This window comes from Paenarthrobacter sp. NPDC090522, assembly GCF_044769225.1.
Classification (GTDB): domain Bacteria; phylum Actinomycetota; class Actinomycetes; order Actinomycetales; family Micrococcaceae; genus Arthrobacter.
Genome location: NZ_JBIVXL010000028.1, coordinates 1 through 44021, shown reverse-complemented (window position 1 = coordinate 44021; position 44021 = coordinate 1). Strand labels below are relative to the sequence as shown.

Here is a 44021-nt window from a genome sequence, read left to right as displayed (position 1 = left end):
GCGATCGCAGGAGCGACCCTTGAGGCCGGAGCGGCGGCCACGGTAACCTGCGCGGCCGCGTGGCACAACAGCCGTTGACAACAATAGGAGCATCATTGTCCACACCTCTTTTTTACTCACACAGGTAGCTTCCCCAAGGCCGTTGGCAGGGGAACCCGAAGGTCCGCCGAGGCAGCCAAGCGGCACCGGTTGAAGGCCTCCGGAGCCGTTTGGTTCGGTACAAGATGAGGTCATCAGATTCCCTCCTTTCACACATTCATGGCGGTTCGATCACGAGGCGACATGACCTCACCGCTTGAAGAAAGTGACGATGTAGAAGGTTTGCAGCCATTCCGCTGTAAATGAAGGTGGCGGGAGCCGGGCTCGGGACAGGGCCGTTCACCAACGAAGTGGGAATTGGACCAGCCCGTGGGCCAAACTGGCTACATGCGAATCATTTCCTGGAACTGCTCAATGGCCTACGGCAGGAAGAGCCACTTACTGGAGGCCCTCAGCCCGGACGTCGTCGTCCTCCAGGAAGTATCCAAGGCGGACATCATCGGCGCAGAAACCCTTTTGCCGCCTGGACAGGTTCCAACAACCACAAAGGCCTGGGCGTGCTCGGTATGACACCGGCCAACTACACCATGACCGAGCAAGCCGCAAGCGCCACCCTTCCGTGGCACCTTCCGTTCAGGGTCAATGGACTGAACATCATCGCCTTGTGGGCCCACAAGCTGACCCAGAACCAGCGATACGTTCGGATCACGCATCAGATTACGGACGCCCACTCGGAGTATCTGCGATCTGGCCGGGGGCTCATACTCGGCGACTTCAACAGCAACACTGTCTGGGATAGAGAGCATCCTGGCCGGAACCACTCAATGCTTGTCCACAAACTGGAGAAGCTCGGCCTCGACAGCGTCTTTCATCGCCAGGAAGGTTGCCCACAAGGCGAAGAAAACATCAAAACCTATTTCCATCGGAGGAACGCCGGCTACGGCCACCACATTGATTATGCATTTCTGTCCATGACCGTGGACGCAAGCCTTAGAGTTGGCGAATCAACAGAGTGGTTGCAGCACAGTGACCATATGCCGTTGATCCTGGACATTCACCACTTGCCGGGATCTGCCTCGTCCGCCAGAGGGTCACGGCTCACTGAATAGGACAGGGGAACAGAAATAGAAACCACAGCCGCTTCCGGTTCAGTCATCACACGGTTATTGCAGGAGATCTCCTGGGAATCCGCCCCGGCCTATCGAGAAGGTGGTCGCGGCCGCGAGAACGTCCTGAGCGCGGAAGTCCTGATGGCCCTGGACTACCTCCCCCGCACGGCCTTCCTGGGTCAGATCTTCCGGACAGCCCGCGGCGCGGACAAGTCCAGGAACGCTTTCATTGATCACATCGAGAGCGCCGTCATGGATTTCCTGCCCGGTGATCTGCCCTTGGTGCCGGAATCAGGTCCGCTCAAGCAGCTGTACGTTCAACCGGATGCCGTGCTGACGACAGAGAATTCTTTCGTCCTGATCGAAGCCAAGCGGATCCGACGAAGCGCCTTCCAACCGCAGCAACTGGCAAGAGAATACGTGGCCGCCCTTGCACACTCCCAGGGCCGCTCACCCCTGATCCTGCTCCTTGGTGCTGAGCCACCGCTCCAGGTCAAGGGCCGCGGCCGACTCTCACTTGAAGAGGCCATTCGAGTGGAGTTGCGCAATGTTCTGTACCAGAGCGGCGGCGACGATGATGACTACGAGCTTCTGATCAACGCCATCCCCGATGTGTTCTGCTGGATAACCTGGGACGAAGTCGCCGCGGTGGTTTCCGAACAGGCTGCAGCCTTTGCATCATTGGAATCATCCGTCAACGCTACCGTGCAGCGGCTGGCCGGCTCCATCACCAAGGCCCTCACATGGCACTCGTAGCAAACTTGAACGTACAGTTCCCAACGTCGCCTGCTGACCACGAAGCAGCCCTCTTGGCCGGGCTTTGCAAAGCAGCAACGACAGACAGAGTACCCTGGGGCCTTCACGTCGAAGTACGTCGACAACAAGTGGTACGTCGCGGAGATGGTCAAGCCGTTTTAACTGTGGTTCTTGGCACTGGGCCGCTGGAACCGGTTCGTAGCGTCGACTCCGGTGTCCGGATAATGAAGCCATGTTGATCAGCGAAGCCCGTGGCCGGTTGAAGATGCAGTTGGCTGAAAAGGCTCCCAAGGCATAACAGCTTGGACGCCAAGTCCTGCCACGGTATTCGATATCTTCATGCAGTTCGCTGGAGTGCCGGCAACGGACACAGCTCCCGCCGAGGAAGACGGCGACGGCGTTCTCGCCCAGTTCGGCCCAGCAGATCACGCCGGAACGACAGCCTTCATGGTCGACCTCACCCGGCAATTCATCGAAGCCTCCGATGAAGACCCCGCAATGTGGCAACTGTCCTGCGCGTTCTTGTGGCCGGACAGTCCGGCGACAGCAGCCCTCGGCGGCGGTTCCCTCTGGTCCTTCGACATGTCTTTGGATGAGTTTTCCGCGGCTGCTGCTGCACTTCCCGGGTGGGCCTGGGCGCTGGAGACAGATCAAGCCCCGCACCACTTCGCCATCGCATTCGAGCAGGTGTAGCTGCAGGCCGGCACAACACTCCACTGGAATTCGTTTCAGGCGGGGCCTAAGTGGAACTTCGATTACCGAACGGCAGCCGCCCATACCGCTCCACAAAGGCCGAAATCATGGCTTCTTCGAGCTTCTTTTCGGTCCGATCAGCCACGACTTTCCAGGCCACACGCAGAACCCGCGCATCGGCCAATTGCCAGATGCGTTCACCGCCGCTGTGGTTGTGGGTCATTCCTGGGCGGCCAGCCTTCGCATACTCATCGATGCGGCCCCACAAGCCGTCGAGCTTCGATCTCTGGCTTGCCTTGCCAATGTAGGCAACAGACGCCCCCGGCACCCACTTGGCCGCCAGTTCAGCGACAGGCGCGTTCGCCTTCCTGGCCTTGTGCGTACCGCCGAAGCCTTTTGCAAGGAACTCAGGAGGATCGGTGCTGGGCCTGACTACGACATAGACACCAGGTGACCTCGGTATCCCACCATCACCTTGGGAGTACTGCTGACGGATCTCGGCGAACGGCACGAATCCGTCAAAGCCAGCCCCCATCAGCTCGATTACAGTGAAGGTTTTCAACTTAGCCAACACGACCACCGGTCATGAAGGAATCCATCACCACAGCTTTTCACGTCGCACGACTGAGCGGCGATAAAACACGAAGTTATAGATCCTAACTGCCGGTACCGCCTTGCCGAGGCAGCCCATGAGGTTACTCGTCCTCCCAGACAAAGTCCCGGTAGAACCACTCGCCACCGACTTCATACCGGTCAGCCAACGTCCCGGGAGGCATCGTCGCCAGGTCCGCCAGCGTCGGGTCCAGCCTCAGAAGATGTGCAACATGCGCGGCCACGCATCCGCCAGATGAGTTGGGGTCGTCCACACCGTCGGCGAAGTTCCAGCCGTTCTCCGGGTCGTGAAGGACTTGAAGCACAGGCCGCTCTCCAGAAAGGACGGTCTTCATGACGACCGCGCCCAGGGCATCAGGGAAACGATTCCCCGGAAATGGCCACGGCAGTTCCCTAAACATCTCAGCGTTGCTTGTCATGGCTCCATTCTCTCTGGCAATGGGGCTGCTCCAGACGAAACCACACAGATGGCTGCGGAAGTGCCCGTCCCGGAATGGCTGTTTCCGTCGGATAGTGTCGAAGCAATTGCCAACAACCAGGGAGCAACCATCAGAAGTCCCCGACTCATTTGGCGCGTTTTCCGTGCGGCGCCTTCACCCATCAAAGCCTTGATGGTTGCCTATCCGGCACTCTTTGTCCTGTCGTTCGTCCTCGCCGCTGTAAAGCTTCCTTTTTGGGCGGCCGTCATTCCTATCATCCCCGCTGGCGGTGCCCTCTTCTCGTTAGGTCTTTGCTATTTTCGCGATCTCCGTGAGACAGCGACAATCCACTCCAGGCTCTACAGAGAGAGCAAGGGCATCGCACCCGACGGCTTCACCATGGCAGACGTGCCGACCATCAAAGGAATGGGATTCTCCTACATGGTGCTCGGCACGATGCTGGTTTTTGGATCGCTGTGGACGATCGCCACTGCGTTCAGGTGATGGACTGACTGGCTGCATCCAGGAGATCGTGCGGCCACTGCTTACCCAGGACATCAGCCAACACCGGATCCGGGCTTCCTACACAGTACGGCGTTTGCTCGGTGTCTTTGACTGCGAGTTCCACCGGAGCGCCAAGCATGCCCCAAGGTTCGATGGAGTTGGCCAGGTAGCCCGTCAAGCGCAGATCCGCATACTCCGGCTCCCAGTAGATCGCGAAGGTACGCTGCAAGTCCTCTGGATGGATGGCTACCCACACGCCGTAAGTCAGCGACCCTCCGCCAGCCAGTTGCACGGGTAGAAGCGCTCTGATGAAGGGTCCAATGTTGGGGATCTGCATCATGACGGACTCGTTGGGGTTTCCATGGCTTAACCACGAACCGGCGGCCTCGTGCTGTTCCGGGCTATCAAGTACAGGATCGGGCAAAAGGAAACGCAGGTTCTTCTCGTGCTCGGCAGCGCTGCGGCCGCACATTGTGCAGGCAAAGTCTGTTGGGTTGTCCATGAATCTCCCGGCTTCTTTATGAACGTTGGCTTGAGCCTAACGTGAAAGAACGCTCTTCCTGGATGCTTCGGCCTTGGTTGCGGCAACGATGTCCCCGAACTCCTTGCGGCTCAGATACTCACCGCCGGCAAGACGAATGGTGCGCCCCATGTAGGGGTCCCGTTGCAGGAGTTGCTTGTCTCCCAATCTGATCGTGGTGTAGCCGGCGCGCTTCTCGGCACTCGACCGTGCGTCCGCCCACCAAACCAAGACAATCAGAGTGAAGCAATAGACGGCCATCACGGCCACAAGCGTGTCGGTGAACCATGACTGCGGAACGCCGGCCCTCATCAGACACAACGATACGACGCAGACACCCACCAGGGCCGTCGTGGTCCGATAGCGCCACTTGGTTACCGCATAGGCCGTGTGCCCAGGAATTAATCCTGTCTTGGTGTCTGTAGGCACTGGACATTCCCCCTTGTGATCAGCCTGCTGATACGCAATTCTCTCCTTCAGAAATAGCAGCATTGCATATAAATCCTGCTCGTATTCCTGGACCGGGCATTCATCCAGCCAGATACACACCTGTCCATTACGTCGTCAGTTTGGTACCGTTTACGGGTTCTGCCCTACCCCAAGGGGCAGGCACCATGTTGCAGGTTTCAGTGAGTCCTTGCTGGACCGAAAAGAACCGGCGCCCCACGGCGCCGGTTCTTTTCTTGGTTTCTTGGGTTGGGACTCGCGCTACAGTTCTGCTGCCGGCACGCGTGTCCAGAGCGACTCCACGATCGAAGACACTGTCCCAAACAATTCCGGTGTGGACAGTTGGAACAATGCATCGGCCAGGAAGTCGCAGGAAGCTGGTTCCAAGACGATGTCTTCACAACCGTGAACGGGTTCAGCCCACAAGGAGGCACCGAACTCATCCAAGGTGCCGACCAGATAGCGCTCCAACACGCTGGCAACGTCGCCCGTCACGAGCAGATCTCGGAGACCGTGGGCCCTGAAAGCAGTGTCAAGCACTTCGTTCACCAACGCACCCGTCATTTCCGTGCAGCTCGTACGCAGGAAGCGAGGTCATCGTCTGCAGAATGGCCAGCAACGACGTTGCGTCCTCGGTCGAGAACCTAGTCACGTTCGACCACTCGCTGGCGGCGCCATAGTAGTCATCGGATACAGCGATGCTTGCCAAACGCACCGCGAGTGCGAAGTCCTCTTCGCCAAGCCCCTCCCCCAAATCCAGGGCCTCCATGAGGCAGCGCCGCCTTGAATGGAACGCATTCAAACCATTGAAGCCAAGCGACACAGCAAAACGATCGGACGAGGCACCGGGACCATTCCAAATGCCCATAGCTGCCACGAGAAATTCGTGTAGCTCGCAATCAGACCCTGAGACAACTTTATTCACGTGCAAAGTCAATCACGCAGGTAGCCCGACAGATGCACGCCACGACGGTTTCATTTATTGTCGGTGGCACCCTTTACGATGATTCCAGCCAACTTCATTCAGGGGGATCACCTTGTACATACCGTCCAGGCGGGACGAATTGCTTCGTCACTTCAACATCATGGTTTTGAAAGAACTTCAGCGCTTTCGATGGAAGGTCTACAACGAGACCCTTCTGGCGGGAAGGTTCAATGAAGCCCTGGACATCGCAGCCAAGACACTGGAAGAACAGAGCGCCGAGTATGAGCTCTGGTTGTCAGGCCCACAAGGCCGCGGGCCCCACGTTTCCGCAGCAGACAGAGGGTGCATGTATCTCGCGGCCATCTTTGGGCGGCTGGACATCATCGACAGGTACATCAGCTTCGAACAACTCGGGCTGGACGAAGCAAAGCGTCCCTACCGGCCTCTGGGGTTCGCTGTGGATTCTCACAGAGGCATCGAAACCGACGATCAGCTGCGGGTCAGACATGAGCATAACGGTGCTGCCGCCGCCGAAATCCACACCGAACGCCTGCAGCAAGCACAGGAGCACCGGGCAGACCATGAGCGCTTCAAGGCCCTGATGAAGGCAGTGAAGCGTCAGCCAGGCGTACTGCAGGTTGACCTGAAGTCGGCAGTTCCTGGCAAGGACACCAAAGCAGTGACCAGGATGATCGACCAGCTTGAGGCAGCCGGGCTCGTAGCTACCAAGAAGGTCGGAAGCCGGGTTGCCGTCTGGGCAGCTGATGCGCCAGGCGTGCCACCCGTGTCCGAGCGGCGGGAACAGCGCGGGGCCTGGGCCTCGGACATTGACGCCTATCTGGAAGAGCCTTCACACGAAGACGAGGACCCGGCCCGAACCGTGGCAAACATCGAGCAACTTGCCGCGACGATCAATGAGGCTGCCGAGGAGCCCGCCACAGACGAAAGCCTGCGGCCAACCCCTCTGGACTTCCTGAATTTCCCAAGCATCCTTTCTCCGACCAAAAGCGAGGGCATTCCGGTCTACTACGACCCCGAGGAACTGGCCATGGCCTTCTGGGGTCATCATGATCTTGCCGAAAGTGCTGTCCTGGCCCAGCGGATCATCGAGGGAGGAGGCTACGACACGACTGCCAACCAAAAGAAAAAGTGGCTCCGAGCCAGTCCACGCCACACCCATGTTGAGCGGATAGCTTTCGTTGGAAAATACCTCAATCACGGTCGACCAGGGTGGCTGCTCAAGGAAGTTACTTAGCCAACCGGGAACAGCGTCCCGGTCACAGCATTCACAGCGTCGTCAGCGTGCACTGATCCTGATAAGGCACCAGACTTGGAAGTCGCCTGCTGGGTGAAGCAGAAGCCGGTACGGGCTGCCAAAGCCACAACGACCTAAGCGACTTTCTTCAGCACGTCGGCATCCTGAAAGTGAAACCACATGACTAAAAGCCACCGTTCCACCTTCAATATCAACGAAACCTGGTTCGAGGGCTGGAATCCTCTTCGGGACGAGTACGGCTATCCGATCAACACGACAATGCCCCCGGGCTTCTACATCGAGCACGGCAGCTCCGTCATCAAACGCTGGTACCCGGAAACAGGAATGTGGAATCACTTCATGGACCTCACCCGGATGTCGCCGGATACATTCCGGGACGTGATTTTCCGCGTGCCCCCGGAACTGCCCTTTGAAGCGCTTGACCACGATACGAAGAAGTCGGTCCGGAAAGCCCGGTCACAGGGCAGGGTCCGGCGACACATTGCTCCCCTACCGGCGACCCTGGACCCGACAGGCGATGCACGCCGACGACGGGAACGAAACGCAATCTATAGCCGTCGCTTCGGGGTAGCAGCGGTACAGATCGGCGGCGTGTTGGCCGCCGTCGCCTTGCTGGTACGCCTTCTTATGGGATAGAGATCGGCACTTTCTCAGGGCCAGTTGAGGGCCATCATGAGATGAACAGAGCCCTGCGACAAGGATCGGAGGCTGTCATGATCCAGGCCCTGCTGTGCAAGCTGAACATACGCCATGACTGGCACGTCGAGCATGCCGAAGACGGAACCATGTACAGACGCTGCCGCCGATGTGGAAAGGACGACGACGAAAGAAGCAAAGGCCACGGCGGAGACTTCAGTTCCTGGGCTGATCCCTCGGCTGGAGGCGGCTGACACCTCGGTCGATCTTGCTCTGGTCCTCTTGGTTCTTTTTGTGCTCAGCAACCAAGTGCATCATCGGCTGAGGCATGGAAGAAGGGACCAAGGCGCACGTACTGAATGTCTGAGGGTGAGAAGAATGACCGGCCCGCATCGATCGCGCTGAACTCTACTTGGACACCGCCGTCTGGAACCTGGTCTCCGACGATTCGTCGGAGCGTTTCGGATTGAAACTGGATCTGCTTACAACCGGGCAGCTCGCGTTGCCAGACGATCCTGGCATCCGTGGGCAACTCGACCCTGCTGAAAAGCAATGCCTCCTGCTCGCTCGTTCCAGGCTTCAGGTTGATTTCGTAGAGCAGCACCCTGTCAGCGAACCGATAGACGCTGACGTACTTGTCACGAACGTGGCCGCCGTTCAACGGCAGCGCAGGATCAGGATCATACGCAGACCCAGGCAAGTAGTAATTGTCAGCCCTGTGGTTAGCCTCCCAGTCTGCTGACAGCGCACCGTATTTCGTCAACTCTGGCAGGACTGGTTCCGCCGGCGTGGCGGGAGCCGGCACCGGAGCCACGACCGGCGCGGTCGGAGGAGCCGAAGGCGATGCGGAGGACGGACCAGGAGTCGCCGTCGCCTCAACGGTTGGAGTAACTGAGGCTGGACTGGCTGTCGGCTCCGGTGATGCAGCCTGGGAAGGCGTCGACGTCGCCGTTGCTTTTGGTGCTGCAACGGGACCCACCGTTCTGCCGATGGCTGCCACGCCGGCAGTTCCCAGGACCCCGCACAGGGCAACAACGCAACTGACGATCAATGCCACCAGCTTGTTTTGCTCGTAGCCGTAGAGTTCCCTGCGGTGTTTGTCTGTCTGCTGCCCGGCCACGATGATGATGACATCAACCAGCCACCAAATGCCGTAGCCTCCCAAGGTGAGCAGCTTCAGAATGCCCGTTCCTATCTTGCCCAAGTAGAAACGGTCGATGCCAAAGGTTCCAAGGAACAGGGCCAGCAGCCACGTTGTCACGAACGACTTCGGCTTCGGATACCGAAGATCTGCGGGAGCGTGCGGCTGATCAGAAGTCGGACCACCCGGGTACAGCACGCTCATGTTCATCCTTTCGAAGCGATGAATGGTGCGCCAGCGTACCGTCCCCGACTCAATGACTGAACGTCAAGAACAGGACAAGACCGGCGCCTCTGCTCTGGATGATAGATCCGGCAGTGGGGACTGTCCATGGCAATTGGGGCCCATCATTGGCCAACGACACAAGGGAGCTTTGTGCAGCAAGGCTCGCGCCAGCAGGGTCTTGCCAGGCAGCTACTGTCCATGGACGACAATGTCGACGCTGCCCGTCCCGGGCTGTGCCCACGGAAGCCTTCCGGCCGCCGCCATCTCTTCATTTGCTTCCAGTACTGCACTCCGGACATCGCTTCCCTGGCTGTCCAACAGCACAACAAAGGGAACCGCGCGTGTCCGCCACCTGTCCACGACATTTGGCAGGATCGAGGCGAACAGCGCGGCTACAACTGGCGCATTGTCGCAGCCACTAGCAATCACCACATGCCCCTGGTCGTTCCCCACCCACTCCAAGTCGGACATGAGTGACACGACCGCGTCGAGCCCGAAAACGCGATAGGGAAACACGAACTCTTTTCTCAAGTAGTCGATCAGCCCTTGGCGATCCACAATGCCGGTGAAGTCGAGCCGGAAGACGCTCATCCCCGAGTCTGCACCGCGCGACGCCCATCGAAGGCTTTCGGCTGGTGTCATGCCCAGGTGAACGGAATGCTGTTGAGGGAATGCGGCCTTGCTCACCTAGTGAACCTACCGCCAAGGCGGCTCACGGCTTATTCCCTTGGACAAGCAATTGTGACCCCTGAACCTCCAGCCGACACCCATTTCCGTTGACATCGGCCGTGTGTAAGTAGCGACCGTCAAAGACAGCCGACTCGACTACTTCTGACAGCTCAACCCGTGATGTTTGCTCGCCGGACCGAGCAACAAGCCGCACCGACGTCTCACATACGAGAAGCCACTGCTCGCCGGTACGGAACGCCAGGACGATGTCTTCGTCGTCGACCGAAAGCACCTCCGGGCCTTGGACTGGGTCGGCCGGCAACACAATGACGCTTCTTGCACTCCACGCATGAGCGACACTGCCGCTCATTCCCACTGCAACAGGCCGCCACCCAGGAACCTCAATTTGCCAGGAATGGGTGTCATCCAGGGTGACTGACAGGCTCGCTCGTCGGATGTCATCCGTAGGTGTCTGAATCAGTGTGAACTTGCGGCCGACGGCCAGGAAGTCCACACGGCTAGGCATCCGCGGGATCTGTCGGCTGAAGCCCTCTGTTCTCGCAAGCTTTCGCTGCACCGACCTCAGCAGCGGCAGTGTCTCTTCGTCGGAAAATCCAGTCGTGATGGACCACTCGACTCCTGATCCGAATACATCGCTGATGAATGCAATCTCAGTTGCCAAGATAGCCCGCTGCCAGTCAGCAGCCGTTAGGTTCTGCCGCTGCTGGATTCGCACCGCGGTGTGTTCACCCCGGCTCAGCACCTCCGGGACGCTGTTGAAGCCCATGGCCACCGCCATCGCTTCAGTGCACCGAGCCGGGCCGCCCCACTCCCGCAATCCGCATCGCAACAGTTCGCGCTCCTTGTCCGTCAGATCCAGATCGAACACTGCTACTTCAGGTATGTGCGAAGGGCCGCGAAGAGCACGACCCTCAGTTGTTGACGCCGTTGGGACTTCTCCAGACTCCCGAGGCTCCCATTTCATCTCGTACAGGGCCCTGGCATACGACTCCCCAATTGAATCCAGTCACTGGCAGAAACAATGTCAGAGAGGCTGTCCAACAGATAAGCGATGTCCTGATCCTCGTTGTCCGGAGTCAGGACCGGAACCGAGTGATCGAGCCAGCCCGCCATGACGCCTGGACGATGCACCGGGCTGTCCATTGCGACCCAAACCACTGACGCTGCCTCGGTGAAGTCGATGGCATCGAATGCTGAAGCTTTGGGCCAAGAGCACCAAGCCGCGCGGAAGGCAGACGTGAACTCGTCCCGAGTCGCGGGCAGCCTGACGATCCCACGAGCCAGAACCCCGAGCGCCAGTCCCTCGACGATCTGCTGCACCTGTTGATCCTTCCTCACAGTTCGAATGCTATTGGAGGTAACGTCCACGCGAGTGTTCTGCCTCCAGGAGCATCGATCTAATCGACCCAGTATGCTGCACCAGGATTCAGCTCTCGAGCCAGTTCCGCATGCGCTTCCCACCTATTATCCAACCAACCATCTGTCCCAACAAAAAATATTCTCTTCAAATACGCTTCAACAATTGTATCTAACATATTTTTGACAGATTCGTATTGCTTCTCATGTTCCAAATCCTCAAAAGTAAAGTGGTAGATCGGCTGATCTTCAATCCGGGAAAGATCAATAAAGGAATAAGCACTACCACCATCAGTTAGGATTGGGAACCAAGATGGATTCTCACCAAGTTCATTTACAAATTGATCATAGATAATCAAAGACTCATCAAGCGCAGGAAAGTAAAGACCTGGGACGAGGTGCAAGTCATTGAGAGCCGGATCCCCTTCCCAGCTTGTTCCGTCATGCCACGCATACAGAGCAAGTAGATCCGAACCGGGCTCCAGCCCCCTGGGACGTAGCGCGCTCTGCACTTCGTCGGCTGCTAACCCTGGGCGAAGACGACCAGCAACGGGGATATGCAAGTCCCGCAAGTAGCCTTCAATAAGTGCGGTTGATTCTTCAATTGAGCGCGTCATGGGATGAACCTTACATTAAATCGATCACCATCAACAATGTTGTAATCCTTATAGAACTTAGCGAGCACCTGACCCTGATACGCGTTTTCTTTCCGAGGAACAGCCATAACGGTCGCCCCGTAGCCACCTTCGTAAGTAGACGCGAACGGATACTCGTCCCACTGCATTTGATGGCCAGCGGATGCGCCGCCTAGACCTTTCTTGGCTTGATATCGATTCCGATCATTATTGGCCTTCCCTTCCAGTCGAGTCAACTGCGTTGGGGCCCCACCTGCAACGGCATTATTGAAGTTCTGTTCGATGGTTGGTGCGACACTTCGTTGGAAATATACGGTCGGTATATCTTCAGGTTGCAGCTGAACCGTGCCATTACCTGGATTGTTGTCCGTATCATCAATCGGGTTCCCATCCAAAATGCGGGCACCTTCGATTAATCCTTGACTTACACCTGAAGCGACCTGGCAAACATACATGTTGCCCGTTGCACAGCCACCCATAAAGATTGCCCTGAACGAGTAAGCCGCACCTTCAGCTGGTCCATCCGCACCCAAGTTGGCCGCGTCGCGCGCCTTTGGGAAATAGTCGCCGTCAATGTAGGGGGCAACTGAGTTCCAGTTACTCTCGAAGTTGGAACCCGGTGACGAAGGAATCTGCGCTTGTATAGGTTCGGGAGCCTCTACGATGCGACCCGGATTCTCGTACTTAGCTTGCAAATCAGCAGCAGATCCAGGGACAGCGCCGGAAGATCCGTCGGCCAGGCAGTCACACGCAGGGCGGAGGCCACTCGGATCCGAGGCATTGATGACGTTGCCGAATGCATAGGTATAGGGAGTAAAGCCGCGGTGGTCCTCCGTGCTGAGGATCGGGTCGGGAGAAGTGAAAACTCCCAGTACGGAATCGAGCTCCCTTGCTCCGAGGTGGGTCAACGAACTAACGGTGTCATCGAGTCCGCCGATATAGCCGTTGACAGCACCGAACCCCGCCGCGTTGGCAGCGTTTGTACCAGTTCCTGCAGTCGTACTCGCCGCCGCCGTGAAGGCGGCGTTGCCCGAGGCTGTGCCATTTGAACCACGGGCAAGGCCCATGGGATCAGTCCGCCGCACAAGCGTGGTGATGTTGGTCGTGCTCGCGGTGGTGTTGGGCAGCGTCATCGTTTGCGCGGTGTTCACGCTGTCACCAATGATGAAGGCCAACTTCGTGGTGCCGGCGCCGGATGCAGTACGTTGCCCCACGACCTTACCGGCAAAGGTATACGTCTTCGTGGCGGTCTTAGTTCCGGTGGCTTTGTTGTGATGGGCAGTGATGCTGCCCAAGGTGACGGTCGTACCCGTGCCGTCCGTGATACCTACGAGATTGCCGGTCGCATCGTAGTATCGGGCGCCCTGGTCATCAGCGATGGTGGCTCCGGCCGCAGGCGGTGTACCCGCCGTAGCGTTAGGGTTCGGGTTGCTGGGGATCGTGCTGATCCCGACTGTTGTGTCCAGCCGACCGTCCAAAGTGTAGGTCAGCGTCTGGCCGGCACGTCCCGTCAAGCGGCCAGCCGCATCCCACGTGAGCGGACGCGTGGTCGCTGTGCCCCCGGCAGGTGTCGACACCACGGACTGAGGCCGGTGTGCTCCAGCCGATCCAGGCGTCGGGTAGGTGTAGTCCTCGGTTACAGCAAGCGCGCCGTTGGATCCAAAGCGCTTGACCTGCGACCGATCACCGGCAGCTGTATATGTATACGTCTGCGCATACGGCGCTGGTCCGCCCAGCCCCGATACAAAGGTAGCTGTTGATGCTGGTGCCGTGCCGCAGCTTAGGTTCGCCGGTGTCCACACCGCCTTGACGCGATCGGCATGGTCGTAGCTGTAACACTGTGAATCGGCTGGCGAAGAAGGTCTGGACGTATATGCATGTTGGCGTTCGGTGATCCTTCCCACGGGGTCGTATGTGTAGCTGGTGGTGCCCAGGTCAGTATCAACGAGCGAGCCAATGAGCTTATTACTTGCGACAGTATTTGAGAGTCTGCCTGTGGAGTCATCCCAGTTGAAGGTGACCTTGTTCGTGCCAGTGGTGTTGGCACCGCTGGTCGCATTGCTGTCGTACTGCGAGTACGAAGCGATCTGGTTCAAGCGGTTGTAGGTTCCGCCACCGACGATGTAGTTCGATCCCGAACGGACTTCGTAGGGGTTGTCGTACGTGTTGTACACGTTGGTGACAGATTCCGCAGGAAGGCCAGCAATAGCCGGAGTTCCGGCCACGTTCGACTTGCCCGTCAACGTCGTCGTATTCGTGAACGTGTACGACGTTGATCCGAACCCTGTCAGTCCGGCCGGCAGTGTCGTTACGGTCGTCCCGGGCGTGTAGGCCAGATCGAAGCCACTGTATGTTGTCGTCACAGGCTGGTCGAACGCAGCGCCATTGTTCCTCGTGGAGCTGGCCAGAACGCCAAGCGGGTTGCCTGCCCCGTCGTACGTGTTTGTGATGAGGGTCTTCTCGGCACCCCCGGCAGGAGTGACAGTCTGTTTTGTGGTGCGATCCAGTACGTCGTAGCTGTACTTGGTGACCGTATTCAGCTCGTCGGTGCGGTTGGCTACCCGTCCTGCAGCGTCATAAACAGTGGAACTGGTGCCTGTGTCAGGATCTTCGCTGCCAACCAAGCGCCCTGCTGCATCGTAGCTCCATGTCCAAAGATTGTAGCCATCCCCCATCCGGGTAAGTTGGCCCAATTGGTCGTACACGTAAGAACTGACGTCAGCCGTCCCCGTAGCCGCAGACCCGTAATAAGTCTTTCGGCTCTGCAGTTTGCCTCGGGTATCGACCAACGTAGTAATCGGCGACTTGGCGAATCCGGTGTCGTTCGTAACGGCAACGGTTGTCGTGTCAAGCCCGTTGTACGTGTACTGGGTCTTCCATAGCTCATCGTTGTCCCATGCCATCGCACGTTCCGCGGTAACACGACCGTAGGCGTCGTAGTCGAAGAGCGTGGACGAAGGCACGGCGATCGAGGGGGTGACCAGTACGCCGTCTGGTGCCGAGGAGACGAAGTAGGGGTTACGGACCAAATCCTTATTGCCCGCGGAGTTGTAGGTGATGTCCGTGACGATCGAACCGCTTCCAGGCGACTGCGACTGCGTTTGCCGAGGACGTCCCATACCGTCGTAGATGGTGAAGCTTTTCGTCGTCTGGCCGTAGCTGTTGACAACTGTCTTTTGAACCCACGAAGGACTTGCCTGCGAGACGCTGTAATTGGTGGCAACAGACGGCACGGTGGGATTGCTCCCCTGTGGGCGGCGAACATCCCACGACTTGATCTCCCGGCCTGACGGATCGTAAGCGGCGCTCGTCTCATGTCCGTTCTGATCGACAGTCTTAAGCGTATTGCCGCGGATGACGTCGAGTGTCGTAATGGTCTGCCATTGGGCCGAATTTGTCGTCGTTACCTGTGTAACCGGCCCCGTGGCTGGCGAATAGGCTGTTTTTGTCGTCCGTGTAGTACCTGTACTTGTATCGGTCGCCTGGGTAGGCCGGCCGAGTGCGTCGTAAGCCGTCGTAGGCCCGCTCTGCCAAGCAGTTGCCGTTCCACCAGCCACTGCAGTGGCGATATCGCTGCGTGTCTTGTCTGCCTTCGTGGGAGCAACGTACCCGGAAGTCCCCGGCACAGCAGACGTCGATCCGTCGTAAAGAGTCCGTAGGGACTTTAACAGGGTAACGCCAGGGGTATTACAGACGGACGAATAGGTGGAGGTCACGGCAGGCAGCGACAGGATATTCAGCTCCGCGTTGTCTGCATAACTGATTGTGGTGCAACTGTCATCAGAGAGTGTTCCCAGCTCACCGTCATCGCTGATGGTGACCACACGCCCCAGCGTGTCGTACGTGTTGGAGGACTTCGTTTTCCGCCAGCCATTGCCCTGCCCGGAAGCCAACTGCGTTTGCGTAAACTTCGTTCCGGTGAAGTAGGACTTGACCGAGCCAAGGGCTGCTGATGAGGTGGCAGTCGGGTACTGCGAGTTCCACGGAACAGTCACCGTTCCACTCATGTACGTCCCGCCGGTGCCCCGGTAGCTGCGGTTTTCGAACACCCGACCTGCAAACCACGGCGAGTCCGGAATGTTTGTAGCGGTCGCGCCGTCCGAGGATGCGAGTTTGATTGACCGCATCGCTCCGGAGGAATTGGCCGGCGTGCCGTCATTGCCACGGAAATACGTGGTCAGCGTGTACGGATTGTTGCTTTGCACCGGGTCATTGCCGGTGATGGTTTTGACCTGCGACCATCCGCCGAATACAGACCACGTCTTCTTTGAACCACCCGTGGTGGTGTCGATCTTAGGTCCGGCATACTTCCACACAGGGTCACCGATGTAGTCATATCGCATCATCACAGGCGTGCTGCCGTCGACACCCATGCTTGGCGTCGTCGTGACCTGTTTGACCGGATAGATGTTGAAGTAGGACATAGTTTCCGGCTCAACGATGGGTTCAGTGGGCACCCACCATTGCGGAAAGCACATCTTGGTGTTGTTCTCGGGGACGATGTCCTGATTGCCGTCCCGGTCAACGTCTTCGTCCGTACAGTTCGGCTGCATGTATTCCACCGTGGTGGTGGCGCCGGTGCTGTTCCTGATCCAGTCAAGGCGGATACGGTTCATCGTCGCCTGGCCGGAGCGCACATCCCAGACCCGGTTCTTCTTTCCGTGGCCGTCGAATTCAGTGGGTGGGTCCGTAACCCATGACGTAATGCCGGTCGAAGTCGTGTCCGCGCCTGAGTGGGTGATGGACTTGAACCACAGCGCCGGGCGGGCACCAACTGCATCGTAAGGATCAGGCATGCTGTGCTGCAGGTACCAGTAGTCAGTGTTGCCGTAGCTGGTTCCGTTCACGAGCGTCTGAGACAAAACCGTCCACAACCGGTAATGCGTGTAGAACGTCGGAGCCTGCACTGTGCAGCCAGATGCAGTCGAGCAATTGAACTCCTCGTACGGGACATCATTGCCACTAGAGCAATCGCTGCCCTGTTCGCAACGCCCGGTGTAGCCGAAGTTCACAATCAGTGGAGCCTTGGCCGTGAGCTCAGAGCCGGCGCGCATGCCGTAATCCACGCGCGCGAGCCTGCTGGCCCGCACATAACTGAAGGCTGTACCCGTTCCGGCTTCGGAGACGTAGAAGTTGGTATCCTGGGTGTAGTAGAACGCCTGCGAGTTACCGTGAACGTCTACGACGTAGTCAAGGTTCCAGGCGTAGGCCTGCTGGCAAAAGGACGCCTTCAAGCTGGCCGCAGCGCAGGGTTGGTCGCCATTGGCAGCCCCGACAGGAACGTAGTCGGCGGAATTGGTAGTAGCTTTGCCGGTGGTCCACCCGGGAAGACGGTTCAAGCCAAAGTAGTATTGCGTGCCCTCGGGATCAGTCAGCCGCCAGTATTCACCGTCACGGGTACCATTCGTCGTGCCATGGGCGATGTACTCCAAACGACTGCCGTCGTCGTTTAGCAGCCGGTACTTGAGTTTTGAGTCGCCCTGACTTTCGTCCTCGACGATCACACCTGATCGATTACCAAAGGAGATCGTGAATTCCTGGCCGCCCGGGTTGCCACAGAGGTCGTAGGTCTTCGTGTTTACCGGAAGCTGGTCCCGGCAAGACCCGAACTTCTGCCTGATTGAGCCGGTCCCTGAGAGCTGCCAGCCATCTCCGACGACTGAAGCCTGGGTGTTCGTCGAACTGGTCAACCCATCCAAGGTAGTCGAGTCATAAGAGAGGCCCAGTGACGGTGTCTTGCCAGCGGGCGCGTTGCGGATCGGGAAGGGATAATTCCACGTAAAGCCGCCGGTTTGACCCGTAGTCCCCCACGAGCCGGACCCCACACCCGGTACAGCCGTGAAGTTCGACGTGCCGTTGCCACTGGATGGAACCGTCGCCATCATCGGCACGCGTGCAGGGAGTTTGCTCTGCAGAGCAACCCTGTTGGCGGTCGGGCTATCACCGACCACTGTGTCGGCACCAGGTGCAACAGCCGTTGCCTCCACTCCGGACGGGGCTGGCGCCGGTGGGGCTTGTTCAGTCCAACGCTCGACAGGAATTGGCTCCACGTCATGCGCCACGTTCTCCAAAGCTGAAGCAGCAGTGGCGGGCAGCTCCGGCAGGACGTTGAACGCACTACCGCTGACGATAAGAGCACCTGAAAGGGCTCCGGTAAGGAGAGCCTTGAGCGGCAGGGCCAAATACTTTGGGGTTCTCATTGGAGCAGGCCGTCCTTTTCGGTGGTGCCGCCGGTATTCACGAAGGCCTTCTGGATGGTGGAGAACTGGGTGTCGGTGAGGATTTCCTGGGTAAGAATCGGGCGGTAGATCTTGCCGTTGAACTGCTGGGCTCCACCGATGCTCTGGCCGACGATGACCTTCTGTGTGGACGCAGCGGGCAGGATGTTTTGCTGGGAAGCAGCAATCACCCAATCGGAAATCGATCCGCCGACCTGGGAACTGAGCCTGAGCTGGCGGTTGATCTTGTCATACACTGCCGTCACGTAAGACCAGTAGCCCGCCGGAAGAATGCCGCTGTCTTCGTTCACAATGTGACTGGAATTGACTCCCGTCCACGCTTGGAGCCTCACCGAGCCCCATTCACCAATCTCAAGCGCCGCTCCAGGCGTTGAACCGGCAAGCTGAGTAATCAGCGAACGGATGTCTTGAACCTGCCCCCCGCCAACGCTTGTGGGGCATACCCATGCTGCGACACTGAAGTCTCCTGATGTATCCACAGCCCGGGCAGCCGTTTCGGCTTTTCCGGCCCCGGGATTGAATTGCAGCGCCCTGGCATTCCTGGATGCCAGCGGTATGGTTTCTTCAGTGCAGAGGCCCTCGGGCACGCGCTGCCCGGATATGGTTCCTTCAGCGTGGATGTCGACCCACTTCGCATTGCCAGTCGGCGCCAAGCCAACGACCGTCTTGTTCAGGATGGGCTCGGCAACGGTAAGTGTGGCGGTCTTGGCGGCCCCACTCTGATAGTCCTGGTCATCCGGATCGGTCCCGGCGACGTTGCCAGCTGCGTCGAAAGCCCACACCGACAGGACCGTCTGTTGGTTGACCGCACCGATGTTGATCACCATGCTGTCCCCGTCAGGGCAGACGATAACGAATTCCTCGACCGGCGGCGTTTGGCAATTCACGTTGGTTGGCGGAGTCACCGCGGCTTCCTTACTTACCGCATAGATAAACCCATCAGCACGAAGTATTCGGCCGTCGACGTAACTGTTGCTGATCTTGAACGGGTAGACCTGGTCACCGGGCGCATGGCCATTGTCGCTGTAGCTCGTGACGCCGGTGGATTGATTGGTGGTCACGGTGTACGCGGCATTTGCCACTGGTTCGATTTTGGGTGGAGTCGGCGCCGTTAGATCCACAGTGAACTTGAAGGTCATCAGCGGCGAAACACCCGCATAGTCGTCATAGGTCCTCGCCTCGAAGATATAGTCACCCTCGGTCAATGCCGGGGCGGATCCCCACTCCATGGTTTCCGCGTGCCATGCGGGCGAGGCATTCTCGACAACGCCGCTGAAGATGCTCCCACCGCCTGATGCCCGGCGGACACTGTAGACCACCTTGATTTCGCCGCCGTCCACGTCGTCGCCGACCATGGCTGTCAGCTTCGGCTTCGAGACACGGGTGACATATTTGGATGTTGTCCCCCATGGAGTACCGGTCCAACGACCGGACTGAATGGAATGGATAGCCGGACCGATGGGATTCCGGTTGTAGTCGACCCTGATGGCGCCGGAATTGGCGAACCGCTTCCATGCCAATCCGCTGGTATCCAGTTCATTGTCGGCGGCAAGCATGATCGTCCACTTCGAGGAATTCAGCAGGATGTTCTCAGCAGCAAGGAGATCGAAGCCAACCATTCCTGCAGGACAGGCCGAGCTGTAACCCTTGGCGACGTTCCCGCGGTCAGTGCGCACTTTCAACTGCGGCTGGTTGTTCCACGTTGTGCCGGTACCGACTTCGCCGGTGATCCAGGAAGCGATACCCGTCAGGGTGCACGAGGAGGACCAGGTCTCCAGAATTTCGAAGCGGGCGTTGATGAGGTCCGCCGTGGCATCGAAGGTCTTGCCTTCGAACTGGAAGTACGAACGAGCAAGATGCGTTACGCCATCCGGTGCCCAATAGTTGGGAAGGTAGCCGACGTTCATGGTCTGATCCGTGAACTGGCCGTTCCAGTACGAGGTGTTCGGGTAGGCAGTGTCGACGAAGACATAGGAGGTCCGGGGTGTGTTCCACGGTGGGTCCACAAAGATCGGGTACTGCAGGTCTGGCGTGTTCAGGATTTCGTCCATGCCAAAGATCTGGGTCTGCTTGCCGGATTCCTGTCCCAGGCTGAACGTGAATGGCCGGGTGAGGCCCGGAGTGCCGGGATCCAGGGCCGAAGCGCCGGGCTGGGATGAGTCCCACCACTGTCCGCCGCCCATGTGCAGTTCCACCTGTCCGGAGTCGCTGCCTGTAGCGGTCAAAGTTCCTTCGGGCGTCTCCGTGAGGTTCGTATTACCGGCATCGAGGAAGAGCCGCATCTGAACAACACGGGGATCCTTTGCGGCCTCGGCCGATTCGATCTTCAACACCTGCGAGACACCGGTCTGGTGGGCAACCTGGACCAGGTCTACCCCGGGCAGCACTTGGCGGTACGTTGCGACGTTGGCTTCGATCACCGGCTCGGGAAGCGTTCCGAAGGGCCAGGACTGTGCGATCGAGTGGCCTTCCTTGTCATCGATCGTCGCCATGTCGCTCGACCCGCCGGCACCAAGAGTCAAGTCCACGGGGATCTGCTCAGGCTTAATGACGGTCTTGCCGTCCTCGACGGTCTTCACGAGGTCCGTAGAGATATCCACCCAGCCTTGGCTGGTCTCCATCCGCACCGGCGCGGTGTTGATGGTCCGGGTAAAGGTGCCGTCAGGATTGGCAACGGTGAGATCCGTCGGAGTCGTGGCGTCATCGACCACCACCTTCTCCCCCGTGTCCTTCGCTTCGGCCTGTGCCGCCTGCTCGGAGCCTTGCACCGGCTGGGACGGGTCCGTTGCCGGATCGACAGCCGGACTGGTTTCGGCCGGCTGGTTCGCAGGAACGGCAAATGCAGCCGGCACGGAAAGACCGGCCAACAGCAAAGAAACCGTTAGCGCCGGTGCGCAGGCACGACGAAGAAAGGCAGCAGGAGAAGCCACGGCATCACTTTCTGGAGCAGAGTCACTCGACAGAGGGATGCGTCAGTTGCCGTCCGAAAACCCCCAAATTCGACTAGCGAGAGGAGCCTAACCCGGCCATAAGGTTTTTGCCAAACAAAGTCCAGTCAACACTCAGGAAAATATGATTTGTGACAGAAGACACGCGCAAGGACACGACCGTGTATCCACAACACGTCATCTCGCATGTACGCACGGGGAACCCCCGCTGCCCCGCACAGCAGAATAGACCCATGAACATCGATGACACCGATGAGGATCCTTGCGTCGGGCAGGAATGGGCCTACAGGTTGACCGCTGGCTCCCCGTCCAAGCGAGTCAGCGTTCTGGCTGTCGAGCGTACCGGGCGGAAATTCCGGGTCCAGATCCGGTTCCTTGATGGGCCAGCCAGTGGAAAAGAAGAGAACGTTCCCCGGTCACGGCTGCGTGTGCCGTGGGAAGAAGTTGCCGCGTTCGACGCGCCAATGGCCGCCTGGAAACGATTGGAAGCCGAACCCATCGACAGGACAGAGTCCTCGGCCTTGTGGACCGTCCTGGAGCTCCTGGTCCCGGATCAAGTTGCCGAGCTCTTTCTGACTTCCGTGGACGATGCCTTGGTCGTGCATGACCAGGCCCAGCTTGAAGTGTTGACCGGCGAGCCTATGTCGTCCCTGAAAGAATCTTTGTCCTGGGAGGAATTCGAAGGCAAGCCCTGTTTCACTCCCCTGGCGTCAATCACCATCGCGCAGATGGTGTGCCGGCAGAACCCGGAACCGGTCGTGGATTGGATTCTGACCGAAGAAGCTACGGCCTTGAGAAGTCAAAACGCGGCGGTGAACGATTGAGCCATGAAACCGGCAAGCCCGCAGAGTCCTCACCCGAGTACGAGTACAGGTACTACCTGAGATATCAGAAGCCGCGGCACGAACTCCTGCGCCAGTGGTGCGGATACCGGGCGGTGACCGCACACGAACGGCTCCTGGCAGCAGAGGCCGAGGTGAACCGTCTCAACGTGTTGCTGGCGGGCACCATTGACCAACTGGCAACCTACGACAAGCGTGGCGCCGAAATCGTCGAGGAAGAGCACCGGAGAGATCGCATCAGCGCTTTCACCCTTCGGCCTGTTCCGGAACGTCTACTTGGCCGTACGAGATGCCCGTCATCAGAGTGCCTGCTACGCGTCATTGGCCACGATGACAGAGCTCGTCCACTGCGTCACCACGCTTTGGGAACCCACTCCTTTGCGTGTTGCCTCACGTGCACCCTCAGCGGCCGTAATCTGTACAGCATGGAGAAAACCGAGGTGGCACGACTTGTAGCGTTGACGGGTCTCAGCAAGCAAGTCGTAGCGACAGCGATTGGCACCAGCGTGGCTAGCCTTCGCAGATGGGAACGAGGAGACTCCATCCCTGACGACAAGCGCGCAGAACTGATCAGCTTGGCAGGAGGTGACAGACCAGCTCCCACCTCACCTCGGAAGATACCCGCAGCACATCTGGCGCAGTTCCCGAGTCATATGCTCATCGAAGAACCGGCCCGGCGTTCACAGGGAGGGACGCTCCGGGACGCCTAGGGTCTCTCTTGCTTTCCTGACCTAGAGTTTCTTCAGTTGAACGCGAAAAGGGCGGTTTCCATGAGTGGTCCAGCGGCGGGCTGGTACAGCGATCCTCACGATCCATCACAGCAGCGTTGGTGGGATGGGCAGGTATGGACGTCGCACGTTCGCCCTTCGACATCCCCGGTTGTGGTCGACCCGAACCTGGCATACAGCGGACAGCGCCCAACTGCTATGGTTTTCGACCCAGGCCAGTTGAACGCCGAAGCAACTGTTGCGGTTCATCCGGCCACCGCACCGGCCATCATTGGAGCGTTCTTCCTGCTCTTGGCCTATCTGGGCGGACAGTATGAGTTGTACGTCGTCATGCGATGGGCCGTGACAGCGGCAGCGATATTGGTAGCCGCCATCGCCGGCGGGCAGGGACGAACGCTCTGGGCTGCTGTCTTTGCAGCCATTGCCGTGCTGTTCAACCCGCTTGTTCCGGTCTATGCCACGCGGGAGTTCTGGATCCCGTTCGATGTCGCAGGTCTCGTCCTTTTCTGCGTAGCAGGAGTAAAGCTCCGTGCGTCGGGGTCTGTCAGGCCGGAGTTTCTCCAAGGTGTCCGAACAACGTCATCCACATACGCCGCTCCCGGATCTGAAGCAAGAAGTCCGGTTTCAATTCACCAGACCACCCCTGCAGCAGGGTGGTACATGGATCCCAACAACCCGACACACCAACGCTGGTGGGACGGTCGAACCTGGACCCGGCATACGCAGGTGAAAGCAGGCACGAAGCGGCCCACGAATCCGGTCGCGGTGACCGGATTTGGCCTGGGATTGGCGTCCTTCTTCCTGTTCTCGATCCCTGTATTCGGGCTGGTCCTCTCCTTGGCAGCCATTGTCGTGTCAGCCATGGGACTGCCCCAGACTCACGGAACCGCGAAGAAGTATCGGGTCTTCGCGATCCTTGGCCTGATCCTTGGGATCGTCTACGCGTTCATGGCACTGCTTTACCTCGTCACAGGAAGATGAGGCCGGGACAGGTTCGTGTAATTGGCACCTGGAGCCTTCCTACGGGCGTGGCAACTTGACCCATTCAGTCGCCGGACGTCGCGGCTTCCAGAACAGCATGGAACTCCGGGCTGACGTGGATGGAAAGGCTGCCGTCCTCTTCGGACAGCTGGGTCAGTTGCTCATATCCTGTCCCGTTCCACCAGTAGACATGCGGGCTCACCGGGCCCGGGGCATCGCTGTATCCCATGGCCGTGAACCGCGCCATTCCATCGAGCGCCCCCAAGACACCGGCATCTTCGATGACGTGCCACACGAGTTGATGCCTGTTCGGAACACTCATCAGCCAGCCGAGCTCGGGGCGCGGTTGCTTGCCGGTGAGCTCCGTAGCGATGCCTGGCAGCAACAGCGCTTTGCTGGCTGTGTACACAGAGTCGCCCAGCAGCGCATTGAATGAACCTCCACCTTGGGCAGGAACGGTCTCGACCTGCTCGTGCTCCAGGGCGCGGAGATTCGCCAGCCCCTGTGTCCGGAGCGCTTCCCAACCGCCAAAGGTGTCAGCATGCTTGCGCGCATACACAGCCACCGTGTCAGGAAGATCAAGCGCCAACATCTCCACGACACCCGGAGCGAACTGGCTGTGCGGATACGCATCAAGGTTCGGCAGGCCTGATTCTTCATAGAGTCGCGCGAACGTCTGGCTGGACACCTGGGTGGCCGTGAGTTCTTCGAAGGGATCAGCTCCATCGAAGCTCGCCAGCACACGCTCAAGATGCTGGCGGATGATCTCCCGCCACCCGGATTCCTGCGCGCTATGGCAGTTTGCGGCGACATTCCAGAAACCGTATCCGCGGCCTTCGGCGTCAAGTGCATGATCAGCATTGATCTGCACTTCAAAGCCCAGCTCGGCGAAGACTTCGCGCACCGTAGTCCGGAACCTCTGCGCCTCAGACACAGTGAAGAACGTAAGCTCCTCGTCGACCGGTTCCTGCTCACGCTGTTTTTTCTTGAAGAAGCCCACAAACTGTCACTTTCGTAGTCATTGGCAAAAAAGGAATACTTTGGCGATTCTTCCTGAGTCCCGTCGAATCCGCTCACGACGCGCCCAATTCAGTCCCATCAGGTGCTTAGGGATATGGAATCTGGCCTTGAAGTCGGCGGACAACTGTATCCAACAGATACGCTAACGGTACGCCGGAGGACAGCCCCTCCCTTGAAGACCCAGGAGCCGCATTGGAAGACAACGTCGAACTGGTTGTCCCCCAAACCGCAAGCCCGCAATCATGGTCGCTGTTGATAAACCCAGCGCACAGGATACAAGCCCCTTGAGAATCGATGAGCTCCGTAGCTTCGGGTACGAAGCGATACGTGAAAGGCTTGAACGGCTCCAGCTCAACCAACGGGCCGTCTTTGCTGCAGCCTGCGCACAGCGTCTGTGGCCCCTTTACGAGCGCTTCTCGGAAAGATCCGGAACAGACCCAGAGCCGATGGCCGCGATCCTGGACGAGATCTGGCGCGCACTGGAAGGACCAGGTGCGCTGAACAGCACGGCCCAGGAAAGAGCTGAATCGCTTATACCTTCCGAAGACGATGAATTCTGGATACGCGGGTCCAGTTATGCCCAGAACGCAGCCGCAGCTGTTTACTATGCAGCCGTAACTGCCAGCAGCAGGTCGCCTGAGACAGCTGCTTGGGCGGCTACACAGGTATATGAAGCAGCCGACTACGGTGCACAACAGCTTCTTGAACCACTCGACCTTAACACCCCCGGCGTTGAGAGAGATATCGCCTCTACCCAACAGGTCCAGTCGGCGCTGGAGGGCATCGCCCAGGATCTGAAGGCCGTGGAACAACAGCTGTCCCCTGCGATATTGAAGAACGACAGCCTCTTGAAAGGACGGGCGTGGGCGGCCACCTTGCCGTAGATGGCCGCAACAGCCAAACGAGAGCACATGAAATCGCCCCGCCGGAGTCGGCCGCAATGCCACGCAAATTCTCTAACGATTCCGCTAAATGGCCGATTGTCGTACCAGCCGGCTGCTCAACGCGTCATGGAGCTTCTCAGGCGGCCCGGACCAGAAAAAGTCCGCATCAAGCTCAATCGTCGACCGTACTTTTCCTCAGTATGATTCATGACGAGCGAATCACGTCTACCCACTCGGGGGACCGGCCGTACAACCACAGCGGGAAACGGTCTGTCTCCTCGTCCTGTGAATGTAATCTGATATCGATCCTCGACCCAGGACGTAAGGGAATAATGAACTTTGACTTCTTGCTGTCGCAGGCATGGCTGGAAGGAATGCTCGGTGGCGCCGCATTGGGCCTGGCCCGACTTGTGCTGACGTTTATAGGTCTCGCGCATGGAAGCACCGAAACGCACTATGGCCGACTCTTCCTGTCGCACGTAGTCGCTGCTATCTTCTTCTCAATCCTCGGTGGTGCCGTGGCATGGGGCATGGAAGGCCGGGCCGGCAATTTTACCGCTGGTATCGGCGCAATGCTCCTGCTCTCACTCTTCGCAGGGAAGTACATGTCTGAGCAGAACGATAAGGAGGGATGACATGACGAATAAACCGCGGGTGAAAAAAGATTCCTTCTGGGGGGACCTCGCCAACGCGCTCCTCCTGAGCCCGGTTCATCGAAAGCCTCTGAAGTCATCCGGGGAAACGCAACAAGGCACCGAGCCAACAGCGTCAACGACGAACGTCGCGGCGTCCGCCGTCGTCGATGACGGTTCCCGGCATGAAAATGCCGGCAAACCAATGCCTGAGCAAGTGCAAGAATCACTGGAGACCCAAGAGACGGCTCCGCCAAACGCACAACCGGGCGTCCAAGTGTCGAATGAACTCTCGCCCAGACAGGGAGCCGGGCATCTGGTCCACACCATGGGTGCCTACCGAGACCAGAGACCGTTCGTCTTCCCAGGAACCGTGGATCCGAACCTCGGGCTGTGGGACAAATACCAGATCCTCATGAATATCCGAATCCCGCGGGAGTTAATGAGCGGGGATGTGTGGCAGTCCCACAACTTCGGCCCATGGAAAGGTACCTACTTCTATCCGTCGTCCACCGTCTCAGATCTGCGCCCATTTACGCCGTTCCTCGCCGGGAGTCTTCGATCCGAAACAACCCCGTATCAACTGGGCATTCGAGAATTGCAGTCACTGGGCCTCGAAGCCTTTGAAGTCGCCGTACTGTCTGACTTGTTCCAAGACCGCTCTGTCCGCGACATTGAACGCGACTACCATGTACGTCCTCAGTCAGTACACAGATTGCTGAGTGATCTGTTTGAAAAGCACAGTGTTGGTGACGTGGGCGAACTTGCTGGCCTGCTGTGGTCTGAATTAGGCGAAAGGGCCCGCAACAATGCGGACTCTCGCTCGGAGCCCAAGCACCATACGATCTACACTTTGAAGAACCCAAGTGACCGTTTGACAGAGCGATTGAGGGAATCTATCGCTCGCCACACCGCCGACGCACAAGACGACGTTCTGCATCAGAGTTTCATGAGTTCTCGACAGAATATATGGCTCGACGGGGCAGGGTCGGACCTCGATTTGAATATTCTTCGGCGCAGCGGACTCACCGAGGTCGACTCCAGGCTGATCCTCGTAATTTACGACAAACCTAGAGGTGGCCGCGGCTACACAACGCTCGAATTGAACAACAGCGAGGTTGCACAGCACCTCGATGAACTGCGAAAGGCGTTCAGGGCCAGCAATGACGCCGAGCTGCTGGTGAATATTTCTTACGCGATCAGCAAACTGAGACAGACGGACTGGACCCACAAGACCAGGGCATCAACCCCGGACGTTCAAGAGCACCCATCGAGCACTTTTTTCGGGCCCCGCTTCGACGACTAGCCACGAGTGTTCGCCGTCACCCCCACGCCGAGCATTGAGGCGGACTCGAAGACGATCAGGGCCGACGTACCGCGACTCCCCATAGTGCGAGAATCACCATTGACAGTGCGCCGTATCAGGCTCGATTCCGCCCACTACTCATGAGGGCCAACCGCTGCTACCGAACTCCGAGTTGTCGCCGCAGAAAGTCCGTTGAACTGCGCTGCCCGCGGGTTCTCGGCCACCCGCATGTAGCGATGGCGCGAGTTTCCAAAGTGCGGGCAGGTCCTCCGCTACTGGATGCAGGTCCATAATTTGATGCACCTTTGCATCGACTATGGCAGAGGAAGCGATGATCAGACATTGAACAGGCTCTGCCCCCTGCACGGATGAGTCGCGAGCAACTCAATGGCCGTGCTCCCATCGTTAGCATCCCAAGGAGTCAGTCCCAGACCTCAACCTCTTGTTTCATCGACTCCCAGGCCCCCTGTCGAACGACTTTCGGTCGTTTTTCTCGCACTGAAGCTGACAAGTCGTGGAACACGAACTGCGTCATAGCGCGCATCGTCAAACTGACACTCGATGCTGGCTGCAACTCCCCTATAACGTCGACAAAACTCAATCTGCTGCGATCGTCAGTGATATGTGACAGGGCGTTGCGTCGATCATTGAAGTCATCGAGGTGCCTGCCGACTTCGTGACGTTGTGCCTCAGCCATGGTCGAGAGAGCCCCAATTCTTAGGCGCTCGAGTGCAAGACCGCCCCTGCCGGCCTCTGGCCGGAGTGCCTCAGCCAAGCCGGACCCTCGCCAATACATCGCAGTCTGCATCATTTCCGGCCATGGCTCTTGCATCTCCTGAAGCGCCAAAACGTGCTCTATCAGGCCCTCGAATGCCAGCCGAACATTCGCATCCTGTGGCCAGATCGCAGGAACCACGGGCAGATCATTCCCTCCTCGGCCGATCACGCTACCAAGAGTCCACCCGATGATCGTAGGACTGAGGGCTGGCGGAAGAGGCAAAAGCATGCCCTCAATCTCATTGAGAGCACGCTCCAAAATCGCAGTTTCAAGTTTTTCAGAGAGTTCACCACAACTCTTGATCAGGCGCAGCCCAGACAGCAGCCACGTAGCAAACTCCGTGTGCTGGTCTGACAAAGCGACATCTTGGATTGAATCCGGGGTCACGAACCCAAGATCAGATTTCCATTTTGTTTCATATGCTTCTGAGGCCTCATCCAGCCATTCGAGTGGAAGATGCACGAAATCCAGGTGGTCCTCTAAGGCGGTCGCGTAAGACTTCTCGCTCGCAAGCAGCTTATAGAGCTCCGCAAAAACCAGTGGGACAAACCTGCTTTTCAGTTGGCCCATAACAGGTGCTCCAGGCGTTCAGCAAGCGGTTGAAGCGGCCCGGGAGGTGAGTCAGAGGTCAGGACTGACTCCGGAATTCGTATCTGTTTCAGGTCCCTGAGATTGATCCGTGGAATAACGCTTCCTGAAACTAAGCTGTTTCGGACTCCGTATCCTTCTTGTCCATTCAGGAAGCCTGCTACAGCCTCCGTCAATCGGGGTTCCGCTATGCGCACTCGATACACTCCGGAATCTAGGATAGAACGCTGCCGGGCAATCCTCGCATTTGCCCGTTTCCCGACTGCAGCGAGCAGAAGATCACCAACTTCTGCTGTAGTTGATCCGGGCGCCTCAGGCATCCATCGGGTGATGGGGCGACCAGAAAGCGATCCACCGGTCACAACAGGAAGTGCGTTGTCAGTGGGTGTCGTCAGGGCCAGGCCCCGGTCAAAGGACCTTCCTGACCTTATTTCCGTAGCCAGTTCAGCCAGGGTTATCCCAGTTTGAAATTCAGAAGGGTTAGGCATCGACAATGCAACCTTCCAATCGACAATGCGGAGGTCGGCGCTGGACCACCATGTGCCGATGGCTTCCTCCTCATTCGCACGCGTCCCTGATTCCAGCTCGAACAAAGTGTTCACCAAGCGATCAAGTGTTTGGAGATCCGGCCAGGGGATCGCGACATCATCCAAGCGGGCCACATTAGCCGACAGAGAGTCAAGCAAGAACGCACGACGGAACCTGAGACCCGCGTCCGAATTCACCACGCCCCAGGCCCAGTAGGCCTCGGCCATGTTTCGAAATCGATATGCGGAAAATCCTCCCGACACAATCGCACCGGAAAGACCCGAGTGAACCATGAGTGCCGGCAGGTCGCTACGCGCAGGGACGAGGACATCACACTCTCGCAGATTCCCCACGTCACCGCCCACTAGGTAGCCCGCGCCCTGAAACTGCGTCGAACGACGACGGATACCTCCGTATGCCCGGTCGAGGCCGTCCGGAACTATTACTTGTGGCCCGTGCTCCACGAATAGATGTGGCTCGACCCTGGACGCGGCTTCTGCCAGCCGAATACAGGGCCACGGGGAAGGCCAGCGGAATGACCTGACCAATAGCCGCCTGGGATTCCAGTCAGGCTCGTTGCGTACGTCGACAAGTATTGACTGATGCGTGTCTTGCCTCATCAGACCTGCTTGCCATCAATATATGCGAGAGCCTCCAGCATGACCGGTCCGTCCGGGGCGAGCTGCGTTTCCCAATCTTCGGCCAGTTGGGCGACAAAAGTCTCGCCAGCCGGCATCTTGTCGACAACCAGCAAAACAGATTGGATCGATGAAGCAAATACCGATCCCGACGGGCAGCCGATGAGTGCGGCTACCCGGTACTCATTTGCCAGGTATTTCCTGTACGAGGCCGTTGCCTTTTGGAATGTTATGCCCGGAGCAAGCTGGAATACTGCTCGTCCACCTGGCTTCAAGGCACGCAGGCTGGCATCGATGGCGGCAACATCGACTTGCTTGGTCCTGTCACCGTTTGCTAGCTCGTAAGGATGGGACAGGCTAAGACCCATTGGGGGTGCCGTCACGATGACGTCCGCTTCCGGCAGATCTTCGGAGAAGGCGTCGCCCTGTTGAAAGGTGACGCGTCTCGGCGCGCTTTGGCCGATAAGGGAAGCAGCACGTAGGACGTGCGGATCTATGTCTCGTCCAACCGTCTCGGTGGAACAGCCTTCCCTGGCCGCACGCTCCTGCAATGACCAGAGGAATGAACCTGAACCACAGAACGGATCCACTATCTTGCCGTTGAGCCGATCACCGACGAGCGATCCAATGGCCGTGGAGACCGCCTTCGGGCTCACCAATGGTCCCACCGCCGAGTCTCGCTCTGCCAATTCCGTGAGGACGGCTCGTCTGGCATGCCACAGGACATCAGGATCCACAGTGACGAGTTCACCATTGGTGAGCTGGATCTGAGTCCCGTCCGCGCTTCCTGAGGTTCCTTCGACGAAGGCATCCAGAGTAGAGGAACGCGAGTGTCTGTTCCTGCTTCGATCGGATAGGGCCCAAACGCGCCGCGACATCATCTTGGTCGCCAACTTAATTGACTTTAGCGTTCCGCGCGGGAGTCCGCGTGCGCTCGGAGGGCCCACCACCGGCTGCAGTGTCCGAAGCCCTTGTCCGGCCTGAAACCATCCATCGTCCGTAACGACGTAGTGTTCGGTTGTGCCAAGCGAGGACCGAACCCGCGCGAGCTGAGGCAACGCAGTTTCAGGTCGCTGTCCGCGCTTTATTTCGATGGCCAGGCATGGAACCAACTCGCCCATGTCGTCGGACGCCCAAGCAACAACATCAGCTTGGGCACGCATGTTATCCGGTAAACGAAATTCCGTCTCCACGATGGGATAGCCAAGTTCATGCAACTGGTCCGCGATCTCACGAATTCGTTGCTGTTCGTTCGGCACAAAATCTCCTTTTGTCGATTAGGCAACCAAGAAATATAGCATGACAATCTCACGTGAAGCAAGAATCATGTCATGTCTGGATCTTGGTGCCTTGGCCTTGTGCGGAACAAGAATGTCCAGCGAACTCATTCCCTGCTATTTAATTCCAAGGTGAGCCCCAAGACCTGTGCAATTTTCGTGATAGTGGCTGTTGTGACGTCATGGTTCGCCTCGACCCGGGCGATCGTCGGACGGGAGACCCCGGCTTTCTCGCCGAGCTCCGCTTGCGACCAACCGTGCTTTTTTCGAGCTTCCCGAATGGTGTCCCCAAAGGGCACCGAGGCTGTGTGGCTCATGGCTTCGAAGCCTCCGGCTTGCCTTCCGGATCAGCCGCGCGGTGCTGCTGATAGAGAGCCTCGGCAGCGATCTCAGCAATCTGGCCCAGGAAGGCAGGGTCAGCCATATAGGACTGGATCTCTTGGGACTCGTTGACCGTCTTCAGCATTGCAAGTCCAACCGCCTCACTGAAGCCGTCCGAAGCCTTGAGCTGTGCGACGGTGTTGTTTCTTGCCATGGCAATCGCTTCCTCATTTGCATCAAGGAAACCCCAAAATGTAGTGATGAAGCCCGAAACGCTCTCCGGGCTAACATCGATGCCCTTAACCTTGAACATCTCGTTGACCTTGTCGATGGCCTCATCGAGTGGACCACGCTGCGGTGCCGTTCCTGCCTTTTGCTGTCCGTCAAACTCCGGCAGCTTGATACCTTCGATACTCCCTTCGCTCAAAGAGTGGTCCTCGTTGATTGCCGATGGCACGAGCTTTACACCCGAGAGTTGCACCCCATCGAGATAGCTGTCGTCGTAGTCGTTGCCATCCATGTGGAGGTTGCGCCCCAAAAGCGTCGCCAAGATTGCGCGGCGATGCAGTTCGGGATCTTGGTAGTCAACTATCTGGCTAAGGAATTGCCAGGCGTTACGATAACTCAGCACATCCTTTCGGAACCCGGTTAGGACCTCTTTCTGAACCTTGTCCTTAGAGAGCTTCGCCTGCCGCCACTGACCGCTCCAGCGATTCTTGATAGGCGAAAGCGCCTTGGCGATGGCTTCGCCGCCGGCGTCGGTCAAAAAGGCGTCGGCGACCGCATTCATTTCGTCGTGGGAGTAAAGCCCTGCCGTGTCGAGACGTTCGCCGATTGTGATTAGAGCGTTGGGGTCGACATCGCCCTCAACGTAGGCGTCGGAGTAGTACAGCTTGAAGTCCGCCTGAACACTCGCCGGGGTGTTGCGAAAGTCGACGACCATCGGAGCAGTCTTACCGGGATAGATTCGGTTCAGCCGAGACAGCGTTTGCACTGTTGCAACACCGGAGAGCTTCTTGTCCACGTACATGGCGGTGAGTCGCGGCTCGTCGAAGCCTGTCTGGAACTTGTTCGCGACGATGAGTACTTTGTAGACGCTTTCCTCGCGGAAAGCCGTGCTGACATCGCTACGTCCATTTACAGAAACTTCTGTAACGGTTTCGCCGTCCTCGTCCAGAAGAGAACCGGAGTACGCCACCAGTGTGCTCATGTCGGTATATCCCTCCGACGCTATGTAGGCGTCCATCTTTCTCGACCAGCTGAGAGCCTCGATGCGGGAGCTGGTAACGACCATCGCTTTAGCCTCACCACCTAGCATCTGCATCACGTTTCGGCGGAAGTGCTCGACCACGACGCGAACTTTTTGCGCGATCGAGGTGTGATGTAGGAGTGCATAACGAACGATGCTGGTTACTGCCTCGCCTGTATTGACCTGGATCTCGTTCTCGGAGGATTCACCACCCTCAAGCGTTTTTTTGACACGAAGGAACATGTCGTAAGTGGAGTAATTGGACAGCACGTCGAGGATGAACCCTTCCTCGATCGCCTGAGCCATGGTGTAAGTGTCGAAAGCCTCCCAGCGACCGTCCCGCTCGGTGCCGAACAGCCGCAACGTCTTTGCTTTCGGCGTCGCTGTGAACGCAATGAAAGTGATGTTGCTCGAGGCCGCGATCGCCGAATCCTTGGCGAGCAGCAGATCGTCTGCGCTTATGTTATCCTCGTCCTCGCTGATTTCGAGTTCGACGTCTGCGAGTAATTCCTTGAGCTGACGTGCAGCAGCTCCAGATTGCGACGAGTGGGCCTCGTCAGCGACTACTGCCCAATGCCTGCCACGCAATTCCTGAGTGTCTTCGATCAGCTTCATGACTTCTGGAAAAGTCTGAAGGGTGCAGGTGATGATGTGATCGCCGTCGAGAAGCGCCTTTTTCAGGTGCGGTGACTTCGTACCGGACTTTTCGCCCACAGTGACCACGAGGCCCTGGCTCGACTGCACGAGATTCATATCGTCGCGGATGTTTTCGTCAAGGACGGTGCGGTCCGTTACGACGATGACGGAATCGAAGGTCGACTTCGAGTCTGCGCTCATGTGTCGGATCAAGCGATGGCTGAGCCAGGCGATGGTCTTCGTCTTGCCCGAGCCGGCCGAGTGCCAGATGAGGTATCGCTGGCCGGTACCCTTGGCCTCGATGTCGGCGACGACGCGCTCGACGGCCCGCAGTTGGTGGAACCGGGGGAAGACCAGTCGTCCCTCATCCTTCTTGCCGGACTTACCTGGCTCAAAGAGGGCGAAATCCTTAAGGATGCGCATGAACATCGGGCGGGCCAGGATTTCGCGCCAAAGATAATTAGTCGACGAGCCTGTAACCGATGGTGGATTTCCTTCGTGCCCGTCGTTGCCCTGGTTGAACGGCAGGAATACAGTGTCCCCGCCTTGGAGCTTGGTGCTCATATAGACCAAGTCGTTCGACACGGCAAAATGCACCAGTGCACGGCCGGGCGCAAGCAGCGGTCGGTTCTTCCCGGGTTTGCGGTCTTCCTTGTACTGGCGGATTGCGTGGTTGACCGTCTGGGTATTGTCGGTCTTCAGTTCCAGCGTCGCGACAGGGAGCCCGTTGGCCGTGAGCACGACGTCGATCCTCTCGTTGCTCGTGGTGTCGAAGCGAACCTGTCGGAGAATTCGCAGGCGCGCCGACGCGGCTGCTTCGACCACCTCGGTCAGATTAGGGTTCGCAGGCGGGAACGCCATCATTGGCCCAAACTTCGCCGCTGGTCTGCCGACCTGAGCGTAGGAGAAGCCCTTCCGCAACACACCGAGCAGACCACCAACCGGATGGCCCGTGGTCGGATCCATTTTTGTTGTCTTGGCCAGTTCCTTGGTGACGTGCTGCAGCAGCTTCTGCTCAGCATCCGTCTTTTGGACACCTACAAGATCCCCAGGGACAGCCTTCTCGTACTCGTCCGGGTAATGGGTGCTGAGCCAGTGCAGGACGTCCCGCGGAACCATCGCCAATGCGACATCCCAGTCACCAGGCTTGCCGTCGCTCTCGTAGAGCCAACCCCGCTCAGCGAGTTCTATGCAGAGGTTGGTTTCAAACTCCAGCTCCAGTAATTGGGCGTGGCTCATGCAACTTCCTTCTTACCTGTCACGACGTCAGTTATGAGTGCCGCGCGCCGTTCGAAGAGAAGTGACTTCAGATCGGCGACCTTCCCAAGCATGGCGTCAAGCTTGGCGGTCATTTCATCCAAACTGCCAACAATGTTGCGTTGCTCCTCAGTCGACGGGAGTGGAATTGAGAGTCCCAATAGATCTCGAACGTTAATACGCGGGGTCCGAACCTTGCTCTGGTCTGCTGCACCGATACCTCGCAGCCACTGGGACATGGATCGGACAAACTCGGAAGATCGCATGACGTGTTCAGCCCAGTCCGGGACGAGTTGGGAATGGGGTCGGAGAACGGCATAGTCAGGGCTCACCAAACCATCGACACTGGCTTTCCCCAAGCCACCCTGAAAGGCGCGCATCCTATTAAGGACGATTTCTCCGGCGCGGACGACCTTATATCTTGAAAGGTCAACACTTGCCTGTTGTCGAGATGTTGACTCTTCGCGTAGTTGAACACCGTGATGAATGGAAACTGAGAGCAATGGAAGATCGCGAAGACTATCCCCAGCGCGTTCGTCGACCTCAGACATGAGCCACTGCAGCCTGACGGGACCAAATCCCATCGTATGCAGCGACGAAGCCGTTGTTGAGCGTCGTATCTTGAGCTTTTCAGACAGCTCTTCCAACTTCGCGATCATGACATCAATCACAACTGTCTCACGGTCGAGATAGTCGGCAATGGTGCGCTGCGCCACCTCACCGTGGAAGGGAATACGGAATCGAGCGACCTTCTCAGCAGTGAAATGAGCGATTGAAACTGGAGTGCACACTGCCTCGACGGCACCGCTGTTAACCGCTGATTGCAGGCAGTAATCGATGTACCTCCCGTCCACACCGGCTCTCGGCCTCAAGCGAAGAACTGCATTCTGAAAACCCCAGCCGGGAATGTCCTCCCTCAGGAACGCGCTCCTTCCAACTGCTCCTCCCTCGACGACGACCACATCGCCGGCGCAAAGGTCCAGCAGCGATTGCTCACGTTCGGTAAACCACATCTCGTTGCCTTCTACAGCGAGATCGAGCCGTCCATTCGGCTGAATATGAGCAGCCCGGAGATAGGGCAAAGCCTTATCTCCAACTGACTTTTGGACGGGTTGAAGCATCTTTCCCAGGGTTACCTCGGCCAGAACCCCGATGGGAGCGACCCTCATTCCTCGCTCACCGCCAAGAACATCTCGGCCAATTCACCCATGAGCTTCTTTACATCAGAGTCAATTTCGGCCAGTGGACGTGGCTCGTTGGCAACGTGGAAAATGCGCGTAAACGGAATCTCGTTACCCTGCTTAGCCTTGCTTAAGTCCCAGCACGCGTCCGGGACGAAGGAACAAACTTCGCGCCGCAAGTGATCATCGACATCCTCACTAAGAGCAACCCTTTCGACGCCTTTCCACTCATCGTCCATCACGGCGTTGCCCTTCCGGTCGAAGGCCAAGGGTGCAGTGTCCTCCGGGGCAGCCATCGCTCGCATGACCGCGTCAATCAGACCTGTCGGAGCATTCAGACCGGCTTCCCTCGCGGCCTCTGGGAACAACTTCGGCAGGTCATTCCACGGCGTACCATCCAGCAATTTCAACACACCAACGTGCTCATCAGTGAAGTCCCGCCTGCGGCGGAGCAATTCAACGGATTCCTCGCTGAAACGAGTCGCAAGACGAGCCTGTTTGTAAACAGGCACGTCCCGGAACATGAAGTCTTCAGGAACCATCACGCGGGACATCGACGGGTCAGCGTTTTCGAACGCCTTGTATGCCTCGAGCACTACGTTGCGCTTAGGCTTGGTCATCTTGCGACGCTTCTCACCCATGGGCTTACGTAGAGATTCCCAATGGCGAGAGCCGTCAATTAATTGGATCTTATTCTTTCGCTCAGGTGCCTTGTTGGTATCCAGAATCCAAACGTAGGTCGCGATGCCTGTTCCGTAGAACATGCTGTTCGGCAGGGCGACGATTGCGTCGATGAGATCCTCCTCAAGTAACCACTGACGAATTCCGTTCGGGCCCTTGTCGCTGCTGAATAGAGGCGAGGCGTTTGAGACCACAGCTGCCCGACCTCCCTGGCCGTTCTTTGCTCCAGGACTGAGTTTTGAGGCACAGTGTGCAAGGAATAGCATCTGCCCATCTGCGGTACTCGGCAGCCCGTGACTGAAGCGTGATCCGGGCACCTTCGCCTGTTCACTAACTTTCGCTTGGTCCACGGCCCAATCTGTTCCGAACGGAGGATTGGATAGCACGTAATCGAAGGTTTGTTCCTTATGAAGATCCACAAGGAGAGTGTTGCCCTGCTTTATAGCATCCGGACGCCCGCCCTGAATTAGCAAGTCGGCCTTGCCGAGGGCAAATGCCGACGGCATAAGTTCCTGACCGTAGAGAGTTACGTCGATCCGATCGTTCAGGCGCCTAAGCGCGTCCTGAGCAATGAGCAGCATGCCGCCGGATCCCGCGGTGGGATCATAGATCGAACGCGCTGTGCTATCTCCGGCAAGCGTCTCGTCGTCGTTTGCAATCAGGATGTCGACCATTAGCTTGATGGCGTCGCGTGGAGTGTAAAAGTTACCGGCAGCTTTTCCCTTCTTATTGAAGGCGCGGTACATGACATCTTCGAAAACATCACCCATCGCGGTGTTCTTGAGTTTGCCGGGAGTGAGGTCCAAGGTCGAAAAGTGCTTGATGACGGCGTGCAAACGGTTTGCCTCGGCGAGGACTTTGGAGCGCCGGGCAAAATCAAAGGAGACCCAGATGTCGGCGATGTTGCCTGAGAAACCGGCAACGTAGGCTTCCAGAGACTTCTCGACGTTGTCGTCCACCGACGCGATAGTAGAAAGGTCAAGTGGCGAAGTGTTGTAGAAGCTCAGCTTAAACTTGTCCTTCACCGCGATCTCAATGAAATGGGGTGGAAGTGCGCCAAGCGACGCGACGAACTTCCTGACCTCTCCCTTGGAGTCCGCCAGCATGCACTCGAGGCGGCGGAGAACTGTAAAGGGAAGTATGTAGTCGCCGTAGTCTTCCTCGTCGACTATGTTGCGCAGATACTTGTCCGCTGTTTCCCATACGATGCGGGCGGTCGTACTCGTGGACGTTGCCGTCGCGTCTGGCATGCTTCTTTTTTCCTGACTCACTTGCGGTTCCGATGTATCAAGAACTTTACATGGAGCCCGGCATGACGGACTTAACCCTGGCACGTGTCGGAGACACAGCCGGGGCGACGGCATGCCAGGACATCTACATCGCGCGGGCTGCTCGTCCAGCCGGCCTCATCTTTTTTTAAAACACTCAACACGCAGAACGGTTCACCCGGCACTCTTGCTACACACCTTCATCAAGGATCTTCGCGATCGCCCTGAAGGCCTCCGGATCCACAGGTCCCAGAGTCCGGGCTGCGAAGTTCAGCACGCCGACCCACCGCATGCTGCGGACCAGTTCGAGCTCCGCTTCGACGCGCTCGGGTATCTTGCCGTCTTCCTGCAGCAGGTACTCGGCGTCGATATCGAACACCGCAGCAATGGCACGAAGAGCATCATCGGGAACGACCTGCATCTTGCCGTTCTTCAGCAGCGACCAACGCGTACGGGAGATGTTGTAGCCAGTGAGATGCTCGGCCTTGGCGCTCAGCGTCGGATAATCGTATGGCTGGCCGGACTCATCCATGATGATGTCCAGGAGAAGATTAATCTTCCGGGCGAGCACCCGCGCCTGACGCACCCGGCTGTCCTGGACAGGATCCGGTGGCAGGTCGTTCTCAGTCACAGGGGGCTTCACTCCAATTGGTCTCTTGGCCGGGCGATGAATGGATTCACCGCACCAACGGCGATAGTACCAAGTTCACGTGCACCTTCTTGCATGCTTTTGCAGCGGGCCATAGTCGATTGCCCACTGACACAGAAATAGAATCGCAGCCCTCGGCCATCTCTGTCGGGGCTTCGTGCGAGGCTATACAGGAGCCAGGGCTGGCGTTTAATTTCAAGCTCGACCTCGATGCCCGATGAACCAGAAGAACCACAGGAGTCCAGAGAATGCCTCCACGCCAGAGTCCCGCCCAGAAGTTGGCAGCCAAACTGCTTTTGGGTGGACAGTGGGCGCCCGTGACGACCACCATCGGCTACCTCAAACAGCCCTTGAATAAGGCTGCTGTGGCATGGCGCGAGTGGCTACAAAGCAGCCCGTACCAGTCGGAGGTGGGCATCGGCGTCACGGCACACACTGGCACACTCCCTGAACTGTTGGAGAAGCTGCTGCCCCTGGGGTACGGCATGCGGTGGCTGCTCGTTGAGACCCGGAATCCCGAGTGGACGGCCGTCTTTCATAACACGCGTGATGATCCAAACCTGCGGTTTCCACTCAAGGAGCTGCCTCTTTCCCACGGTGTCACCACCATCGGCGTCACCGACGAGCCCAAGAACATCAAACGCATGCCTGAAGGACCAGCGCGCGGACGATGGGGCGGCCGTGACCTGACGGTTTATGACCAGAACGGTCTGCGGCGGTTCCTGAGCCTGTACAACTCCGAGCCGTGGAAGTTCGCCGAAAACGGTGAACCATACGATTTTGAGAACACAGAACAGTACCTGTCCCCGAGGGCGGTGGACTGTTTTCCGCATGAGACTCTGGTCGAGATCTGCCGCAATCTGGAACTTGATCCGTTTGAAGAAGATTTCTACGTTCCCAAGGGCCGGGGAATCATGCTGGAGATCCTCATGGACCCGGACAATCCTCCGCCCGGTGACAAGTACACCCTGGCCGAGGCCCGGGCCGGCTACGATGACGTAGATCGAGGCCCTGTCGAGGAACCGGCGGAAGGCAACGCGCTGTATCCGCTGGGTTCACGGAACCCACCTCCGGATGCAGTCTTTCCGATGACGGGCTTCGTGCCCTTCAAAGCCGAAACTCCTTTCGACGCTGCCGTGAAAGCGTTCGAAGCCAGCGTGCAACGCTACAGCAGCTACCCGGCCACGGCGTCACTCAGCGAAGGCCTGGCAGAGGACGGCGTCCTGGCACTACCGTCGATCCAGTCGCCCTTCGAAGGTGGTCCGGAAGACAGAACCCTCGGCGTACTGGTCTCACCTGAGTTGCTGCAGGGACCGGCAGAGCTCCGTGAATACACTGCCGCCTTCATGGCCCTGCAATGGAAACAGAAGGACGGCACATCACCGGAGACCTTCCATCCGAACCGGAAGCAAATGAACCTCATCCGGACGCTGTGCCAGGAACAGGGCACCTACCCTTTTGATGTCGCTCCCACGCAGGTGTACTTCACAGTTGCGGTCGACAAGTTGATCCGGTCGGTAACTGATCTCCGGATAACAGATGAGTTCCTGAACCCTGCAGAGTTGATTGCGGTGACGAAAGAAGGGGAACCAGCAGAAGCACAGCCAAACCGCTCTGTGTCATGGGGCCTTCGGTTGCACATCCAGGAACACGAGGACGCGATCTGGAATGCTGCGCTGGACGACAGGTCTCCATAGGGCGGCCCAACAACGACCCTTTTCCGAGGTTAGCTACTACGGTACCTACGTCGTTCCCCCGCAACGCCAAATCAGCTCCAACGACAGGCTGAGTAGGGTTGGCCTCACGGGCTCGGAACCAGCTGCCGCAACGCTGCGGCCCTCGACACGGGAATTTTCGACAGTCACCCGTTCCGGGATGACTGTCGTGCCCGTCCGTGAGGGAAGTCCGACATTCCCGGGTAGGGTGCGCATGTGGACACTTCACCGCGGAAGAACTACCCCGGCCTTGGAACACAGCCGGCTAATCCGACGATCCCCCGGCGGGTGGCCCTGAAGACGTTTGGCGCACTGGCAGCGGTTATTCCGGTGGGCGGCTGTGCTCTTTACCTCCCGACGATCCAGCCGCCGGAAGAGCTGGAGGCCTCCATGGTCATCGGCACCTGGCGCAGCCGACATAAGGACGACACCACTGACCTCGTCTTCCGGGACAATGGGACCTTTGACTGGACGGACGCTCCGGGCGGAGTGTTCGCAGACTGGCCCTCGTCGAAGAATCTCGACTGGACTGCGAGGCTCTCCTATTCCGGTGAATGGAAAGTCGCAAAGAGCGTGGGAACACCATGGGAGTTGACAGTTCACATGAGCCCAAAGTCTCCCGCCGGTGCATTCGGGTTTGAATTGTTCACCGAAGGCCGCGGAAAGGACCGAAGGCTGGTCATCTGGCTCGGCGACCCGATCAGGTTGACAAGCTGGTCTTCACGCGCCGGCCGGGAAACCGGGAAACCGCGACGTCGTCAAATGTCTCTCCCCTCGAAGGCACAGGGATCGGGCAAAACACACCAGGATGAAGCAGCCCTTCAGGAAGTAGCCCTCGTAGGAAACCAGTCCAACGTCTCAAGTCCCGGATGACGCCTCAGGGCCTCGATCAGTTCCTTGCTGCCGAAGACCTTGGACCCCAGCAGATCCCAGTCCGTCCACACAAGCCATGATCGGTCCTCAGGCCACCAGAACTCAGGTGTTTCGAAGGGAGGGTCGCGTCGCATCAGTGCAGGCAGCAAGTCATCGGTCCTGAATGAGATGACCCGTCGATGCAGGTAGCCGTCGGCGCCGGTCACCTGACCAGCGATGTCGTCCTCTTCGGCCCGGCCGACAGCACTGAACACTGCCTCCAGGCGGTTCGATGTGGCGGCAGCCTGCAAGACGGGCAGAAGCTCTTCGAACTCCAACTGGCCGATGGTCGCACCTTTGGGTTGATACACGAACGAGGCACCAGGCAGGACGAGCGCTGCCTCGTCCCACCCAAGGAACGCCTCCCAGCGGAAACAGGGCGGAACCTCCAGTCCGTCCCAGAACGCTCCGCGCAACGGAACGCCCTTGATCCGAGCTACCTCGCTCCAGCGAAACCTGATGAATTCGACCGGCGGAGCAACAGTGTAGATGTAAGGGTTTTCCTCCCACGCCAGAGAGCCAGGATCAACACCGGCTGGACACACATACTGGTTGTGGAGAATCCAAACGCTGTCTTCGCACCCGGGCGGCAGAACAGCTGTCTCTGCCGAAGCAAGGACATCATCACCCGGCCAGAAAAGATCGTCCGTAAATCCCTTGGTTGACCAACCCGGCGGCATCTTGCTTCGTGCCGATGTGGCCAACCGCCATCCAGGTGGCAGTGCAGCGCCTTCTGCAGTCATGAGCCGAACCTACCAGCAGGTGAAACGAGATCTGTCGTCCATCCGGCGCAACGCCGTACCGCCAAAATACCGGCTCGCGGTGCCCCCGGAAAGGCACGGGTTATCCATAAGCTGTCGCCATGGGGAAAACACACTCACCATCATTGAGTTACGTGGCCGTGCTCATGGTCCTGACGGCCTGCGCCGCGCCTGCAACTCCACCTCCTACGAATAACGATTCGTCCGCTCCGTCTTCACAGTCTGCTTCGCCGACCGTGACACTGACCGATGCCGAACGGGTGACCAAAGCCGAAGCGGCTGCAGCGAGCGAACTCCCGGACGCGCCGATCTGGAAGGGAATGACCTTCAAAGGCACAGTCGTCAACGACTCGGAAGTCTGCGTCGACCGGACCTGGCGGCCAGGAGGTGGCATCGACAACAAAGGCGGTAACGCCGGCTATGTCGTGGTCACTTTCCCCGCAGAAACCGTCGGCAAACCACAGTCCGGACTATGCGCGAACTACGTTGCGGCCGGACCACAACAACCGGCCAAGGTCGATGTCCCGGCTGACCTCGCCAAGGATCCTGGCCTACTCATCAGCACATCCTTTGGTGATGAGTGGCCGTTGACGGTTCCCTACGTCATCGCGCACTGCGAAAAAATCAAAGTCGCCGGCCGTAACCTGCAAGTAGCAACCGTCACAGCACCGGACGGGAGGACCTATGCAGCCAACGGAACAGCCAAAGATCATGGCAGCTACCCGGGTATCGATCCAATCTGGGCCGCCAATCCTGACGTTTCCGGGCTCAAAATCGACCTCTCTCAAGTAATAGACGCGGCTCTCAAGCTTTGCGGATGACGAGTGGAAGGGGCCCTTCAGGCGCCCCGCACCGCTTGTTCCGAAATATCACGGGAAGACGCGAAATGGACAGCGCTCCCAAGGCGCGAACACGGAAAAGTACAGCCGATGGGGGCCATCGATCAGATGCTCATCAGCGAACGGACGGCTATCTGGTTGGACGTCATCTCTACAACTTCCAGTAACCGGCTTCCGGGTTGAGCTCTCTGGCCAATTCCCAAAACACATCGAAATCCATGTCCAGGAAACCCTCGGCATCGTCGAAGAACACCCCCCGTTCGTACGTTTCGGAGAAGGTGGCAAGCATGTCAGCAATTGATCTGTGCTGCTGCCGTCAGAGCCTGCGAGGTCAGGTGTCAGGCTATAGCCCGTAGAGCCTTTATCTGACGACAGACATCCGAGATCATAGACCTCATCCTGACAGTCCGCGGACTCGAGAGAGCGCAGCCCTGCCGCCCCTCGTCCCTAGAATGCACCTGCTCACCGAGAGATACGTCGGGCCGGCGCAGCAACAGGGTTTTCGGTTGGTCATGTCGTCGAATCCGGCGGGCGGAATGAACACGTGACGGCAAGAAAGAGAGCAGACCATGGTCAGGAACAAAACAGACTTAAGTGTGCACACTGTACACACCCACGTTGGCCTGACAAAGCGACTCTTCGATGCCGCGAGGGGAGGAAGATCCGATGGCTCAAGCCGACGAAACAGAAATCTCCCGAAGTCATGTCGTACCTAATCCCCCCGCCCATGAACATGTGTAGGCCACTCCAGACCTACCGGACAGAACCGAAGAAGGACCCCAATGACCCCAGCCCAGAGCCAGCGGAGCGCCCACACGCCAGGACGCTGACCCCACTCCCCCACCCAAACTGAACAGGCCGCACCCGGCGGCCAGGCACCATCCGGGACAACGAGGCAGAGGAACTTGTCAACATTTGTCCACACTTAAAAGCAAAAACCCCTCTGACGAGGGGTTATGCCGTGCCCGAGGTGGGACTCGAACGCGATTCCCGGCCTTGTCATTGCTGGGATCCCGCGGAAACATGCGGAATCCGAGCCAGTCCGGCGGCTGTACGGGCCAGTCCAGGGCAGAAGGTGTGGACATTGATGCTCCTATTGTTGTCAACGGCTGTTGTGCCACGCGGCCGCGCAGGTTACCGTGGCCGCCGCTCCGGCCTCAAGGGTCGCTCCTGCGATCGC

At 58.3% G+C, this 44021-nt stretch carries 40 protein-coding genes and 1 pseudogene; 17 read left to right on the top strand and 24 right to left on the bottom strand.

The window, feature by feature from the left end; all coding sequences use genetic code 11:
* The first annotated feature begins 426 nt into the window (after positions 1-426).
* The 4 genes from ACIQT2_RS22475 (at position 427) to ACIQT2_RS22460 (ending at position 2597) form a co-directional block, all read left to right on the top strand.
* Positions 427-609 carry a hypothetical protein gene (locus ACIQT2_RS22475; RefSeq protein ID WP_402951110.1) on the top strand — a complete coding sequence of 61 codons (183 nt, stop codon included), beginning with the start codon at positions 427-429 and terminating at the stop codon, positions 607-609.
* A gap of 17 nt (positions 610-626) precedes the next feature.
* A complete protein-coding gene (locus tag ACIQT2_RS22470; RefSeq protein WP_402951107.1) occupies positions 627-1148 on the top strand; it encodes an endonuclease/exonuclease/phosphatase family protein in 522 nt (173 codons plus the stop codon).
* 57 nt (positions 1149-1205) lie between these two features.
* Complete coding sequence (locus ACIQT2_RS22465; RefSeq protein ID WP_402951104.1) at positions 1206-1904, top strand: hypothetical protein; 699 nt, start codon at positions 1206-1208, stop codon at positions 1902-1904.
* Positions 1905-2243: 339 nt separating this feature from the next.
* Positions 2244-2597, top strand: a complete 354-nt coding sequence (locus tag ACIQT2_RS22460) for a hypothetical protein (protein WP_402951102.1) — start codon at positions 2244-2246, stop codon at positions 2595-2597.
* Between the two features lie 46 nt (positions 2598-2643).
* On the opposite strand, the gene ACIQT2_RS22455 is transcribed toward ACIQT2_RS22460, so the two are convergent.
* Entirely contained in the window at positions 2644-3168 is a 525-nt protein-coding gene (locus ACIQT2_RS22455; protein WP_402951100.1) for a hypothetical protein, read from the bottom strand.
* Between the two features lie 124 nt (positions 3169-3292).
* On the bottom strand, positions 3293-3628 hold the full coding sequence (locus tag ACIQT2_RS22450; protein WP_402951097.1) for a hypothetical protein: 336 nt from the start codon (positions 3626-3628) through the stop codon (positions 3293-3295).
* Positions 3629-3676: 48 nt separating this feature from the next.
* On the opposite strand from ACIQT2_RS22450, the gene ACIQT2_RS22445 reads away from it, so the two are divergent.
* Entirely contained in the window at positions 3677-4132 is a 456-nt protein-coding gene (locus ACIQT2_RS22445; RefSeq protein ID WP_402951095.1) for a hypothetical protein, read from the top strand.
* Here ACIQT2_RS22445 and ACIQT2_RS22440 read toward each other — a convergent pair.
* The 4 genes from ACIQT2_RS22440 to ACIQT2_RS22425 all read right to left on the bottom strand — a co-directional run bounded on the left by ACIQT2_RS22440 (position 4125) and on the right by ACIQT2_RS22425 (position 6024).
* Positions 4125-4634, bottom strand: a complete 510-nt coding sequence (locus ACIQT2_RS22440; protein ID WP_402951092.1) for a DUF2199 domain-containing protein — start codon at positions 4632-4634, stop codon at positions 4125-4127. The genes ACIQT2_RS22445 and ACIQT2_RS22440 overlap by 8 nt on opposite strands.
* Before the next feature lie 36 nt (positions 4635-4670).
* Positions 4671-5201 (bottom strand): hypothetical protein, encoded by a 531-nt coding sequence (locus ACIQT2_RS22435; protein ID WP_402951089.1) that lies wholly within the window; start codon positions 5199-5201, stop codon positions 4671-4673.
* A 159-nt stretch (positions 5202-5360) separates the two neighbouring features.
* Complete coding sequence (locus tag ACIQT2_RS22430) at positions 5361-5639, bottom strand: hypothetical protein (protein WP_402951086.1); 279 nt, start codon at positions 5637-5639, stop codon at positions 5361-5363.
* Positions 5632-6024, bottom strand: a complete 393-nt coding sequence (locus ACIQT2_RS22425; RefSeq protein WP_402951083.1) for a hypothetical protein — start codon at positions 6022-6024, stop codon at positions 5632-5634. Before ACIQT2_RS22425 ends, ACIQT2_RS22430 begins: the two co-directional genes overlap by 8 nt.
* A 160-nt stretch (positions 6025-6184) precedes the next feature.
* On the opposite strand from ACIQT2_RS22425, the gene ACIQT2_RS22420 reads away from it, so the two are divergent.
* Both ACIQT2_RS22420 and ACIQT2_RS22415 read left to right on the top strand, forming a co-directional pair.
* A complete protein-coding gene (locus tag ACIQT2_RS22420) occupies positions 6185-7279 on the top strand; it encodes a hypothetical protein (protein ID WP_402951080.1) in 1095 nt (364 codons plus the stop codon).
* 180 nt (positions 7280-7459) lie between these two features.
* Positions 7460-7936: a hypothetical protein gene (locus ACIQT2_RS22415; protein ID WP_402951077.1), complete on the top strand. Its 477-nt coding sequence runs from the start codon at positions 7460-7462 to the stop codon at positions 7934-7936.
* Positions 7937-8234: 298 nt separating this feature from the next.
* Here ACIQT2_RS22415 and ACIQT2_RS22410 read toward each other — a convergent pair whose 3' ends face one another.
* The 7 genes from ACIQT2_RS22410 to ACIQT2_RS22380 form a co-directional block, all read right to left on the bottom strand.
* Positions 8235-9281, bottom strand: a complete 1047-nt coding sequence (locus ACIQT2_RS22410; RefSeq protein ID WP_402951074.1) for a TM2 domain-containing protein — start codon at positions 9279-9281, stop codon at positions 8235-8237.
* Positions 9282-9491: 210 nt separating this feature from the next.
* Positions 9492-9989, bottom strand: coding sequence for a hypothetical protein (locus ACIQT2_RS22405; RefSeq protein ID WP_402951072.1), 498 nt, complete (start codon positions 9987-9989; stop codon positions 9492-9494).
* Between the two features lie 25 nt (positions 9990-10014).
* Complete coding sequence (locus ACIQT2_RS22400; RefSeq protein ID WP_402951070.1) at positions 10015-10860, bottom strand: hypothetical protein; 846 nt, start codon at positions 10858-10860, stop codon at positions 10015-10017.
* Between the two features lie 92 nt (positions 10861-10952).
* A complete protein-coding gene (locus ACIQT2_RS22395) occupies positions 10953-11312 on the bottom strand; it encodes a hypothetical protein (RefSeq protein WP_402951068.1) in 360 nt (119 codons plus the stop codon).
* Positions 11313-11389: 77 nt separating this feature from the next.
* Positions 11390-11965: a hypothetical protein gene (locus tag ACIQT2_RS22390; protein WP_402951065.1), complete on the bottom strand. Its 576-nt coding sequence runs from the start codon at positions 11963-11965 to the stop codon at positions 11390-11392.
* The gene (locus tag ACIQT2_RS22385; protein ID WP_402951063.1) at positions 11962-18183 is read right to left on the bottom strand and encodes a NucA/NucB deoxyribonuclease domain-containing protein; all 6222 of its coding nucleotides are present in this window, start codon (positions 18181-18183) and stop codon (positions 11962-11964) included. The genes ACIQT2_RS22390 and ACIQT2_RS22385 overlap by 4 nt, the downstream gene beginning before the upstream one ends.
* Positions 18180-21074, bottom strand: a complete 2895-nt coding sequence (locus ACIQT2_RS22380; RefSeq protein WP_402951060.1) for a LamG-like jellyroll fold domain-containing protein — start codon at positions 21072-21074, stop codon at positions 18180-18182. The genes ACIQT2_RS22385 and ACIQT2_RS22380 overlap by 4 nt, the downstream gene beginning before the upstream one ends.
* A 329-nt stretch (positions 21075-21403) precedes the next feature.
* Here ACIQT2_RS22380 and ACIQT2_RS22375 point away from each other — a divergent pair, with 329 nt between their 5' ends.
* The 4 genes and pseudogenes from ACIQT2_RS22375 (at position 21404) to ACIQT2_RS22360 (ending at position 23721) form a co-directional block, all read left to right on the top strand.
* Positions 21404-21994: a hypothetical protein gene (locus tag ACIQT2_RS22375; RefSeq protein ID WP_402951058.1), complete on the top strand. Its 591-nt coding sequence runs from the start codon at positions 21404-21406 to the stop codon at positions 21992-21994.
* Between the two features lie 443 nt (positions 21995-22437).
* Positions 22438-22722 (top strand): helix-turn-helix domain-containing protein, encoded by a 285-nt coding sequence (locus tag ACIQT2_RS22370; protein ID WP_402951055.1) that lies wholly within the window; start codon positions 22438-22440, stop codon positions 22720-22722.
* Positions 22723-22782: 60 nt separating this feature from the next.
* Positions 22783-22878 (top strand): annotated as a pseudogene (locus ACIQT2_RS22365) (DUF2510 domain-containing protein); the annotation flags it as partial.
* 60 nt (positions 22879-22938) lie between these two features.
* On the top strand, positions 22939-23721 hold the full coding sequence (locus ACIQT2_RS22360; RefSeq protein ID WP_402951112.1) for a DUF6804 family protein: 783 nt from the start codon (positions 22939-22941) through the stop codon (positions 23719-23721).
* A gap of 64 nt (positions 23722-23785) precedes the next feature.
* Here the strand turns inward: ACIQT2_RS22360 and ACIQT2_RS22355 are convergent, their stop codons facing one another.
* Positions 23786-24655, bottom strand: a complete 870-nt coding sequence (locus tag ACIQT2_RS22355; RefSeq protein WP_402951052.1) for a hypothetical protein — start codon at positions 24653-24655, stop codon at positions 23786-23788.
* A gap of 328 nt (positions 24656-24983) precedes the next feature.
* On the opposite strand from ACIQT2_RS22355, the gene ACIQT2_RS22350 reads away from it, so the two are divergent.
* The 3 genes from ACIQT2_RS22350 (at position 24984) to ACIQT2_RS22340 (ending at position 27563) form a co-directional block, all read left to right on the top strand.
* The gene (locus ACIQT2_RS22350) at positions 24984-25625 is read left to right on the top strand and encodes a DUF416 family protein (RefSeq protein WP_402951049.1); all 642 of its coding nucleotides are present in this window, start codon (positions 24984-24986) and stop codon (positions 25623-25625) included.
* A 332-nt stretch (positions 25626-25957) separates the two neighbouring features.
* Positions 25958-26260 (top strand): hypothetical protein, encoded by a 303-nt coding sequence (locus tag ACIQT2_RS22345; protein WP_402951046.1) that lies wholly within the window; start codon positions 25958-25960, stop codon positions 26258-26260.
* A 1-nt stretch (position 26261) separates the two neighbouring features.
* Entirely contained in the window at positions 26262-27563 is a 1302-nt protein-coding gene (locus tag ACIQT2_RS22340; RefSeq protein WP_402951043.1) for a hypothetical protein, read from the top strand.
* Positions 27564-27984: 421 nt separating this feature from the next.
* Here the strand turns inward: ACIQT2_RS22340 and ACIQT2_RS22335 are convergent, their stop codons facing one another.
* From ACIQT2_RS22335 to ACIQT2_RS22300, 8 genes are all read right to left on the bottom strand, one after another.
* A complete protein-coding gene (locus ACIQT2_RS22335; protein ID WP_402951040.1) occupies positions 27985-28911 on the bottom strand; it encodes a hypothetical protein in 927 nt (308 codons plus the stop codon).
* The gene (locus tag ACIQT2_RS22330) at positions 28899-29684 is read right to left on the bottom strand and encodes a hypothetical protein (RefSeq protein WP_402951037.1); all 786 of its coding nucleotides are present in this window, start codon (positions 29682-29684) and stop codon (positions 28899-28901) included. The genes ACIQT2_RS22335 and ACIQT2_RS22330 overlap by 13 nt, the downstream gene beginning before the upstream one ends.
* 392 nt (positions 29685-30076) lie before the next feature.
* Entirely contained in the window at positions 30077-31354 is a 1278-nt protein-coding gene (locus ACIQT2_RS22325; protein ID WP_402951034.1) for an N-6 DNA methylase, read from the bottom strand.
* A gap of 125 nt (positions 31355-31479) precedes the next feature.
* Positions 31480-31689 carry a helix-turn-helix transcriptional regulator gene (locus tag ACIQT2_RS22320; protein WP_402951031.1) on the bottom strand — a complete coding sequence of 70 codons (210 nt, stop codon included), beginning with the start codon at positions 31687-31689 and terminating at the stop codon, positions 31480-31482.
* A complete protein-coding gene (locus ACIQT2_RS22315) occupies positions 31686-34817 on the bottom strand; it encodes a type I restriction endonuclease subunit R (protein WP_402951029.1) in 3132 nt (1043 codons plus the stop codon). Before ACIQT2_RS22315 ends, ACIQT2_RS22320 begins: the two co-directional genes overlap by 4 nt.
* Entirely contained in the window at positions 34814-35956 is a 1143-nt protein-coding gene (locus tag ACIQT2_RS22310) for a hypothetical protein (RefSeq protein ID WP_402951026.1), read from the bottom strand. Before ACIQT2_RS22310 ends, ACIQT2_RS22315 begins: the two co-directional genes overlap by 4 nt.
* Before the next feature lie 44 nt (positions 35957-36000).
* Positions 36001-37968 carry an N-6 DNA methylase gene (locus ACIQT2_RS22305; RefSeq protein WP_402951023.1) on the bottom strand — a complete coding sequence of 656 codons (1968 nt, stop codon included), beginning with the start codon at positions 37966-37968 and terminating at the stop codon, positions 36001-36003.
* A 187-nt stretch (positions 37969-38155) separates the two neighbouring features.
* Complete coding sequence (locus ACIQT2_RS22300; RefSeq protein ID WP_402951020.1) at positions 38156-38596, bottom strand: hypothetical protein; 441 nt, start codon at positions 38594-38596, stop codon at positions 38156-38158.
* Between the two features lie 266 nt (positions 38597-38862).
* Here ACIQT2_RS22300 and ACIQT2_RS22295 point away from each other — a divergent pair, with 266 nt between their 5' ends.
* Together ACIQT2_RS22295 and ACIQT2_RS22290 are read left to right on the top strand one after the other, a co-directional pair.
* On the top strand, positions 38863-40311 hold the full coding sequence (locus ACIQT2_RS22295; RefSeq protein ID WP_402951017.1) for a hypothetical protein: 1449 nt from the start codon (positions 38863-38865) through the stop codon (positions 40309-40311).
* A gap of 234 nt (positions 40312-40545) precedes the next feature.
* Complete coding sequence (locus ACIQT2_RS22290) at positions 40546-41202, top strand: hypothetical protein (protein ID WP_402951014.1); 657 nt, start codon at positions 40546-40548, stop codon at positions 41200-41202.
* On the opposite strand, the gene ACIQT2_RS22285 is transcribed toward ACIQT2_RS22290, so the two are convergent.
* Positions 41151-41984 carry a hypothetical protein gene (locus ACIQT2_RS22285; RefSeq protein WP_402951011.1) on the bottom strand — a complete coding sequence of 278 codons (834 nt, stop codon included), beginning with the start codon at positions 41982-41984 and terminating at the stop codon, positions 41151-41153. The genes ACIQT2_RS22290 and ACIQT2_RS22285 overlap by 52 nt on opposite strands.
* A gap of 119 nt (positions 41985-42103) precedes the next feature.
* Between ACIQT2_RS22285 and ACIQT2_RS22280 the strand changes: the two genes are divergently transcribed.
* A complete protein-coding gene (locus ACIQT2_RS22280) occupies positions 42104-42823 on the top strand; it encodes a DUF2511 domain-containing protein (protein WP_402951009.1) in 720 nt (239 codons plus the stop codon).
* A 169-nt stretch (positions 42824-42992) separates the two neighbouring features.
* Here the strand turns inward: ACIQT2_RS22280 and ACIQT2_RS22275 are convergent, their stop codons facing one another.
* Positions 42993-43130, bottom strand: a complete 138-nt coding sequence (locus ACIQT2_RS22275; protein ID WP_402951006.1) for a hypothetical protein — start codon at positions 43128-43130, stop codon at positions 42993-42995.
* Positions 43131-44021: the final 891 nt, after the last annotated feature.

Excerpts from the sequence above, each read along its gene's own strand:
- ACIQT2_RS22275 (WP_402951006.1), bottom strand. The coding sequence starts at position 43,130 with ATGCTTGCCACCTTCTCCGAAACGTACGAACGGGGGGTGTTCTTCGAC.
- ACIQT2_RS22375 (WP_402951058.1), top strand. The coding sequence starts at position 21,404 with ATGAACATCGATGACACCGATGAGGATCCTTGCGTCGGGCAGGAATGG.
- ACIQT2_RS22450 (WP_402951097.1), bottom strand. The coding sequence starts at position 3,628 with ATGACAAGCAACGCTGAGATGTTTAGGGAACTGCCGTGGCCATTTCCG.
- ACIQT2_RS22320 (WP_402951031.1), bottom strand. The coding sequence starts at position 31,689 with ATGAGCCACACAGCCTCGGTGCCCTTTGGGGACACCATTCGGGAAGCT.
- ACIQT2_RS22370 (WP_402951055.1), top strand. The coding sequence starts at position 22,438 with ATGGAGAAAACCGAGGTGGCACGACTTGTAGCGTTGACGGGTCTCAGC.
- ACIQT2_RS22340 (WP_402951043.1), top strand. The coding sequence starts at position 26,262 with ATGACGAATAAACCGCGGGTGAAAAAAGATTCCTTCTGGGGGGACCTC.
- ACIQT2_RS22330 (WP_402951037.1), bottom strand. The coding sequence starts at position 29,684 with ATGGCCGAGGCCTACTGGGCCTGGGGCGTGGTGAATTCGGACGCGGGT.
- ACIQT2_RS22285 (WP_402951011.1), bottom strand. The coding sequence starts at position 41,984 with ATGACTGCAGAAGGCGCTGCACTGCCACCTGGATGGCGGTTGGCCACA.
- ACIQT2_RS22315 (WP_402951029.1), bottom strand. The coding sequence starts at position 34,817 with ATGAGCCACGCCCAATTACTGGAGCTGGAGTTTGAAACCAACCTCTGC.
- ACIQT2_RS22415 (WP_402951077.1), top strand. The coding sequence starts at position 7,460 with ATGACTAAAAGCCACCGTTCCACCTTCAATATCAACGAAACCTGGTTC.
- ACIQT2_RS22335 (WP_402951040.1), bottom strand. The coding sequence starts at position 28,911 with ATGGGCCAACTGAAAAGCAGGTTTGTCCCACTGGTTTTTGCGGAGCTC.
- ACIQT2_RS22345 (WP_402951046.1), top strand. The coding sequence starts at position 25,958 with ATGAACTTTGACTTCTTGCTGTCGCAGGCATGGCTGGAAGGAATGCTC.
- ACIQT2_RS22280 (WP_402951009.1), top strand. The coding sequence starts at position 42,104 with ATGGGGAAAACACACTCACCATCATTGAGTTACGTGGCCGTGCTCATG.
- ACIQT2_RS22390 (WP_402951065.1), bottom strand. The coding sequence starts at position 11,965 with ATGACGCGCTCAATTGAAGAATCAACCGCACTTATTGAAGGCTACTTG.
- ACIQT2_RS22385 (WP_402951063.1), bottom strand. The coding sequence starts at position 18,183 with ATGAGAACCCCAAAGTATTTGGCCCTGCCGCTCAAGGCTCTCCTTACC.
- ACIQT2_RS22460 (WP_402951102.1), top strand. The coding sequence starts at position 2,244 with ATGCAGTTCGCTGGAGTGCCGGCAACGGACACAGCTCCCGCCGAGGAA.
- ACIQT2_RS22360 (WP_402951112.1), top strand. The coding sequence starts at position 22,939 with ATGGTTTTCGACCCAGGCCAGTTGAACGCCGAAGCAACTGTTGCGGTT.
- ACIQT2_RS22470 (WP_402951107.1), top strand. The coding sequence starts at position 627 with ATGACCGAGCAAGCCGCAAGCGCCACCCTTCCGTGGCACCTTCCGTTC.
- ACIQT2_RS22420 (WP_402951080.1), top strand. The coding sequence starts at position 6,185 with ATGGTTTTGAAAGAACTTCAGCGCTTTCGATGGAAGGTCTACAACGAG.
- ACIQT2_RS22475 (WP_402951110.1), top strand. The coding sequence starts at position 427 with ATGCGAATCATTTCCTGGAACTGCTCAATGGCCTACGGCAGGAAGAGC.
- ACIQT2_RS22350 (WP_402951049.1), top strand. The coding sequence starts at position 24,984 with ATGGTCGCTGTTGATAAACCCAGCGCACAGGATACAAGCCCCTTGAGA.
- ACIQT2_RS22310 (WP_402951026.1), bottom strand. The coding sequence starts at position 35,956 with ATGCTTCAACCCGTCCAAAAGTCAGTTGGAGATAAGGCTTTGCCCTAT.
- ACIQT2_RS22295 (WP_402951017.1), top strand. The coding sequence starts at position 38,863 with ATGCCTCCACGCCAGAGTCCCGCCCAGAAGTTGGCAGCCAAACTGCTT.
- ACIQT2_RS22410 (WP_402951074.1), bottom strand. The coding sequence starts at position 9,281 with ATGAGCGTGCTGTACCCGGGTGGTCCGACTTCTGATCAGCCGCACGCT.
- ACIQT2_RS22440 (WP_402951092.1), bottom strand. The coding sequence starts at position 4,634 with ATGGACAACCCAACAGACTTTGCCTGCACAATGTGCGGCCGCAGCGCT.
- ACIQT2_RS22445 (WP_402951095.1), top strand. The coding sequence starts at position 3,677 with ATGGCTGCGGAAGTGCCCGTCCCGGAATGGCTGTTTCCGTCGGATAGT.